Below are 55,809 nucleotides of genomic sequence, written 5' to 3'. Positions count from 1 at the left end.
AACATCGCCGGCGCGACGCAACAGATCGCTCAGGCGGTAGGTCAATTCAGCCTGGCCGATGGGGTTACCGGCCGTATCGACCTTGATCCGTGCAAGCTGGAAGGAGGAGAGGCGAAACTCGCTGCCGTTGCGCGAGCAGCCATGCGAGCCGGCGACGTAGAAATAGGGCGAGGCATAAGCGACGCCCTCGCCGTCGAACTCGCCATAACCGCCCACCGTCGCGCAGGGAGACGCGGGGATCGCGCCGAGCGTGGTGGGGGAGGGGCGTTCGCCGATCAGTTCGACGATGCCGGCAGGCTTGATGCGCCCCTTGGTCAGGATGGCGAACTGGGCCGAGCGGTTCTCGTCATTGGCCAGGAGGCAGTGCCGCTCTTCGCCATTCGCTGGCAGGCAGGCGAGGCCGCTGACATCCTTGGCCGCCTTGTCGGGCTTCTTGCCGGCAAAATCCTCGGTCGCCTCGACATTGCGGACAGGCTTCAGCGTCTTGGCCGAGGCCGGCAGCACGAGCAGCAGCGCGGCGGCGAGAGCAGTCGACGTCAAGGCAAGGCGAGGCATGGCACGGTTTCCGATTGCCGCGGGATTGAGCGCGTCGCGTCCGGTACTGTCAAAGCATTAGTCCGCGCAATGCACATCACCGGGCCACTCAGGCTCGGGCCCTCGCGTGACATGCTTCTCGCAGTGCCGAAATCCAGACACGCCCGCCTGGGCGATGGAGGGCGGACCATTGTCGCAACGAAGGCGCCCCAGGCACGCTGCGCCGCGAAGCTTGCTCAAGTCCCTTGCCGTTCGGAATGCGAGGACTATCTAGCGCGGGTTCACTGAGACCGTTTCCATGCCGACCCCAGATTTACGTGTTCCCGGCGTCTTGAACTCAAAAGAGATGCTCGTCGCAGAAGCCATCCACGCCCGTGCATGGGAAGCCGTAAGAAGCGACCCATGTCTTGTCGGAGATGAGGGTCTTGCCGGAGAGGAGGTCGAAGCTGCTAAGGCGAGACTCGGCGGGATCGTAGTTCGTTTAATGTCAGATCCCTCCAGATCAGTCGGCGACCTGGCCGCTGCAGCCGTCCGGGCCTTTACCGAAAGCCTCCACAAGCCCTGATCGGGGAGCGGGATTGCGCGCCACCACCTATGGCGCGCAATCCGCTCTCGAGCGTTTCAGGCCGCCAGCGCGCTGCTTGCCTTGCGCAGAACATCGGCGAGCGGAACGAGGCCCTTCATCGCACCACTGCCTGCCGCCGGCTTGCCGTCCTCGATCGCCACCGCGAAGCAAAACGCGGGATCGGCCTCGATGCGCTTCCGCAGCGCCAGGATGCGCGGATAGTGGCGTGGGTCGACGGCCTTGTGGAAGTCCACCCAGCGCGCCACGCCGGCAAATACCGCGTCGGCCAGCGTCGGTCTGTCGCCGAGCAAATAATCGCTGTCGCCGATCATCGCCTCGAGCTGTTCATGGCGTGTGGCGACAAGGCTGCGGCCGAGCTTGCGCAGCGTTTCGCGATACTCCTCCGTGGCATCTTCGGCTTCCAGCGCCACCCACATCGGGAAGAACGCACCGGTGAAGCCAGTATTGAGGAAGGCGACGTACTGATGCAGCCGGTCGGCCTTCGGCGTGCCGGGCTCAAAGCTGATGCGGCGGTCGGGGTCACGCGCCTCAAGCCACAGGGCGATCGCCATCGTTTCGGTGAGGACGCGGCCTTCGCCGGTAATGAGTACCGGTGTCTCGACCCGGCCGTTCAGGCGCTTATAGGCGTCGGTGCGCATCTCTCCCAGCATATCCACCCGCGTGAGGCGATAGGGTTGGCCGAGCCATTCGAAGGCGGTCACCAGCCCCGCGGAACTGCCGAGCGGAAAGCCGGAGGTGAGGATCGGTTCGGATATCGGGTTCATGTGGTTTCTCCAGTGTCGATGCGCTGGATATACGGGTATGAACGATCGGCCTGTAGATTGGCAGAAATGGACTTAACGTCCATATACATGGACGTTAAGTGAGCGGCCTGCGTGCCCTGCCTTCATCATGTGTAGAGGCGGCCATCGCGGATCTCAGGGCATCAGGTCAACACGGCCGACGGCGCCCTCGGCAGTTGCCCGTTTCGGTTGGGTGGCCTCAGATTTCATCGGGGAATTTCTGCATCGCACAGACCCGACGGACGCATTCGCGCAGCCAGCGGTGCGCAGGATCGGCATCGAGCCTGGGATGCCAGAGCAGGGACACGGTGATTTCAGGCACAGCGACCGGCAGCGGAAAGGTGACCATGCCGTCGCGCAGCGTCCGAGTGTGCCGTTCGGGCACAACGGCGACGAGATCGGATCCACGCGCGAGCGAGAGCGCGGGCGAGAAGCCGGTGACAATCGTCGCTATTTCCCGCCGCAGTCCGATCGCCTCCAGCGCCTCGTCGATCGGTCCGCTGTCGAGACCGCGCCGCGAGACGAAGATGTGCCGGCCGGCAGCGAAGCGATCAGGTGTGATCTCGCCCCCGGCTAGCGGGTGCCCCCGACGCACGACACCGACGAAGTGGTCCGAGAACAGCGCCCGCGTCCTGATTTCCGGACTCTGCGCCGGCCCGATGACACCGGTTTCGAGATCGACACCGCCTTCGCGCAGAAGTGTACTATCCTTGTCCAGCTTCTGGACGAAGCGGAGCCGTATGCCGGGCGCTTCCGCGTTGATGCTCGCGATGAGCTCAGGCCCAAAGGCTTCGACGAAGCCGTCGCTCGCCCGAACTGAGAAGGTCCTGACGAGCCGTTGCAGATCGAGCGCCCCAGCCGGTCGCAGGATCACCTCCGATTCCTGAACGAGCGGACCAACGCGCTCTCTCAATTCCAGTGCACGCGGCGTCGGTACAAGGCCGCGCCCCGCCCTTACCAACAACGGATCGCCGATTGTCTCGCGCAGCCGCGCCAAGGCTCGGCTCATCGCGGAGGGACTGAGCCGCAGGCGCCGGGCAGCGCGGGCAACGCTGCCTTCGGTGAGCAAGGCATCGAGTGTGATGAGCAAGTTGAGATCGGGCTTTGTCATGCAGGCGAGAGTAGCACGGCCTGCCGTGACATGGCGTCAAATGCACTGGTTCAATGCAAATGCTGCGCCTTCCGCCATGCATCGCATGGGGCTACCTGCTTCGAACCCCCTTCGGAGCCCCCCACCATGATGAAGGCGATGCTTGACGCGCAGCCCCCCACCGAAGCCTCGACGGCGCAGGGTGCCTCGCCTCGCCTGGCTCTCGTCGGCCTGTCTCTCTGCACGCTGCTGTCGTCGCTCGGCACCAGCATCGCGAATGTCGGCCTGCCGGCGCTGGCGCAGGCTTTCGCTGCCTCCTTCCAGCAGGTGCAGTGGGTGGTCCTCGCCTATTTGCTTGCCATCACCGCGCTGAGCGTCGGGGTCGGGCGGCTCGGCGATCTCGTCGGACGCCGCTTGCTCCTGCTGGCCGGCATCGCTCTCTTTACAGCCGGCTCGGCAGCGTGTGGCTTCGCTTCGGGCCTCGCCGGCCTGATCGCCGCTCGGGCCGTGCAGGGGGCAGGCGCCGCAATCATGATGACGCTGAGCCTTGCCCTCGTCAGTGATGCGCTGCCGAGGGACAAAACCGGCCGCGCCATGGGGTTGCTCGGCACCATGTCGGCGGTCGGCACGGCACTCGGCCCCTCACTCGGTGGTGCTTTCATCGATGGCTTCGGATGGCGGGCGATCTTCCTCGTCGTGGCTCCCTTCGGCGTCCTCGCCTTCGTGATCACATCTCGCAGCCTTCCGGTCGAACGTCTCGGGAAGAGGGGAGACAAACCGCGCTTCGACACGTTCGGCACGCTGTTGCTGGCCGCGACCCTGGTCGCCTATGCGCTTGCGATGACGTGGAACCGCGGAGCGTTCGGTCTGCTCAATGGCGCGCTCCTGCTGGTCGCGGCAGTCGCCGGCTTCCTGTTCGTGCGGGTTCAGGCGCGGGTCGCAGTGCCCCTGATCCGCCTCTCGATGCTGCGCGAGCCTGTGTTGCGAAAGGGCCTCGCCACAAGCACGCTGGTCGCGACGGTGATGATGACGACATTGGTCGTTGGCCCTTTCCATCTCACCATGGCGCTCGGACTCGATGCTGCGGGCGTTGGCCTGATCATGGCGATCGGACCGGTTGCCACGGCGCTCTCAGGCGTGCCGGCCGGCCGGATGGTCGATCGGTTCGGCGCGCAACGCATGATCTTGGCGGGCCTGGCAACCATGGCCGCCGGATCGCTCCTGTTCGCGCTCATGCGGCTGCAGGTCGGGATCGCGGGCTATGCCATTCCCCTGATCGTTCTCACGCCAGGCTACGCACTGTTCCAGGCCGCCAACAACACGGCCGTGATGCGGGACGTTGGCCCGGAACGGCGCGGGCTTGTCTCGGGGATGCTCGGTCTCGCCCGCAATTTCGGCCTGATCACCGGCGCTTCGGTGATGGGCGCGGTGTTCGCTCTCGCCTCGCGGACTGATGGCAACGCAATCCCATCCCCGGACATGGTCGCGACCGGCTTGCGCATCACCTTCGGCCTGGCTGGAGCATTGATCGTCATGGCCCTTGCCATCGCGAGCCGCGCGGATACTCCCGCTGCCTGATGATGGAACCGATTGGCGCTCGGATTCTGGCCGGCGCCGCGGCATTGATGACCCGGCGGGAGGCATTTCCATCGTCTCCAACGGATAGCCGTAGACATGGGCGTCGGTCGCGAGTTTCATGAAACCTCGCCCTGACCGTGCATGATCGCTTACATCCGCGATGGGATTGGGGGCTTCTTATCGCACCGGGATGCTAAATCCGCCGGGCAGCCGAGGGCGTCTCCATCGAACCAGCGGCGGAGGCGGACTTCCTGTCGCGACGAGGGAAGAGGCGATGATTCCTGAGTTTCCGTCCGTGAACCAGCTTTCTCTGGTCATCACCCAGGCAACCGCACCGGCATTCCTGCTCGGTGCCGTTGTCGGGCTCATATCGGTTCTGATCAGCCGCCTGGAGCGCATCCTCGACCGGTCGCGCATGCTGAGCAGCCTGCAGGGCGAGAGTCTCATCGTTCACGAACTCAAAGCTGATCTTCCACGCCTCGAGCGGCGGGCCGGTCTGATCAACAGCGCGATGCGGCTTGCCATCTCAAGTGGCGTTTCGACGATACTGCTGATGATCCTCGCGTTCATGTTTGCCTTCGTGGGGTCGGCGCATGAACGGGGCGTGGCCATGCTCTTCATCGTGGCCGTCGGACTCTTTGGCGCTTCGCTTGTCCAGTTCCTGCGCGAGATCAACATCGCCTTGCGACGGAGCGATCATTTCGGCTGAGCCGCCTTGGCGGGGCAGCGAAACGACCGGCGCCGCTCAGGCGACGCCGGTCGCCAGACTCAACCCAGCTTGCCGTAAGCCGGGACTGTGAGGAATTCCTCGAATTCAGGCGCGAGGGAGAGCGTCGAGAACAGCTCGATTGCCTCCGGGAAACGGCCCTTGGCGTAGTTTTCGGGCCCGATCTCGCCCGTCACGCGTTGCATCTCCTCGGCGAGGCAGCGCTTGAAGAGATCGGCGGTGACCTTGGTTTCGCCGTCGACGGTGACGCCGTACTGGATAAACTGCCAGATCTGGGCGCGGCTGATCTCCGCGGTCGCGGCATCCTCCATCATGTTGTAGATCGGCACCGCGCCGCGGCCGCGCAGCCAGGCTTCGAGATACTGCACGCCGACACGAATGTTCTCGCGGAAGCCGGCCTCGGTGCGCGTGCCCTCATGGACCTCGAGCAGCTGCTCGCGGCCGACGGAGACGTCCTCGCGCGTCTTGTCGAGCTGGTTTTGCTGCGGCATCAGCCGGTTGAAGACCTCCATCGCCACAGGCACGAGATCGGGATGGGCAACCCAGGTGCCGTCATGACCGTCGCTGGCCTCACGCTCCTTGTCGGCCCGGACCTTGGCGAATGCGGCCTCGTTGGCGGCCGGGTCGTTCTTGACCGGAATCTGCGCCGCCATGCCGCCCATGGCGAAGGCGCCGCGGCGGTGGCAGGTCTTGATCAGCAGCAGCGAATACGCCCGCAGGAAGGCCCTGGTCATCACCACCTGAGAGCGATCGGGCAGGACGAAGGCCGGGTTGCGGGCGAGCTTCTTGATGAAGGAGAAGATGTAGTCCCAGCGGCCGCAGTTCAGCCCGGCCATGTGATCCTTCAGCTCGTAGAGGATCTCATCCATCTCGAAGGCTGCGGGCAGGGTCTCGATCAGGACGGTGGCCTTGATCGTGCCGGTCTTGAGGCCAAGCGCGTTCTGCGCGGCGACGAAGACATCGTTCCAGAGCCTGGCCTCGAGATGGCTCTCGAGCTTCGGCAGGTAGAAATAGGGGCCCGACCCCGCCGCCAGCGCCGCCTTGGCATTGTGGAAGACGTAGAGGCCGAAATCCACCAGCGAGCCTGAGGCGACCTCGCCGTCGATCTCGATATGGCGCTCCGGCAGATGCCAGCCGCGCGGCCGGATGATCAGGACGGCAGGCTTGTCCTTGAGCTTGTAGGCCTTGCCGGTGGTCGGCTCGGTGAAGTCGATCTTGCCGGCCCAGCGATCCCTGAGATTGATCTGGCCTTCGACCATATTGGCCCAGACCGGGGAGGAGGCATCCTCGAAATCGGCCATGAACACCTTGGCATCGGAGTTCAGCGCATTGATGATCATCTTGCGGTCGACGGGGCCGGTGATCTCGACGCGGCGGTCCTGCAGATCGGCAGGGATCGGCGCCACTTTCCAGTCCCCTTCGCGGATATGCCTGGTCTCAGCCAGGAAATCGGGGGTCTCGCCCGCATCGAAGCGCTTCTGGCGTTCCTTGCGCACGGCGAGCAGGCGTTTGCGCGTCTGGTTGAAGCGGCGCTGCAGGTCGGCAACGAAGGCGAGCGCGTCATGGCTCAGGATCTCGTCGAAGCGCGGGCCCATGGCGCCCTTGATGACGACGCCCTTCGGCAGGGTTTTGGTGTCCGACATGGCGGTCTCCTTCGCATTGGGCGGTGATGAGTAGGGCCTAGTATCGGAGGAAAGCGCTTTCTCCTCTAGTCGCAGGAATGCTTGATGACTTATTCCATAATGGAACAAGTGAGCATTTGCGGCTTGCGCGCCTTCGCGTGCAAGACTGAGCGAACCAAGACACGGGCATTATTGGCGATGACCAAGGCAGGAGGACGTCACTGGCGAGGAATGACCGCGTCCGATCTTGATGCGGTCGTGGCCGTTGCGGCCGAGGTTCATCCGGATTTTCCGGAGGAGGTCGCTATCTTTGCCGAGCGCTTGGCGCTTTTTGGCGCTGGCTGCCGTGTCCTGGACATGGGAGGCGGGATCGCCGCCTACCTGCTCAGCCATCCCTGGCGCGAGCTTGAGCCGCCACCCCTGAACGTGCCGCTTGGCGCGCTGCCGCCCATTCCCGGGACCTTCTACATCCATGATCTCGCATTGCTGCCGCAGGCGCGGGGCACCGGCGCCGCTGCCCTGGCGGTCGCGGATGCGATCAGGCTCGCGCAAGGGCTCGAGCTGCCGAACCTGTCGCTCGTCGCGGTCAATGCCTCTGTCGGATTCTGGGGCAAGCAGGGTTTCTCGGTCGTCGCCGACCCGCGGCTCGGGGCCAAGCTTGCGAGCTATGGCAGCGATGCGCGCTTCATGATGCGTCCGGTCGCCAAGGCGGATTGAGCCGAGGATACCAAAGCATAGGCCCGAAAAGTGGAGTGCGGCTTTCGGAAAAGCCGATGCAGACTTAGAAAGTTAGATCATCGAGCTGGACGCAATATCCGGTCTGATGAACTAAACGAGAGCCTGAAAACGCTCCAGGAAGCGCGCTTGCGCAGCTTCGGTCGGCAGTGGCTTCAACCAGTCCGTGACCTCGCGCGGCAGCGGCTTCGGCCGACCGAAGAAGGTCAAGGCCTCCTCGCGGTCGAAGTCGGCGAGCTCCGTCGCCTCGAGGAAGGCCGAGATCTTGTCGGCGTCCTTGGTCTTCCGCGCCAGTATGGCGGGCGTCGTCGCCGGCAGGCCGAAGCGCAGATGGATCGCGGCAAGCAGCCGGAGCTCGACGCTCTTGTAGGCGTCGCCCATTACCACTTTGAAGGGCGAGATCATGTCGCCGATGACATATTCCGGGGCGTCGTGAAGCAGCGCCATCAGTCGCCAGGGCTTTGACCAGTCCGGATTGAGATGGCTCGCTACCGCCTCGACCAGCAGGCAGTGCTGCGCCACCGAGAAGGAATGTTCGCCGCGCGTCTGGCCATTCCAGCGGGCGACGCGGGCGAGGCCATGCGCAATGTCCTCGATCTCGATATCGAGCGGGGAGGGGTCGAGCAGATCAAGCCTGCGGCCCGACAGCATGCGCTGCCAGGCGCGCGGCGGAGGCGGGGCCTTAGCCATACTCAGGCTGGAACGCGGGTGTCGCGGGCGAGCACGGCGCATTCTTCGTAGCGGAAGCAGCCGGTGAGATGGTCGTTGACCAGTCCGCAGGCTTCCATGAAGGCGTAGACAATGGTGGGGCCGCAGAAGGTGAAGCCGGCGGCCTTCAGCTCCTTGGAGATCGCCTTGGAGACCGCCGTCTCAGTCGGTACCTCCTCATGGGTACGAAAGGCGTTCTGGAGGACGCGGCCGTCGAGATGGCGCCAGAGGAAATCCGAGAATTCGCGCCGTTCGCGGATTTCGAGATAGGCGCGAGCGCTCTTGATCGCACCCTCGATCTTGCCGCGATGGCGGATGATGCCGGCATCGCCGAGCAGACGCCGGATATCGGTCTCGCTGAAGCGGGCGATTGCTTCGGGCTCGAAGCCGGCGAAGGCCGAGCGAAAACTGTCGCGCTTGCGCAGAATCGTGATCCAGGCGAGGCCGGCCTGAAATCCGTCGAGGATCAGCTTCTCGAACAACGCACGCGAATCATATTCCGGCACGCCCCATTCGGTGTCGTGATAGGCGAGATAGAGCGGATCGGCCCCCGGCCAGATGCAGCGGAACTTGCCGTCCGGACCTTCGACTGCTGCGCGTCCGCTCATGCTGCTGCTCCAAAGCCGGGCTCACCGGGGAAGGGGAAGCGGATAAAGTCCGGCTTCTCAAGGGTAAAGGCCACGCCGCCGCCTTCGAGCCTTTCGCCGGCGGCCATGGCATCGGCGACACGGTCGAGCCGCAGCATGGCGAGCCCGCGCCCCTTGGCGCAGGAGCCGATCCGGCCGAGCATCTTGCTGCCGGCGGTCGCCTCGACGCCCATCTCGGGAACCAGTCCCTCTGTGAAGACCACCGGCACGATGCGGGTCCGGGCGGTGCCGCGATGCTGCATGCGCGAGACGACCTCCTGGCCGATATAGCAGCCCTTCTTGAAGGAGACGCCGCCGAGCTGGTCGAGCAGCGCCTCGTGCGGAAAGGTGTCGCCATAGGCGAAATCCCTGCCGCCATCGGGAATACCGAGCGCGATGCGCCTGGCGTGGTAGGTCTCGGGCTCAGCGCTGACGAGCGTGTCGACGTCGCTGCGGTCCGTGATCGCGCGCTCGCCGAGCGCTGGCAGGCGCGGGTCAGCATAGATGAGGCCGGCATCGTCAGGGAGCGAGAACCCGCCGCTCGATGCGACCACGGTAGCCACTTCGGTGAGGTCGTCGAGCGCGACCTTGGCGCGCAACTTGTAGAGTTTCAGGCGTTTCATCAGATCGGGAACCTGTAGGAGCGGCACGTCGAGGAGAAAACCTCCGCGCTCCTCCTCCGGTACCGCGACCACGAGAAAATCGCTGATGATCTTGCCCTGCGGTGTCAGGAGCGCGCCATAGCCGGCATGCTCCGGCGTCACCGCGTCCATCTCGTTGGTGACGATGTTCTGCAGGAAGTCGCGCGCGTCCGCGCCGCTGACACGAATGACGCCGCGATCGACCAATCGGGTTGCAGGCATGGTGAAGCTCGTTTCTGATCGCTGCCAAGGGCTGGACGCAGGTCCGTTCGATAGGTAGGCCGCTTCAGCCTCATCCTCAACCAGCAGGACGCCTCCGATGCCGCAGAGCTATGATGTCATTCTGAAGGGCGGCACCGTCGTGAATCACGATGGCCGCATCCAGCGCGATCTCGGAATCACCGGCGGCAAGATCCTGGCGCTCGGCGATCTGTCGCAGGCGTCCGCAGGCGAGACGGTCGATTGCCGCGGCCTGCATATCCTGCCGGGCGTCATCGACAGCCAGGTGCATTTCCGCGAGCCGGGGCTCGACCACAAGGAGGATCTGGAGACTGGCTCGCGTGCGGCGGTGCTTGGCGGCGTCACGACCGTTTTCGAGATGCCGAATACGATCCCGCAGACCACCGACGAGGCTTCGCTCGCCGACAAGGTCAGGCGCGGCCGGCACCGGATGCATTGCGATTTCGCCTTCTGGGTCGGTGGCACGCATGAGAACATTGCCGATGTGCCGGAGCTGGAGCGCCTGCCGGGCGCGGCCGGCATCAAGGTTTTCATGGGCTCCTCCACAGGCTCGCTGCTGGTCGAAGACGACAAGGGGGTTGCCGAGATCCTGAAGCGCACGCGCCGGCGCGCGGCCTTCCATTCCGAAGACGAAATGATGCTGCGCGAGCGCATGGGCTTGCGTGTCGAGGGCGATCCGTCGAGCCACCCGGTCTGGCGCTCGCCCGAGGTCGCGCTGACCTGCACCAAGCGGCTGGTGCGGATCGCGCGCGAGACCGGCGCGCGTGTCCACATCCTGCACATCTCGACTGGCGAGGAGATGATCTTCCTCGGGGATCACAAGGACGTCGCGACCGTCGAGGTGCTGCCGAACCATCTGACGCTGGTCGCGCCGGATTGCTACGAGCGGCTCGGCACCTATGCCCAGATGAATCCGCCGATCCGCGACGACAGCCACCGCCGGACGATCTGGTGGGGGGTGGAGCAGGGCATCGTCGACGTGCTCGGCTCCGACCATGCGCCGCATACGCATGAGGAGAAGCATCACGCCTATCCTGCGAGCCATTCCGGCATGCCCGGCGTCCAGACGCTGGTCCCGATCATGCTCGACCATGTCAATGCCGGGCGGTTGTCGCTGGAACGTTTCGTCGATCTGACCAGCCATGGGCCGCAGCGCATCTTCGGGCTCGAGGGCAAGGGACGGATCGCGGCGGGCTACGACGCGGACCTGACCATTGTCGACCTGAAGCGTCGCGAGACCATCACCAATGACTGGATCGCCTCGCGCTGCGGCTGGACGCCCTATGACGGCGTCGCCGTGACCGGCTGGCCGGTCGGCACTTATGTGCGCGGCCGGAAGGTGATGTGGGAGCGCGAGGTGGTGACGCCGGCACAGGGCGAGCCGGCACGCTTCCTGGAGGCGCTGCCGCGCGGCTGATTTTTTTTCGCGCGATCGTGTCGATCGCGCGCTGCCCCGTTCGACGTATTGGTAGGGAGCAGAGGAGGCCGCAGGTCATTGCGGCTTCCCCGGAGTTCCTGACAATCGCGCGGGGGCAGGGCTCCCGCCCAACGGGAGATCCGAAGATGAGAAACGTCGTTGCCGCCACATTCCTGTCCCTCGACGGCGTGATGCAGGCGCCGGGCGGCCCGGAGGAGGATACCGCAGGTGGCTTCAGCCATGGCGGCTGGACCTTCCACTACTGGGACGAGCCGATGGGCGAGGTCATGGACAAGGCCTTCGCCGAGGAATTCGACCTGCTGCTCGGCCGCAAGACCTATGACATCTTCGCGGCGCATTGGCCGCATGCCGGCGACGATCCGGTCGCCACGAAGTTCAACGCGTGCACCAAATATGTCGCGACCTCTTCACCGACGACGCTGAACTGGCAGAATTCGGTCGCGTTGCGTGGTGAGATCGCCGCCGAGATCGCGGCGCTGAAGCGCCAGAACGGTCCCAAGCTCCTGCTCCAGGGCAGCAGCGAGCTGATCCAGTTGCTGCTGGCGAAGGATCTGATCGACGAGTTCACCCTGCTGATCTTCCCGGTTGTGCTCGGCGGAGGCAAGCGGCTCTTCGGCGAGGGCACCATGCCCGGCGCCTTCAAGCTGGTCGAGAGCAGGGTTTCGAGCACGGGCGTGATCATGGCGACCTACCGTCGAGCCGGCGCGGTTACGACCGGCTCCTTCGCGCTTGAGCAGCCGAGCGAGGACGAGATCGCCCGCCGCGAGAAAAATTCCAGCGCGGCCTGAAAAAAGTTTCGGCGCGGTGTCGATTCCGAAGCACGCCGTTCGACGTGAGGACAGAGAGCGGGAATTCTCCCTCTCCGAACCAGATTCAGAACCCACCTACCCCTTCAGGAGAAGACCGATGCGTTTCATGATCATCGTCAAGGCGACCCAGGATTCCGAAGCCGGCATCATGCCGAGCGAGGAACTGCTCACCGCCATGGGCGCTTACAACGAGCAACTGGTGAAGGCCGGCATCATGCTGGCCGGTGACGGCCTGCATCCCAGCTCCAAGGGCGCACGCGTCCGCTTTTCAGGCGCCAAGCGTGCCGTCATCGACGGCCCCTTCGCCGAGACCAAGGAGTTGATAGCCGGTTTCTGGATCTGGCAGTGCAAGTCGATGGAAGAGGCGGTCGAATGGGTCAAGCGCTGTCCGAACCCGATGCCAGGCGATTCCGAGATCGAGATCCGCCGGATATTCGAAGCCGAGGATTTTGGCGAGGCCTTCACGCCAGAGCTGCGCGAGCAGGAAGAGCGCATCCGCGCCGAGGCCGCGAAAAAATCCGGCTGACCTGTCGATTTCACGACGCGTCGATCGACGTGTCTGCAGGGGCGGCGGGGCGCGAGGTCCCGACCGGCTCCGAACAGCGAACTCCAGGAGCAAATCCATGCGTTTCATGATCATCGTCAAGGCCACGCCCGATTCCGAAGCCGGCGTCATGCCGGACGCGGAGGTCTTCACCCAGATGGCCGACTATCATGAGCAACTCGTCAAGGCCGGCGTGCTGGTCGATGCCAGCGGTCTCCAGCCGAGCGACAAGGGCTGGCGCATCACATGGAAGGGCGGACGGAAGTCGGTCGTCGACGGCCCCTTCGCCGAGGCTAAGGAGCTGATCGCCGGCTACACCATCATCAACGTTGCATCGAGGGAAGAGGCACAGGATTGGGCGAGCCGCTTCCCCAATCCCTTGATGACCGATAGCGAAATCGAGATCCGCCAGATGTTCGAGCTCGACGATTTCGAGCAGGGCGAGGCCATACAGCGCTTTCGTGACATGGGCGTCGGTGGCGTCTGAAATCGCAGCAGACTGGCAGGATGGCCGCGGGCGTTGCACGTGCGGACGGGGGGCCGGCCATCCGCCTCCACATCGAACTGAAGGAAACCTGTCATGCGCTATATGATCATGGTCAAGGCGACCGCTGACAGCGAAGCCGGCGCGATGCCGACCCGGGAGCTGATGGAAGCGATGATGGCCTATAACGAAGAGCTGGTGAAAGCCGGCATCATGAAGGGAGGCGATGGCCTCCAGCCGAGCTCGAAGGGCGTGCGCGTGCAATTCGACGGAACCAAGCGGTCTGTCGTCGATGGGCCCTTCGCCGAGACCAAGGAGCTCGTCGCCGGCTATTGGCTCTGGGAATGCAAGTCGCTCGACGAGGCGATCGCATGGGTCAAGCGTTGCCCCAATCCGATGCCGGGTCCGTCCGAGATCGAGATCCGCCCGATCGGCGATCTGGCCGATTTCGGCGAGGTGGTGACGCCCGAGACCGAGGCGACGTGGCGGCGTCTCAAGAGTGAGATCGGAGACAAGGGCTGATACGTTCCGCTGTGGGCGGCGCCTGAGCCGCTTGCCAACAAAGGCCACTGATGGTGTGTATCGCAGCCGATGTCGGCGAGCGATGCACACCGCACCATTGAAACAGTCTGGCGAATCGAGGCTCCCAAGCTGATCGCCGGGCTGACCCGCATCACGCGCGATGTCGGGCGCGCCGAGGAGCTGGCGCAGGACGCGCTGGTCGCGGCCCTGAAGCAGTGGCCGGACGAGGGCGTGCCGCGGAATCCGGGTGCCTGGCTGATGCAGGCCGGCAAGCACCGCGCCTTTGACGGCCTGCGCCGCGACAAGCTTCTCGCCCGCAAGCATCAGGAGCTTGGCCATGAGCTCGAAGCCGAGACGACGCCGGATCACGATGCAGCGCTCGATGACGATGTCGGCGACGACCTGCTGCGGCTCGTCTTCACGGCCTGTCATCCGGTTCTCTCGACCGAGGCGCGGCTTGCACTGACCCTGCGGCTGCTCGGTGGCCTCACCACGGAGGAGATTGCGCGGGCTTTCCTGGTGCCTGAACCGACCATGGCGCAGCGGATCGTGCGGGCGAAGAAGACGCTTGCCGATGCCAAGGTGCCCTTCGAGGTGCCGCATGGCGCGGAACTGGCCGAGAGGCTCGAATCGGTGCTCGAGGTCGTCTACCTGATCTTCAACGAGGGCTATGCGGCAACCGCCGGCGAAGACTGGATCCGGCCGGCGCTCTGCGAGGAGGCACTCCGGCTGGGGCGCATCCTGGCCGAACTCGCGCCGCAGGAGCCCGAGGTCCATGGACTCGCGGCGCTGATGGAAATCCAGGCGTCGCGGCTCAGGGCCAGGGTCGGCCCAAGCGGCGAACCGATCCTGCTGCTCGACCAGAACCGCGCCCGCTGGGACCAGCTTCTGATCCGTCGGGGCCTTGCGGCGATCGAGCGGGCGCGGGCGATTGGCGGCGCAATCGGTCCCTATCTGCTCCAGGCGGAGCTTGCCGCCTGCCATGCGCGGGCGCGCACAGCGGAAGAGACGAACTGGGCCCGCATCGCTGCGCTCTACGGTGCGCTGGCCGTGATCAACCCGTCACCGATTGTCGAACTCAACCGGGCGGTCGCAATCAGCATGGCCGAGGGGCCGGCAGCCGGGCTCGCTGCGGTCGACAGACTGGTCTCGGAACCTTCCCTGAAGAACTACCATCTGCTGCCAAGCGTGCGCGCGGATCTGCTCGGCAAGCTCGATCGTCATGGCGAGGCGCAGGCCGAGTTCGAGCGCGCAGCGGCGATGACGAGGAATGTGCAGGAGCGAACACTGTTGCTCGCTCGCGCGGAGACTGCGCGCCGGGCCGCTACCGGCGCCTAGAGCATGCTGCGAAAAAGTGGCAACGGTTTTTCGCATGAAGCATGCTCTAAACTATGAGAGTCGATCACGCTGCGTTTGGACGATTTCGTCCAAACGCAGCGTGATCGAGGCAAGGCCAGAGCATCGCACCGAACAGTGGAATCCACTTTTCGGAGAAATCCGATGTTGCGCAAAGAAATAGATCGCCACATTGCGTCCGGTAGGACGCACGGCGGTTCTAGTGTCGCGTGCCCATGGTAAAGGCTCCGCAGCGCACCTTCTCCGCCAGGGTTTCGGCGAAAACAGCTGTGGCTTCTTCGCCATAGGTCTCGACCAGCGCGCGAAAGGCCGCGAAGAGGGCTGCGTGAGCCAGCGCATCGCTGTCGAGCCCGTCCTGCTGCGCCTCGTTGAAGGCGTCCTCGACATAGCCATAGGCGACGCGGCGTGCATCTCCAGGCTCGTCGGTGAGCATGGGATCGAGCTGCAGATCGTCAGGACGGATGGACATGAAGGCACGGACTCTGCGGCTGGTCACAAAGGACCGGCGCGTGCCCGAGAATCGGGCCTGCGCCGGGGCGATCGACTGCCTCAGATTCATACGCATCAGTGAAGGCGGGCGCTACCGCGGTGTTTAAGAAAGGTTAATTTGACCGCGAGAGTTTTGAGAAAGACACAGTTTCGTCCCGATGTGACCTATCCGCCATAGCGGCCGGCGAGCGACCGCGCCAAGCGGTCGCCCTCGGCGGCGAGGCGCCGTGCCGCCTCCTGACTGCCGCCGGAACAGCTCCGGTGTGTCGCCGAATAGGCCCGGAAACCGCCATTATAGGCACTCATCAGCCGTTCGCGCCGCTGTGGCGTGCGGCCCTCGGCCTCGATCAGCGCGGTCATGCGCTCGCGCCAGACACCGGCTTCCTTGCCGCCGCACAAGGTCCGCAAATAGGCGAGCGAGCCCATGATCTCGGCGAGCTCGAGCAGTTGCGGCTCGTAGGGCGGGGGAGGGGTCTCCGGTGCCGGAGTGGCCTGGGCCGGCGCCTGCGGCACCGGAGGCTGGCGTTGCCCCTGTGCCGCGGCATGACCGAGCGGCACAACCGCCAATGTCCAGGCGACAAGGACCGCGAGGCGAGCGCAGGTCACGGCCGATGCCCGCCGTTCTGCAGGATGGCATGCGCGTGCCGCAGCACGTCACCGAGTTCGCGCGTCGTCGCCAGGCCCCCGAGCTTCAGCGGATCGGCCCACATCACGGCGCCTGCCTCAGGCCCGGGCTGTGGCTCGCCCGAAATCCACTTGCCGACGAATGAGGCGATGACGAAATGATGTGTCACCGAGCCCGCTGCATCACGCCCGAAAATCTCGACATGCCGGTTGAAGCCGAGAATGGCGGCCTTGACCCCGACCTCCTCCTCGAGCTCGCGCAGTGCGGCCGCTTCAAGCGTCTCGCCTGCTTCGACCTTGCCGCCGGGGAGTGACCAGAGCTGGTCGGCCGGCGGTTTGGTGCGGGTTGCGAGCAGCACCTTGCCGTCGCGGAAGACCGCGACGGAAGCGGCGAGGGTTGGGCGGGCCGCCTTGGCCTGCGTCGGAAAACGGATGACCTGGCCGCCTTGGCTCTTCACACGTGCTGCCCGCCATTGATGTGCAACTCGGCGCCTGTGACATAGGACGAGGCGTCGGTGCAAAGGAAATGGATCGCCTTCGCGACTTCCTCCGTCTTGCCGAGCCGGCCGAGCGGCAGCGTCGCAACGATCTTTTCGGTGCCGGGCGAAAGGATGGCAGTGTCGATCTCGCCGGGCGAAATCGAGTTGACCCGGATGCCGAGTGGGCCGAAATCGGCGGCCATCTCGCGCGTCAGGCTGGCGAGCGCAGCCTTCGAAGTGGCATAGGCCGCACCGGCGAAGGGGTGGACTCGGGAGCCGGCGATCGAGGTGACGTTGACGATCGTGCCCCTCGCGGCGGTCAGCTCGTCGAGCAGGCCGCGCGCCAGCATGATCGGCGCGAAGAAATTGACCTGGAAGACCTGGTGCCAGTCATTGAAGGAGGTCGTGGCGGCGCCGAGGCGCATGCCCTTCGGTCCCTTCGGGGAAATGCCGGCATTATTGACCAGCGCGTTGAGCTTGCCGCCCTCGGCCGCCAGCCGCTTCTTGATCTCGGCGATGCCGCGCATCGTGTCCTCGGGGTCGCCGAGATCGATCTGGACATGATCATCGGCGCCTGACGGCCAGGGACATTTGTCCGAGAAGGCCTGGCGCGAGCAGGACAGGATGCGCCAGCCTGCCATGGCGAACTGCATGACCGTGGCGTGGCCGATCCCGCGGCTCGCTCCGGTCAGAAGCATGACCGGGCGCTTGCCTGCCTCGGTCTTGGGGAAGTCGAATTTCGGCATGGCCATGCGGTCAGATCCTCAGGGGTAAAGGCGGGTGCGCGTCCACGGCTCGGCGGCCGAGGCACGGCGGAAGACCACACGGTCGTGCAGGCGGAAGGCGCCGTCGCGCCAGAACTCGATATAGACCGGGTCGATGCGGAATCCAGTCCAATACGGCGGGCGCGGGATCGTGCCGAGACCGAATTTCGCGGCATAGCTCGCCACGGCCTTCTCCAGTGCGAAGCGACTTTCCAGCGGGCGCGACTGCTGCGAGGCCCAGGCTCCGATGCGGCTGTCGCGCGGGCGCGACTGGAAATACGCGTCGGCCTCGGCATCACTGACGATTGACACGGGGCCGCGAATACGGACCTGCCGGCGCAGACTCTTCCAGTGGAATAAGGCGGCCGCCTTGCCCTGGCCGAGCAGTTCCTCGCCCTTCTGGCTTTGGGTGTTGGTGTAGAAGACGAAGCCGTCGCGGTCGTGTCCCTTCAGCAGGACCATGCGGACATTGGGCAGGCCCTCGGCATCGACCGTCGAGAGTGCCATGCCGTTCGGGTCGTTCGGCTCGGAGCGCGCAGCCTCCTCCAGCCAGCTCGCGAACAGGGCGAAGGGCTCATCGACTTCGGTGAAGTCACCCGGCGTTAACCGTTCCACGTGTCTAATCCTCGGCAAGTTCTGTTAAGCGTCGGGCGAGCGCAATCTGTGATTTGGTGTTGGACTGCGAGTTTATATAGGGCAGCCCGGGCGGCGAACCAAAGCCTTGATCGGCGCGCTGCGCCCATGCGTCCGGCTGCTGTCGCCACCGTGCTGCTGCTCGCTGTCGCAAGCGCCGGCTGCTCGGTCTCCTTTCCGATCATCGGCCTGTCGAGCAAGTCCGAAGACGAGGTGGCGATGACGACCACCTCGACCCTGCCAGCACGCGGCACGACGAAGCCGAGCGTGCTTGGCGCGCTCTCCGCTGAACTCGGGCCCGAGGATCTGCGCCGTGCCGACGGCGCGATGGCGCTTGCCCTTGATCCGCAGGGCAATGGCGCAGCGGTCAACTGGGATAATCCGCAGAGCGGCATGAAGGGATCGTTCACGCCGGTTGGCGGGCCGTTCCTGCGCTCGGACGAGGTCTGTCGTGCGTTCATCGCGAATGTCCAGACCCAGACCAGCCCGGTTCGGCTTCAGGGCACGGCCTGCCGTCCGTCGGGTGGAGAATGGGCGGTCAAGGAAACGCAACCCTGGAAGGGGTTGAGCTAGCAAAGGCGGTCCGATCCGGCCTGCTGCCGGCCTGGGAAGGAAAACGTTGCATTCCCGCCACAGTCTCCCCACATAGCGGGCGGAGCTGTTCCGGCGTGCCGTCTCGGGCGCGGGAAACCGCGTCTCGTCGAAGATTGGGGTTCAATGCATGCGCGATCCGTATCAGGTCCTGGGCGTCGCCCCTGGCGCCAGCGAAGCTGAAATCAAGAAAGCTTATCGCCGTCGCGCCAAGGACCTGCATCCCGACCGTAATCAGGATGATCCCAAGGCCCAGGACCGCTTCTCGGAGCTCAACAGCGCCTATGAGATCGTAGGCGACGAAACCAAGCGCAAGCAGTTCGACCGCGGCGAGATCGACGCCGAGGGCAAGCCGAAATTCCAGGGTTTCGAGGGCATGGGTGCTGGCCGCGGCGGACGTGCCGGCGGGTTCGAGTTCAATTTCGGCCAGGGCGGCGGCGCGCCGTTCGGGCGTGGCGGTGCCGATCAGGGCTTCGACCCGGCCGACATTTTCGGTTCGCTGTTCGGTGATGCCGCCCGCCGCGGCGGCAGCCGGGCTCGGCATGAGCCGCAGAAGCCGCCGGAGCAGAGCTTTACATTGAGCGTCTCGCTAGCCGAGGCTGCCACGGGGGCAACCCGCCGGGTGAAGCTGCCGCATGGGCGCGAGGTCGACGTCACGATTCCCGAAGGTGTCGCGGACGGCAAGGTCATGCGGCTGCGCGGCCTCGGCCAGACCGACCCCTTCTCGGGCGAGGCCGGCGACCTGCTGATGACGATCAAGGTCAAGCCCGATCCGCGCTTCACGATCGAGGGCCATGATTTGCGCACCCGCGTGGCGGTCCCGCTGGCGACGGCCGTGCTTGGCGGACCGCTGCATGTGCCCACCCTCACGGGCGCGGTAGAGATGAATATTCCGCCGTTGACCGGCACGACGAAGCAGTTTCGCCTGCGCGGCAAGGGGCTGAAAGGCGAGAAGGGCCATCACGGCGATCTCTTCGTCGCAATCGACATCGAGATGCCGGGGAAGGATCCCGAACTGACGGCGCTGATGAAGGCGCGGAGCGAGTAAGCGAGCAACTGAGCCTTTCGTTGACGCGCTGGCTCGGCTAAGAGACCTTCCGCTTCGTCCAGTTCGCAGGTCCCCGATGCCCGAATCCAGCGCTGCCTCCTCCACCGCCAATGTCCTGAAGGGCAAGCGGGGCCTCATCATGGGCGTCGCGAACAATCGTTCGATTGCCTGGGGTATTGCCAAGGCAGCGGCTGATGCTGGTGCGGAACTGGCGTTCACCTATCAAGGTGACGCGCTGAAGAGGCGTGTCGAACCGCTGGCGAAGGAACTCGGCGGGCACGTTGTCGGCCATTGCGACGTCACCGACTCGGCGACGATCGACGCCGTCTTCGCCGAGGTCGAGAAGCTTTGGGGCAAGCTCGATTTCGTCGTTCACTGCATTGCCTTCTCAGACAAGGACGAACTGACCGGGCGCTATGTCGAGACCACGGAAGCAAATTTCACCAAGTCGCTTCTGATCTCCTGCTATTCCTTCACCGCGGTGACGCAGCGCGCCGAAAAGCTGATGGCCGATGGCGGTTCGATGCTGACGCTGACGTATTACGGCGCCGAGAAATGGATGCCGCATTACAACGTCATGGGCGTGGCGAAGGCGGCGCTGGAATCGAGCGTGCAGTATCTGGCGGCCGATCTCGGCCCCTCGAAAATTCGCGTCAACGCGATCTCGGCCGGCCCGATCAAGACGCTCGCCGCCTCGGGCATCGGCGATTTCCGCTATATCCTGCGCTGGAACGAGTACAACTCGCCGCTCCGTCGCACTGTGACCATCGAGGAAGTCGGCGAGACCGCGGTCTTCCTGGTTTCCGACATGTCGCGCGGCATCACGGGCGAGATCATGCATGTCGATGCCGGTTACCACGTGGTTGGCATGAAGGTGCCATCGGCGCCCGACATCACGCTCGACAAGGGCGAGTGACCCCGGGCACCGGCCTTTAGCCGGCGACAGAGTTCCGCAGGCGCGCCGTTTCGGTATCGTCGCGCCTGACTTCATCGTTCGCGAGAGCGTCGCGCAGCTCGGATGCACTCCTGTCGCCGATGACGAGCGCCGGCGCGATTTCCGCGAGCGGCGCCAGGACGAAGGCGCGCTCGGCGATGCGCGGGTGCGGCACCTGAAGACCCGGCTCGTCGATGACGGCTTCGCCATAGGTCAGAAGATCGATATCGAGCGTGCGCGGCCCCCAGCGCTCCTTGCGCTCGCGGCCTTGCTCGCGCTCGATCCTGAGGCAGAAGGCGAGCAGGTCGGCAGCGGCCAGATCGGTCGCGATCATCACGGCCATGTTTCGGAATTCGGGCTGGTCGAGCTTGCCCCAGGGCGCAGTGCGATAGACCGACGAGATCCGCAGCACGGTCACGGCAGGATGGCGCGCCAGGGCTTCGATCGCCGCGGCGAAGGCCGTGACCGGATCGCCGAGATTGCCGCCGAAGCAGAGAGCGGCCTCAGTCTTCACGCCGGAAGTCCAGGCGGATGCCGACGGCCGCCAGCGTTGCCGGGATCGGCGGCGCGGGCTTGCGCAGCGTGATCCAGACACGGCTGACCGGGGGGAACTCGGCCAGGATGGCCTGAGCCACGGCGCGCGCCGCCGCTTCCAGCAGATTGTAGCGGCGGGTGGTGAAGGCATGTTTCACCACGGCGACGACCTTGCCGTAATCGACCGTGTCCGCGAGGTCATCGCTGATCGCCGAGGCATGGATGTTGGTCGCGAGCGCAATGTCGAGCGTGAAGCGCTGGCCGAGCCGTTCCTCCTCGGAGAAGCAGCCGTGATAGGCATAGATGTCGAGCTTCTCGATCAGGATGCTGCCTGTCTCGCTCATGGCGCGTCTCCGATGGCGGTCCAGACCTTGAAGGCATCGGCATGTGGACGAATGTCATGCGCGCGGATGATCGCGGCGCCCTGCGAGACGCCGTAGAGATGAGCTGCAAGCGTGCCGGCCAGCCGCTCGGCCGGGATCTTCTGGCCGGTGATCAGGCCGATGGTCGACTTGCGCGAGGCGCCGAGCAGCACCGCGCAGCCAAGCTGTTCGAGCTGGCGGAGATCGCGGATCATCGCGAGGTTCTGCGCAGGCGTCTTGCCGAAGCCAATTCCCGGGTCGACCACGATCTGCTCGCGCGGTACGCCGGCTGCGATGGCGATGGCGATGGAGCGTTCGAGGAAGCGCAGAACGTCATCGAGGATGTCCCGCGCCGGATCGATGCTGTCGCAGTTGTGCATCAGGATCATCGGGGCGCCGAAGCGGGCGGCGACATCGGCGATGGCCGGGTCGCGCTGGCAGCCCCAGACGTCATTGACGATCGCTGCGCCGGCGCCGAGCGCGGCTTCGGCGACCTCGGCCTTGTAGCTGTCGATCGAGATCGGGATGCGCGTTCGGGTGGCGAGCCGCGAAATCACCGGGATGACACGGGCACGCTCGGTCTCTGCATCGACTTCGGCGTGGCCTGGCCGGGTCGACTCGCCGCCGATATCGACGATGTCGGCGCCCTCCGCGATCAGCGTTTCGGCGTGAGCGATCGCCTCGTCGGCGCTCTTCAGCATGCCGCCATCGGAGAAGGAATCGGGAGTGACGTTGACGACGCCCATGAGCAGAGGCGTCGTGCCGAGGGCAAGCCTGCGACCGTCTGGCAAAGTGAGAGCCGGGGACATGGATCCATCCGAAGCGGAGAGCCGCCTATACACAGCGCACTCGCGCTCTGCCATCAGAAAGCGATGAGGGGTCGCCATGGCGAATACGCATGCCCCTGTGCCCGTCTGACGCTTTGACCTGCGGGCGCCGAGCGTGCATGAGCCGCAGCATGCTGCCGCTCACGATCTCTCACCGCCTCTTCCTCGTACGTCACGGCGAAACCGACTGGAACCGGGAGGGCCGTCTCCAGGGTTCGAAGGACATCCCGCTGAACGAGCTCGGGCGCGAGCAGGCGGCTGAAGCCGCCGGTCGTCTGCGCAGCCTGGTGCAGGGCTATGACGGGCTCGATTTCGTGGCTTCTCCCATGGAGCGGGCGCGCGAGACCATGGAAATCCTGCGCTATCGGCTGGGGTTGCCCCCCAAGGCCTACCGTATCGATGAGCGCCTGCGCGAGCTGACCTTCGGCACCTGGGAAGGGTTCACCTGGCGCGAGGTCCGCAAGTCCGAGCGCGAGCAGGCACTGGCGCGCGAGCGCGACAAATGGAGCTTCGTCCCCCCCGAGGGCGAGAGTTACCGGATGCTCGCCGAGCGGATCAGGCCGGTGCTGGAAACACTGACGGGCGAGACGGTGATGGTGAGCCATGGCGGTGTGGCGCGCGCCGTACTCGCGCTCGTCGGCGCAGTCGCGCCGGGGGATGCCGCGATGGTCGATATCTGGCAGGGCAAGATCCTGAAGGTCTCGGACGGGCGCGTCTCCTGGGTCTAGCGCGAGGTTCCGCCGCAGACATTCATCGCGGGTTCAGGGGTGCTCTTTAAGGAGTGTTGTGCTAGCAGGGATGCGCGCAACAGCGACATGCTCGGCAGGGGGAGGCAGTCGGAAACCGGATCGAACGATGCGGTTTCCGGGGGCGGTTATATAGGTGCGGATTGCCGCAGGGTCGCCTTGGGTGAGTGCCGCCAGGGCTGCTCTGGCGGATCCGCAGCGGGGCACCATGAACGACATCAGCATTCTGTCGGCGGACGAGACCGCCCAGAGCGCCACCCCGCTCGCAATGATTGCGGGCGAGAAGCGGCCCGACCTGATCCGCGATGAGGTTTTGGGCGAGATTTTCGCTGCGACGGTCGCAGCACGCGGCGCGCACCCGGCCCTGTCGGATGCCGAGCGCCGGCTGAGCTATGACGAGGTCTGGACAGCGGCGCGTAGTCAGGCGCGCGGCCTTGCCCTGTCAGGCATTGGCCCCGGCAGCATGGTTGGCCTGTGGATGCCGCGCGGCATCGACCTCCTGGTCGCGCAGATCGCGATCACGCTCAGCGGCGCGGCCTGGGTACCGTTCGATGCCGAGGCGCCTGTCGATCGCATCGCCACCTGCCTGAGCGATGCGGAGGCCAAGGGCCTCGTAACCTGCGCTGCCTGGCAGGGCAAGGCGACGGCGATCGGGCGTCCGGTCTGGTCGCCCGCGGATCTCGTGGCGCGTGACGATGGCGCGATCCTGCCGGCCCGCGCCGTCGGGCTGACCAAGGACCATCCCGCTTATCTGATCTATACCTCGGGCTCGACGGGCACGCCGAAGGCGATCGTCATCAGCCATCACAATATCTGCCACTTCCTGCGCTCCGGAAACGCCTTCTACGGGATGGGGCCCGACGACATCGTCTTCCAGGGCGCGTCGGTCGCCTTCGACCTGTCGATGGAAGAAATCTGGACTCCCTATCTCGTCGGCGCGACGCTGTTCGTCGCCTCGCCCGAGATGATGGGCGATGCCGAGAAGCTGCCGGCAATCCTGAACGGTGCCGGCGTCACCGTGATCGACACCGTGCCGACGCTGCTCGGTATCCTGCCCTCCGACGTGCCTTCGCTGAGGCTCATCCTGCTCGGTGGCGAGGCGCTGCCGCCCTCCATCGTGCAGAAATGGGCGAAGCCCGACCGGCGCATACTCAACACCTACGGGCCGACCGAGGCGACCGTGGTGGCGACCGCGACCGAGGTGAAGCCGGGCGAGGTGGTGACCATAGGTCGGCCGATCCCGAACTATACTGCCTATGTCGTCAGCGAAGAGCTGCAATTGCTGCCGCCTGGCCAGCAGGGCGAACTCCTGATCGGCGGTCCGGGCGTTGCCCGGGGCTATCACGGTCGCCCCGAACTGACGGCGGAAAAATTCATCGCCAATCCATTCGGCGGGATCGACGACCCCGTTCTTTACCGATCCGGCGATGCGGTCAGCCTCGATGCGGCCGGCAACATCGTCTTCCATGGCCGTATCGACGATCAGATCAAGATCCGCGGCTTCCGGGTCGAACTCGGCGAGATCGAGTCGAAGCTCGCAGACGAACCGGGGGTGAACCAGGCGGCGGTGGTGCTGCGCGAGGATGACGGCATCGAACGGCTCGTCGCCTTCGTGGTCAGCGAGCCGGGCGTCGCGGTTGATGCGGGCGTGCTGCGCGCCGCGCTGAGGGAGCAGCTCCCCCCCTATATGGTCCCCGCCCATTTCGAGGCCGTCGGCTCCCTGCCGCGCATGGTCTCGGGCAAGGTCGACCGCAAGATGCTCAGGGCCGCGCCGCTGACGGCGCCGGCCGCAGCCGGCGAGCAGGAGCCGCCGCGCAACGAGACGGAAGCAGCCCTGCTCGAGGCGGCCAAGCGCGTGCTGGGTGCGTCGAGCCTACCGCTCGAGGCCGATTTCTTCGTCGATCTCGGTGGTCATTCGCTGCTGGCCGCGCGCTTCATCTCGATCGTGCGCGAAACCCCTGCCTATGCCGGGATCACCCTGCAGGACGTCTATGGCGCCCGTACGCTGCGCGGCATGGCGGCAGTGCTCGACGGGCGCGGGATCGCGGAGGCGCAGGATCTCTCCTTCACTCCGCCCTCCTTCCGGCGCCGTTTCCTGTGCGGCCTGGCGCAGGCCGCCGTGCTGCCGATCATCATCAGCCTGGCGACGGCGCAGTGGCTCGGCATCTTCGTCACCTATCTGCTGATCTCCGGCGAGGACCTGTCGCTGCCGGCGCAGGTCTTCACCTTGCTCGGCGTCTATGTCGCGATCACCATCGTCACCGGCCTGATCTCGATCGCCTTGAAATGGATCGTGCTCGGCCGGACCAAGCCCGGCGTCTATCCGCTCTGGGGCGTCTATTATTTCCGCTGGTGGTTTGCCGCGCGCGTCGCGGGCCTCGTCCATATCAAATGGCTGCAGGGCACGCCGGTGATGCGCTTCTACTGGCGCCTGCTCGGCGCCAAGGTCGGCCGCGACGTCATTATCTCGGATTACGAGGCCGGAGCGCTTGATCTCATCGAGATCGGCGACTGCACGACCTTCGGTTCGAAGACCACCTTCGCCAATGGCGAAGCCATCGGCGACAAGTTGATCCTCGGCCGGATCAAGATCGGCCGGGACGTGAACGCCGGCGCTTCCGTGGTCTTCGGCCATGGCAGCGTCACCGGCGACCATGCCGAGATCGGCGATCTCACCGCGATTCCGGCCGGCGGGAAAGTCGGCGAGGCCGAGATCTGGGACGGTACGCCCGGCCGGAAGATCGGCATGGTCGATCTCGACTCGCTGCCTCCGCAGGCCGAGGCGAGCGCGCGCCGCCGCTTCGCGATGACGGTCTTCTACATCTTCATGCTGATCGTGCTGCCGCCGATCAGCCTGCTGCCGATCTTCCCGGCCTTCTGGCTGTTCGACCGGATCGACGACCAGATCGCGACATGGTCGGAGATCAGCTATCTCTGGTATCTGCCGATCCTGACCTGGCCGACGGCCATGGGTCTCATCGCCTTCACCGTGCTGTTGATGGCCGGCCTGCGCTGGGCGATCCTGCCGCGCGTGACTTCGGGCTCGTGGTCGATCCATTCCGGCTTCTATGCCCGCAAATGGACAGTGGCGCTGGCGACCGAGGTGACTCTGGAGACGCTCTCCTCGCTGTTCGCGACGATCTACATGCGTTTCTGGTACCGGCTGATGGGCGCCAGTATCGGCAAGGGAGCGGAGATCTCGACCAACTTGTCCGGTCGCTACGACCTGACGGCGATCGGAGCCGGCAACTTCATCGCCGACGAGGTTGTCTTCGGCGACGAGGATATGCGCCGCGGCTATATGCGTCTCGACATGACGAAGACCGGCGACCAGGTCTTCATCGGCAATGATGCGGTCGTACCGCCTGGCGCCGTGATCCCTGATCGGGTGCTGATCGGCATCAAGTCGAAGCCGCCTGCCAATGAAAAGATGCAGCCGGGCGATACCTGGTTCGGCTCGCCCGCGATCCGCCTGCCGACGCGCCAGAAAGTCGATCTCGGTGCGGACTGGACTTATAAGCCGTCGCTCGGGAAAAGGCTGGCGCGGGCTGGTTTCGAGGCGCTGCATACCTCCTTCCCGGCGATGCTGTTCATCACCTTCGGCACCATCGCGGTCGATCTCGTGCTGCAGCAGAAGATCTTCGATCGCGACTGGGTCGGGCTCGCGCTTAGCTTTATGGGCGTGTCCATCCTGATCGCGGTCACGCAGGCGCTGATCTGCGCCGCGATGAAATGGCTGCTGATGGGCGTCTACAAGCCCATCATGAAGCCGATGTGGTCGTTCTGGGCGATGCGCACCGAGGCGGTCGCCGTGCTCTACTGGGGGCTGGGCGGCAAGGTGCTGTTCGACTATCTGCGCGGCACGCCTTTCCTGCCCTGGTTCCTGATGCTGTTCGGTGCGAAATACGGCAAGGGCGTCTGGCTCGACTCGACCGATATCACCGAGTTCGACTGCATCAAGGTCGGCGACTACTGCACGGTCAACGCGCATTCGGCCCTGCAGACGCATCTCTATGAGGACAGGGTCATGAAGGTCGGCCGCGTGCATCTCGGCAAGGGCGTCTGCGTTGGCGCGGCGGCGACGGTGCTCTACGACACCCATGTCGGCGACTACGCGCAGATCGGCCTGCTGACCGTGATCATGAAGGGCGAGAACCTGCCGGCGAATACGCGCTGGGAAGGTGCACCGGCGGTGCCGGCCAGGGCGGCGGCGCATTAAGGCCAGCGGTTCTACCCGCGCTGCAGCGCAGCATTGCCGGAGATGCGCAGCGCAGGATGAGGTGTGGCGACCTTCGGGTGCGGTTTCCGCGCTGCGGGGTTTCGCGCGGGCGCGATACGGCTTATGAGCCCGGTGCGAAACCCGTCAGGCTGCCATGTCCCACAACACCTTCGGCCATCTCTTCCGCGTCACCACCTTTGGGGAAAGCCACGGGCCGGCGATCGGCTGCGTCGTCGATGGCTGCCCGCCGCTGATCCCGCTGAGCGAGGCCGAAATCCAGCGCGAGCTCGATCGCCGCCGGCCCGGTCAGTCGCGCTTCACCACGCAGCGCCAGGAACCGGACCAAGTCCGCATCGTCTCCGGCGTCTTTCCAGACGAGGCGAGCGGCCAACAGGTGACGACCGGAACCTCGATCGGGCTGATGATCGACAATGTCGACCAGCGCTCCAAGGATTATTCGGATATCAAGGACAAGTACCGGCCCGGCCACGCCGACTTCACCTATGACGTGAAGTACGGCATTCGCGACTATCGTGGCGGTGGGCGCTCCTCGGCACGCGAGACAGCCATGCGGGTCGCAGCCGGCGCGATCGCGCGCAAGGTCGTGCCAGGCATGATCGTACGTGGCGCGCTGGTGCAGATGGGACCGCACAAGATCGACCGGGACAACTGGGACTGGAACGAGATCGCCAATAATCCGTTCTTCTGCCCGGACGCCAAGGCGGCGGCGTTCTTCGCCGAATATCTCGACGGCATCCGCAAATCCGGATCATCGATCGGCGCGGTGCTGGAGATTGTGGCCGAGGGCGTTCCCGCCGGTCTCGGTGCGCCGATCTACGGCAAGCTCGATGCCGAACTCGCCGCGGCGCTGATGAGCATCAATGCGGTCAAGGGCGTCGAGATCGGCGAAGGTTTTGCTGCCGCCGAGCTCTCCGGCGAAGAGAATGCCGACGAGATGCGGGCCGGAAACGACGGCAAGCCGCTCTTCCTCTCCAACCATGCCGGCGGCATCCTGGGCGGTATTTCGACCGGGCAGTCGATTGTCGCCCGTTTCGCGGTGAAGCCGACATCCTCAATCCTCGCCACCCGTGCGACCGTGACGCGGACGGGCGGGGAAGCGGATATGTTCACCAAGGGGCGCCATGACCCGTGCGTCGGCATCCGGGCCGTGCCGGTCGGGGAGGCGATGGTTGCCTGCGTGCTGGCAGACCAGTTCCTGCGCCATCGCGCGCAGGTCGGCGTGGTCGAGCCGCGCTGGCCTTTTGCTCGGTGATTTTCAGTATTACTGAAATTATTTCGTTGTTTCATTGCAAGTGAAGCAGGGGCATATTAGCTTGCGGCCATGAAGCTCGAAACGTGGCTCCGGCAGAATGGCATGGCCCGCAGCGCCTTTGCGCGGTCGGTCGGCCTGTCGCCGGCCAGCGTGACGGCGCTCTGCAACGACCAGAGTGCCTGGATCTCGCGCGAAAGTGCCGAGCGCATCGCCGCCGCCACCAACGGTGCCGTCACCCCCAACGATTTTCTGGGCCTGCAAGGGCCGCGGGAGGCTGTCATGCAGCAGAACGTCACTCAGGCCATCGAAGCCTTCACCCGCGGCGAGATCGTCATCGTCACCGATGACGATGACCGCGAGAATGAGGGCGATCTGATCATCGCCGCCTCGCTCTGCACGCCGGAGAAGATGGCCTTCATTATCCGCAACACCTGCGGCATCGTCTGCGCGCCGCTGACGGCCGACGAGGCGCGGCGGCTCCGACTCGATCCGATGGTCTCGTCGAATGACGCGCCGCTCGGTACTGCCTTCACGGTGACGGTCGACGTCAAGCACGGGCTGACCACCGGCATTTCGGCCGAGCAGCGCAACAATACGGTGCGGGCGCTCGCCAACGGCAATATGGGCGCGACGGATTTCGTGCGCCCCGGCCATGTGTTTCCGTTGATCGCCAAGGATGGCGGCGTTCTGATGCGCTCCGGCCATACCGAAGCGGCGGTGGATCTGTGCAAGCTCGCCAATCTGCCGCCGGTCGGCGTGATCTGCGAGCTCGCCAATGATGACGGCACCGTGATGAAGGGTGCGCAGATCACCGCCTTCGCCAAGACGCATGGGCTGCAGCAGATCACGGTCGCCGAACTGATCGCCTATCGCCAGGCGCGTGAGAAGCTGGTCGAGCGTGTGCATTCCTTCCCGGTCAAGACCGAGTTCGGCGAGATGACCGGCCATGTCTATGTCACACCCTTCGAGGACACCCAGCATTTTGCCTTCGTCATGGGCAAGGTCGGTGACGGCGAGAAGGTACCGGCGCGGCTGCACCGGGCGAATGTCGTGGCGGATGTCCTCGGCGGCGCGAAGTCGATCCAGTGCGCGCTCCGGCGCTTCCAGCAGGATGGCCGCGGCGTACTGATCTATCTGCGCGACGGCTCGGCCGGCGTGCCGATCAAGAGCGTCGAGGAGGGCTCGGACGCCCAGCGCTCGCAGCAGTGGCGTGAGGTCGGCCTCGGCGCCCAGATCCTGCGCGATCTCGGGGTCGCCTCGATCGTCAACCTCGCTTCCTCGCCGCGCTCCTTCGTGGGCTTGAGCGGCTTTGGCATCGAGATCGCGGAGACGCAGCCTCTGGAATGAACGGCTGCGCCGTCGTTCCGAGCCGAGCGCTGCAATCCAGGTCCGCCTGCTGCGCTCCTCGCAATGACGGTTAGATCGCCCTGCGTCCGTTTGGACGCAGGGCGATCTATCTCTCTTTGTTTGGGCATTGTCTTTCCCGAAAACCGCAATCCACTTTTCGGGCCGATGCTTTAGCCTCGCATCAGTGCCAGGACATGGGCTGCCGTCGATTTCGACAGGGCTTCGAGATCGTAGCCGCCTTCGAGGATCGAGACGAGGCGGCCCTCGGCGCGACGGTCCGCGATCGCCATCAGCTTCTGGGTCGCCCAGACGAAATCGCCTTCGACCAGATTGATATTGGCGAGCGGGTCGCGCCAATGAGCATCGAAGCCGGCCGAGATGATCACGAGGTCGGGCTGGAAGGCGTCGACACGTGGCAGCACCGTGGTTTCGAACGCGTCCCGGAAGGCGTCGGAGCCATCGCCCGCGCGCAGGGCGGCATTGACGATCGTGCCGTGCTCGCCGCGTTCCGAAGGAGCGCCGGTGCCGGGATAGAGCGGCATCTCGTGGGTCGAGGCGTAAAGCACGCTCGGGTCGTTCCAGAAGATCTCTTGTGTGCCATTACCGTGATGGACGTCCCAGTCGATGATCGCGACGCGCTCCGCGCCGTGCGCCTCCCGGGCGTGGCGGGCGGCGATGGCAGCCTGGTTGAAGAAGCAAAAGCCCATCGCCTTGACGCTCTCGGCGTGATGGCCGGGCGGACGCGTGGCGCAGAAGGCATTCTTCGCCTTGCCATTCATCACCTCATCCACGGCATGGGCAGCAGCGCCGACGCCGCGCAGCGCAGCCTCCAGCGAGCCGGGCGACATCGTGGTGTCGGCTTCGATGTCGACGAGACCCGTCTCCGGTGAGGCGGCGATCAGCGCCTCCGCGAAATGGCGCGGGTGGCAGAGCGTGACGAGGCCGAGATCGGCGCGCGGAGCCTCGACCCGGGCGAGGTGGGCGAATCGTTCATCCTCGAGCGCCTGCTCGACGACGCGAATCCGGTCGGGGCGCTCGGGATGGCCCGGCGGAGTCAAATGCTGCAGGCTGGCCGGGTGCGTAATCAGAAGCGTCGTCACTGGTTCTCATCCTCATCGCCGGTCTTGCCGCCGCGCATCATGTTGCACTGCCGTTGCGCTATTGCCACGGTCGCGGCCGAAGTCGACGAAACACGCTTCGCAGCAGGAACTTCATTGCGCCATGTCAGTTTGACGCATAGAGCAGCGGCGCGGCTCGACGTCACCCCAACCCCCGGGGCGGGAATACAATATTAACTTTTCATTCATCATAAAGAGCGCGTTCGCGGCGTCGCTGGTGGTAGGCATGAAACAGACTGTAATCGTTGCCCTGGCGCTGTCGACCCTGCTCGGTGCCTGCCAATACAAGAGCGTGAACGCTCCCGCACTCTCTGAGCGGGATGCAGAGTACATCGCGCTCGTGCCGAAATTCGAGCACCATATCACGCAACTGCCCTACGAGATCACGGACCCGACCGGTCTGCCGCCCGGCAGCATTAAGGTCGATACGGTCGAGAAGTATCTCTACTTCGTGCTGCCGAACAAGAAGGCGATTCGCTACGCCGTCGCGACCGGCGACGAGGCTTTTGGCTGGACCGGTGAAGCCATGATGCAGCGCAAGGCCGAGTGGCCGCGCTGGACTCCGCCAGCCGAGATGATCAAGCGCTGGCCGCATCTGGCGCCGCGCGCCGGCGGCATGGAAGGCGGCCCGGAGAACCCGCTCGGCGCGCGCGCGCTGTACCTCTACCAGAACGGCAAGGACACGCTCTACCGCATCCATGGCACGAACGAGCCCGAGACCATCGGCCGCTCGGCGTCTTCCGGCTGTATCCGGATGCGCAATATCGACGTGATCGACCTCTTCAATCGCGTCCAGGTCGGCACCAAGGTGATCGTGGTCTGAGCAGGGCTGCTGTATGGGGCTCACCTGCTGTCCCGGCCTTGCGCATGCAGGAGCAGAATATCGCGAACGGCACGGTTCATGGGGGTCGGTATGCCCACTGCCGCACCGAGATCGACCACGCCGCCGCTGAGCCAGGGGAGTTCTAGCCGCTTCCCCGCCTGCAAGTCATGATACATGGATGCGATCATGTCGTGAGGCAGGCCATCGGCGAAGGCCAGCCGCTGTTCGGCATAATCCTCCGGAAGGGCGATGCCGTGCGCGCGTCCGACGGCGAGCGCCTCCTTCATCAAATCGAGAAGGAACTGCCGGGTTAGCGGATTGTCACGGATCTGGCCGAGCGGCATGCGCATAGAGGTTGTCGCACCTGACAAGCCGACCAGGAAGACGAATTTCTGCCAGATCTCGCGGCGGATATCGGGGCTGATCTCCGCGTTGATGTCGCCTGCCGTACAGACCTGATGAAAATCCTCAATGCGCTTCGAGACCCGGCCGTCGAACTCGCCAAACAGCAATCTCTGCATCGTGCCGATCTGTGCGATGACACCCGGTTTGCTGACGGCCGTTGCAACGTAGCCGACGCCACCGATCAAGGCGGCGTCGCCGATGATCGGCCGGAGTATGTCGTTCTTCTGCACGCCGTTCTGAAACGAGATCAGGCCGGTATCCGGTCCTATCGCGGGAAGCAGGGACCTTGCGGCAGCTTCCGTGTCCCAAAGCTTGACCGCGAAGAGGATCAGATCGACCCGGCCAATGCGGGACGCATCGTCGGTGACGTCGATTTTGGGCAGTTCAATTGGTTCGCTGTCGTTTTCAATGCGCAACCCATGCTGACGCATTGCTGCAAGATGCGCACCGCGCGCGATGAAAACGACGTCGGCGCCGCCTTTGACCAGCCGCGCGCCAAAATACCCGCCAACGCCCCCCGACCCCATGACGGCAATCCGCATCGCGCCCTCCTCAGGTCACGACCGCTGAACGTCTCAACAGATCAGATTCAGCCTGAATGATAAAGGTGACTGCTTCAGGTTTGCAGGTATCAGCCGACGAGGTTCGGCTTCCTTAGGGGATTTCGCAGCTGCCAAGGTCCGTTTGCTTCGGCATCAATCAGGGCATACTGCGAAGCTGATCGTTCCGCCGCAGCGTCCTGGCCTAACCCAACTCCACCAGCACGATCTCGGGAGGGATGCCGAGCCTGAATGGCAACTTGCTGGTGCCGAGGCCGGCAGAAACCACCAGATCGCGCCCGTCCTCGCGGACATGTCCATAGGCGTAGCGATTGCCATAACGCGAGGGCACGATCGGCGACCAGCCGAAGAGCCGCACCTGCCCGCCATGGGTGTGGCCCGACAATGTCAACGCAACCCGCGCCGGCATCCGGGCGAAGACATCCGGCTCATGCGCCAGCATGATGATAGGGGCGCCGTCATCAGCGATCTGGGCGAGGGTGCCGGGCAGGTCGTCGACGCCGTTCTTCTGTCCGCGCAACCGTCTCAGGAAGGCGATCTGGTCGCCGAGGCCGGCAAGCCAGAGCGGTCCTGCGGCGGTATCGAGGCGCAGCGCCCGATTTTCGAGGACCTTGATCCCGACGGCTTCGAGCGCAAGGCCCGACTGTGTCGGCCCGCTGCGGTTCCTCTGTGTCGGTTCGTCCTGCCACCAGTCATGATTGCCGAGCACGGCGTAGACCCCGCTTGGCGCCTTGAGCGCGGCGAGTTCCGTGGCCCAGTCGGCGTAGGGCGGGTCGGAGACGCGGCGGGCCCGGCTCGCAACGAAATCTCCAAGCAGCAGGACGAGATCCGGATTCAGCTCATTGGCCGTCGCGACGATATCGCGAACGCGCGACACGGGCATATGCGGTCCGCCAATATGCAGATCCGAGATGATTGCGAGCTTGAGGCGACCTGACCGGGGCCAGCCCTTCGGGGTGAAGCGGTAATGCGTTACGCGCTGATGGGTTGGCTCCCAGGCATAGGCGTAACCGCCGGTGCCAAAGCCAGCCAAAAAAAGACCGGCGAGAGTTTGGAGAGCTCTGCGCCGGTCAATCATGGAGGGTCTCGAAAGTCAGTCTGCCAGTCGTCAAGTCAATCGTCAAAACCGTTCCGGAGAACGGCCGGCACAAGATGGGCCGGTTTTCTCTCTGCCGTCCTGTCCGACGCAGGCGAGGAGCGTCTTGTACCCGCGGCGACCGCGGGAATTGCGATCGGGCGGAAGTGCGATGCGTAGGCCTCCTTGGCCGAGGCATCATGGAAGCTCGCACTGCGTTGCGTCATCTGACGCTGATTGGCGGAAGGCATCGGTCCTGACTTTGCTTGTTGCACGGTGCCGGCGGTTCCTGGCCGCCGACACAGGGAAGGTGACGTCCGATCGGGACGACGAAGCGGCGTGATCGTGATTTCTTCGTGGCTTTTCGGCCTCGATCGCAACCATGTCGCCGCTTCGGTTAAGCTCCCCTTAAGCAACCCGGCTCAGGCCGCGAGCAAACCTTCGGCCTTGGCCCAGGCGAGCGTCTTGTTCAGGGCCCGCTCGTAGCGGTCGAACATCTCCTCGATCTCGGCCTCGGTGATCACGAGCGGCGGGCAGAAGGCGACGCGGTCGCCCATGGCGCGTGTGATCAGGCCCTCTTCCTGCGCGAAGGCGACCGATTTCGGGCCGACGCCCTTCTTGGTCTCGAACGGGGCCTTGGTCGCCTTGTCCTTGACGATCTCGACGCCACCGATCAGGCCGACGCCGCGTGCTTCGCCGACCAGCGGATGCTCGGCAAGCTTCTCGAGCCGCCGCAGGAAGGTCGGGGAGACCTTCCGGGTATGCTCGACGATCTTGTCGCGCTGGTAGATTTCCAGAGTCTTGACCGCGATCGCGCAACCGACCGGATGGCCGGCATAGGTGTTGCCGTGGCCGAATGTGCCGATCTTGCGGCTCTGGTCGACGAGCACCTCGTAGACCTTGTCGTTCATCATCACGGCGCTGAGCGGGAAATAGGCCGAGGTGATCTGCTTGGCGAGCGAGATCGTGTCGACGTTCATGCCATAGGTCGTGGTGCCGAACATGTTGCCGGTGCGGCCGAAGCCGGTGATGACCTCATCCGAGATGAACAGGATGTCGTATTTGGCCAGAACGGCGTTGATCTTTTCGAAATAGCCGTCCGGCGGGGTGATCGCGCCGCCGGCGCCCATCACCGGCTCGGCGATGAAGGCAGCGACCGTGTCCGGCCCTTCGCGCAGGATCATCTCCTCCAACTCGGCGGCGAGGCGCGACGAGAAGTCCTGCTCGCTCTCGCCAGGCTCGGCGAAGCGATAATGATGCGGGCAGGAGGTGTGCAGGATGCCCGGCAGCGGCAGGTCGAAATCGATATGATTGTTGGGCAGGCCGGTGAGCGAGGCCGAGGCTACCGTGACGCCGTGATAACCCTTCAACCGCGAGATGATCTTCTTCTTCTGCGGCCGGCCAAGGGCATTGTTCATGTACCAGACGATCTTCACCTGGGTGTCGTTGGCATCGGAACCGGAGGCACCGTAGAACACCTTCGAGATCGGAACCGGGGCGATCTCCTTCAGCTTTTCCGCCAGCTCGATCGCCGGATCATGGCTGCGCCCGCCGAAGATATGCGTGAAGGGCAGCTTCTTCATCTGCTCCGTCGCCGTCTCAATCAGCTCCTGGTTGGAGTAGCCGAGCGCGGTGCACCAGAGCCCGGCCATGCCCTCGATATATTCCTTGCCGGCGCTGTCATAGACGAAGACGCCCTTGCCGCTTTCCAGCACCAACGGGCCGGTCTCGCGATGCGTCGCCAGGTTCGTATACGGGTGGACCAGGGTCTCGATGTCGCGGACGGCGAGGTTGGATAGCATGGCGCAAGCTCCAGGTTTTTATGCGGCCTTTATGCGAGCATAGACCGGGACCAGCGCAAGCGCTGAGCGATTTTCACGCAGATCGACGCAGACTCTGGCGCGCATCGGGCTGTGCCGGCTCAGGAATGTCCGGCTGTGCCGGGTGGAGCGCGATATCCTGCGCCCGCCCTTGCCAGCATGCCGCCGACCGCGACCGCCGTCAGATCTTCGCCGGCCGCCGCAATGATCTGCACGCCGAGCGGCAGACCGCCGTCTGACTGCGAGATCGGCGCGACCAGTGCAGGCAGATCGGCCCCGGTCGCGAGCGAGGCCCAGAGCAGGAAATCGAGATAGGGGCGAAGCTCGCCGTTCACGGCAAGGCGCCTCGCGTGAATGTCCGGCGTGTGATCATGCGGGATTGCGGAGACCGGCGCGGGCGGGCAGAGCACGACGTCATAGGACTGGAAGAAGCGGGCCCATTGCCGCTTCAGAGCCATGCGCCGCTGCGAGATCTGCTGATAGAGTCCCGGCGTCATGCGCGCGCCCCGCGCTTGCAGCGACTGATGCGAGAGATCGTTGGTGCTGAAGCGCGATGCCATCGCCTGGATGCGCGCCCTGACCTTGGGCGGCAGTCCATAGGCGACAACGGCGTGGTTGAGCAGCGCATAGACCTCGAAGGCTTCGGAGAAGCGGATCGCCGGGCGCGCGGTCTCGTCGATGATTGCGCCTTGCGCGGCGAGCAGATCTGCCGCTCGACGCACCGCTGCGCTGACCTCCCGGTCGACTGGTGCGAAAGCATCGTCGACCCAGAGTGCGACGCGCAGGCCGCGGGGCTCCTGCAGCCGTGGAGCGGTGAGGGCGGCGCCTGCGACATGCGGGTCGCGCGGGCCGGCCAGAACGGGGAGGATGAGCGCAAGGTCCTTGGCGGAGCGCGTGATCGGCCCGGCGACCAGGAGGTCGGCATTGCGCGGTGTACGGCGCTCGGGCGGCGGCGGCAGATGGCCCCAGGTCGAGATCAGGCCCCAGCTCGTCTTCAGGCCGTAGACGCCGCAGGCATGGGCCGGCCAACGCACTGAGCCGCCGAGATCTGAGCCGAGCTCGAAGGCGGCCATGCCGGTCGCGACTGCGGTTGCGGCCCCGCCGGACGAGCCGCCGGGAGAGAAGGCCGTATTCCAGGGATTGTTGGTGACGCCGTGAATGGGGTTATAGCTCTGGAAATCGCCGGAGAAGACCGGGACGTTGCTCTTGCCCAGAATGACGGCGCCGGCGGCGCGCAGACGGGAGACCGGCGCGGCATCGTCCGCAGGAATGCGGTCCTTGTAGGCGGGCAGCCCACCCGAGGAGGGCAGACCGGCGACGTCGAACGCGTCCTTGATCGTGATCGGCAGTCCTTCGAGCGGGCGGGCGCTGCCATTGGCGAGGCGCCTGTCCGATTCTGCCGCCATGGCGCGCGCCGCGTCGCGGTCCTGGGCAATGACGGCGTTGAGCAATGGGTTCAGCGAGTCGATGCGGGCGAAACTGGCCTCGAGCAGGTCGCTCGCGCTGAAGCGGCGGGCGAGCAGGGCTTCGCGGAGGTCGGTCGCTGAGGCGGTCAGGTCGATCGCAGGCATCGGCACGTCCGGTCGGTTGGCAGGAACCAGCCTCCTGCCTAGAGCATGCTGCGAAAAAGTGGCAACGGTTTTTCGCATGAAGCATGCTCTAACCTATTAGAGTCGATCACGTTTTCTGCGTTTGGACGATTTCGTCCAAACGCAGCGTGATCTAGCCGGTTCGCGCCTCGACTTCCATCCGCCGAAGGAAGCTCTCGCCGTCACTGATGCCGAGTTCGTAGGCGAAGCGGATCCCTTCCCAGTCGCGGATCGTGAATTGCGAGACCGGAATGGTCCGGGACGGACGTGCATAGGTTCGGCCTGCCACCTGCGGCACCGCGGAGAAGGGGCGGGTCAGCAGCACGAGCGTCTGTTCGCCGGCCTCTTCCAGATCGGCGAGCGCCCAGGCCGGGGCACTGTCGACCAGCCCGCCGTCAAGCGCAGCGCGCTGCCCGACGAGACCGGCCGGCATGAAGGGGGGTACTGCGGCGCTCGCCATGAGGGCCGCGACCAGTTGTTCGGCTGTCGCGCAATCGGCGAGCCGGACAAGATCGGGCACGAAACCGAGGCGGCGCCCGGCGGTGGGATGGACGGGCCGGCGAAGGCGCTTTTCGAGCTGATAGGCGCCGATCCCCAGCATTGCGGCAATTGGCAGGGGCCAGAAGCGTGGCGGGCGCGAGATCGCGATGCGGAAATCGCTCGTGATCCGCAAGGTTGCCAGGGCCTCGGGCGTGAAAAGCTGAGTCAGGAGACTCTGATAGAGCTCGCCGACTGGGAAGAGCCGCCCACCCCTGCGAAAGGCGGCCCAATCCATCTCGGACGTTCTGCCGAGACAGGCTTGCCTGACCTGCTCGCGTATGGTCGGGCCCCGGCCAAGTGCCGTATAGAGCATCGCGAAGGCGCCGGCGCTGACACCGACGACCCGGCGTGGCGACAGGGCGAGGCGTGGCGCCACGGTTTCATAGAAGCCACCCTGCCAGTAGCAGCGATTGCCGCCGCCGGCGAAAGCGAGTCCGGCGAACATGAAGGCGCTATTCGGTGTCCACGGCGCGAGCCAGGTCGCGCCAGGCGAGGACGAGCCGGTCGAGATCGGCGAGATCACCGGCCTGCAGCTTGCCGAGAGTGGTCGCGACATAGTTACGCTGCGCTGCGATGCCGGCTTCCGCCAGCCTGCGCCCCTCCGGCGTCAAGTGCATCGCATAGGAACGCCTGTCGCCCGCGATGGCGCGGCGCTCGACGAGGCCCGCCTGTACCAGACGATCGACGAGCCCGGAGACATTGCCCTTGGTGACGTAAAGCCGCTCGGCCAACTCGCTTTGGCTGATGCCTTCGCGTTCGGTCAGCGTGGAGAGCAAATCGAATTGCGGGATCGAGAGGCCGAGCGTGCGGATGCGCGTCGTCATCTGGCCGAGCATGCGCTGATGCAGCCGCATGAAGCGGAACCAGACGCGGTCTGGATCGGTGCGTAGGGCGTCGGGCGCTGACACGGTTCCAACTCTGAAGCTCTATCAGTTCTGCCCTAAACTATCGCGTGGTTCGAGGCGAGCCCTTCGTTTCGGCTTGCCGTTGCGCTCTTCCCGGTTTTGCCGTCCAAGCGCTGATGATCCGATGCAATGGTTACCCCCAGGTTCGTTCCACTCCCACGTCGATCAGGGTAGCGATCACGCAAAGGCGACCATGGCGGGTTCCGCGCTCCATTCGAACTCGGTGCCGTTCGTCCCGATACGGTGAAGAATGTCGGCCCGCCTCAGGAACCGCAGCCGCTCGCCTCTGTCGTTCGCGCCCTGATCCAGCGCGCAACCTCGCGCAACCGCTCCAGATCGACGCGGGTCTCAAGCCCGCTCTGCTCGAAATGGGTCACGAGCGTCTCGGTCGCGAGATTGCCGGTAGCGCCCGGAGCGTAGGGGCAACCGCCGAGTCCACCGACCGAACCATCGAAGACACTGACGCCGAGAGTCCATGCCGCCGCGACATTCGCGATGGCTCGCCCGCTGGTGTCATGGAAATGGCCGGCCAGCTGCGTCGCCGGCACCTTTTCCAAGGCGGCCTCGACCATGCGTGAGGTCCGTTCCGGCGTGCCACGCCCGATGGTGTCCGACAGCGCGATCTCGTCGCAACCGATCTCGAATAGCCGCGTTGAGACCTCCGCCACCGCTGCTGGGCCGATCGCGCCTTCATAGGGACAATCAAGCGCGCAGGAGACGTAGCCGCGCACCGGAACGCCAGCCCGTCGCGCCAATGCGACGACCGGAATGAAGCGACTGATACCCTCGGCAACGCTGCAATTAGTGTTGCGCCGGGAAAAGGTCTCGGAGGCGGCGGTGAAGACGGCCAGTGCCTGAGCTCCGGCTGCTAGCGCGGCTTCAGCGCCTTTCTCGTTCGGCACCAGGGCCGAATAAACCACGCCCGACCGGCGCGACGCCCCGCGCATAACCGCGTCGTGATCGGCCATCTGCGGCACCCAGCGCGGCGAGACGAAGGCTGTCGCCTCAATCCGGCCGAGGCCCGCCCGCGCCAGCAAATCGATCAGCGCGAGTTTGTCCGCGGTTGTGACCTGGGCCGTCTCGTTCTGCAGGCCGTCGCGCGGACCGACCTCGACAATGGTGACACGCCGCTTCGTCATCTCAGGCCCCGAGATAGGCCGAGCGCACGCGCTCGTCCCGCAGCAGTTCGGCTCCCGTTCCCTCGAGTGTGATCGTGCCGGTCTCGATGACATAGGCGCGATCCGCGACGCCGAGCGCCAGATTGGCCATCTGCTCGACCAGCAGAATGGTCATGCCCTCTTCGCGCAGCCGCCTGATCACGGCAAAGACCTCTCGCACGATCAGCGGTGCTAGACCGAGCGACGGTTCGTCAAGCAGCAGGAGTTTTGGCCGGCTCATCAGGGCTCGCGCGATGGCCAGCATCTGCTGCTCGCCGCCGGACAAGGTGCCGGCCAGCTGGTCCTGCCGTTCGGCAAGGCGCGGGAAGATGGCGAAGTAGCGTGCGATGTCGGCCTCGACGCCGTCGGTATCATTGCGTGCATAGGCACCCAGCATCAGGTTGTCGCGCACGCTCTGGTCGCCGAACACGAGGCGCCCTTCCGGCGAATGGCCGATGCCGAGCCGCACGCAATCATGCGGCCGGATGGCGTTCAGGCTGCGCCCCTGGAAGGAGATGGTGCCGGAGGCCGGATTCACTAGCCCCGCGATGGTGCGCATCAGGGTCGATTTGCCGGCGCCGTTGCCGCCGATCAGGGTCACGATCTCCCCCGCCGCGACGCTGAGCGAGATGCCCTTCAGCGCGTGAACCGCGCCGTAACGCACCTTGAGATCATCGATCCTCAGCATGCTCATGCGACAACCTCGATCTGCGCCTCGGTCTCGTCCTCGGCGCCGAGATAGGCGGCGATCACGCGCGGATCCTGGCGGATAGTGTCCGGCGCGCCCTCGGCGATCTTCTCGCCATAGTCGAGGACGAGCACGTGGTCGGAAATGCCCATGACCAGATCCATGTGGTGCTCGATCAGCAGCACGGTAATGCCGGCGGCCTGGATGCGCTGGATCACCTCGCCAAGCTCATGCGTCTCCTGCGGATTGAGCCCGGCCGCCGGCTCGTCCAGCAGCAGCAATCTTGGGCGCGACGCCAGCGCGCGGGCGATCTCGAGGCGGCGCTGCAGGCCGTAAGGCAGGCTCTTCGCCTGTTCGAAGGCGCGTTCGCCAAGCCCGAGTTCCGTCAGCAGGGCGAGCGCCTGACCACGCGCCGCACGCTCGGCGCGGCGGCTCGCGGTCAGACCCAGCAGTGAGGGGAGGAACGAGGTCTCCACATGCAGATGCGCGCCGAGCAGGACATTGTCGAGCGCCGACAGATCGCCGAACAGCTTCAGGTTCTGGAAGGTCCGGGCGATGCCGAGCGCGGCGATGCGATGCGGAGGCTCGCCGGCGATCTCCTGATCCCGGAAGCGGATCGAGCCGCCATTGGGCGCCACATGGCCGGAAAGCAGGTTGAGCAATGTCGTCTTGCCGGCGCCGTTCGGGCCGATCAGGGCGTGAACCTTGCCGGCGCTGATGCTGAAGCCGACATTCCGGACCGGAACGATGCCGCCATAGGCCTTGTAAAGATCCTTGACGACGAGAAGCGGTCCGGTTCCGCGATCGCGCTTTTGCTCCAGAAGCAGCGAGCGCTCCGGGGAGAGCGCGGGAGGCTGTGCTGACCGGCTCCGCTTCACCAGGTTCGCCAGCGCACCGGCGATGCCGTTCGGCATCAGGTAGAGCGAGAACAGCAGCAAGGCGCCATAGGTGAAATGCTGCAGCGCCGGCCAGCGCGCCAACCAGGCATCGAGAAGCGTCAGGATCACCGCGCCGAACAGCGGGCCATAAAGCGAGCCCGAACCGCCGAAGATCACCACGACGAGGAAGAGGATCGACAGGTTGAAGGTGATGAAATCCGAGTTGAAATACTGGTTCTGCTGGGCCACCACCGCGCCGGCGAGCGCGCAGGTCACCGCCGAGATGACGAAGGCCAGCGTCTTGGCCCTGACGACCGAAATGCCGACCGATTGCGCGGCAGGCTCCGCCAGCTGCACCGCCAGAAAGGCACGGCCATAGCGCCCGCGAAGCAACGAACGCAGCAGCAGATGCGTCACGATGCAGAGCAGGCCGACGAACCAGACCCAGTGCAGATTGGTAAAGCTGCGCCCAAAGATGGACGGCGCACTGATGCCGTAGAGCCCGGCCTGGCCCTTGAAGATGTCGGTCCATTCGGTGACGATCTTCTCGACGACGATCCCGAAGCCGATCGTCACCATGGCAAGGCTGGGACCGGAGACCCGGACCGACGGCATGGCGATGACGAGACCGAACACGGCGCCGAAGCCGCAGGCCAGCACCAGCGACAGCCAGGGGTTGATGCCCCAGTCGACATTGGCGATCGCGGCCGTATAGGCGCCGACCGCGAAGAGGCCGGCATGGCCGAGCGATTTCTGCCCGGCATAACCGACCAGCACGTTCAAACCCGCCGCCGCGAGATAGTTCACGCCGATCGTGAACAGTATCTGCAGATGAAAATCATTGAGCGGCAGAAGCGGCACGAGCGCGAGCGCGGCAACCACGCCCGTCACGCCGAGCGCATGATGAAGCCCCGGCATCAGATCTTCTCCACGCTGCGCGCACCGAGAAGACCGCTGGGCCGCACGACCAGCACGATGATGATCAGCAGGAAGATGGTGATCTCGCGCATCTCGGCGCGCCAGAGCCCGACCAGCGCCTCGATCAGGCCAAGCAGGAAGCCACCCAGCACGCAGCCGCGCGCATTGGTCAGCCCGCCGACGATCGCCGCCGAGAATGCCTTCAGTGCCACGCCGAGGCCGATGAAGACCGAGGCGGTGGTGATCGGCGCGATGAGGATGCCGGCAAGCCCCGCGAGAGCCGAGGAGATGACGAAGGCGATGATGACGATCTTCTCGACATTGATGCCGACGATGGCGGCGGCCTGCGGGTTGAAGGCGACGGCACGCAGCGCCTTGCCGAAGCGCGTCCTGCGGATGACGAAATCGAGGCCGACCATCACAGCGATCGCGACGACCGCGACGAGCACCTCCTGCGGCCGGATGCCGGCGCCCGCGATGCGATAGACCTCGTTGCCGAGCGGCGACGGGACCGCGATCGAGGCCGGGCCCCAGATCGCGAGCGCGGTATTCTGCAGGATGATGCCGAAGCCGATGGTGCTGAGCACCCAGTTCAGGCCGCCGACGCCGACGAAAGGTTTGATCGCGCAGTAGTAAAGCAGGATGCCGATCGCCCCGACGATCGCGACACTCGCAAGCGTCGCCAGGCCATAAGTGAACAGCGTCATCTCGGACGGTGCGAGATTGCCCCAATGCGGCTTGCCCGCCGCAAGCAGAAGCAGCGAGACGCCGACCAGGCTGCCGGGCACGAGAAAGGCCCCCTGGCCGAAATTGAAGGTCTTGGTGGTGGCGTAGGTGATGTTGAAGCCAAGCGCGATCAGCCCGTAGATCGCGCCCAGGGCCAGCCCGCTCGCCAGCGCTTGAAGTATTGCCGTCATCACGTCCCCGTACCGAGCGCCTCGCAGGAAGTAAGCCGGCTCATCAATGCGCAATCGATGAGCCGGCTCGTTCGGTGGATCATCAGCGTTTCAGGTCGGCCGCGGCCAGCGACTTGACGATCTCGTTGTCGAGCTTGACGACGCGGCCGTCCTTCCATTGCGCGAGATGGAAATCGGCGACGCCGAGCGCCTCGTGCTGCTCCTTCGCAAAGGGCTTTTTGTAGGTCTTGATGATGCCCTGGATCTCGCCGAGACTTTCCATGGCCTTCTGCACCTTGTCTCCGTCGGTGCCGCCCGCCTGCTTGATCGCCGCCGCAATCAGCATCACCGCGTCATAGCCCTGGGCGGCCGAGACGAAGGCCGGCATGTTGGGGTGCTTGGCGATCAGCCGCTTGTGGAGAGCGGTGGCGTGGTCGCTCGCATCCTCGGTCGTCGAGGCGGCGAAGATCGTCTTCTCGGCGAGCTTGGCCCCGGCGATGTTGATCAGCGGGGTGTTGATGCTGCCCCAGGTCGAAAGCAGGCCGGGGTAGTAGTCCATCTTCTCCATGCTCTTCAGCACCTGGGCGGTCGCGTCCGCCAGCGAGCCGGTGACGACCATGTCAGCACCGGCCGCCTTCAGCTTGGCGAGCTGCGAGGTCATATCGGTGTCCTTGGGGCCGAACTTCTCGACGGCCACTGGCTTGATGCCGTGCAGCGCAAGGATCTCCTGCAGGTCCTTGGTGGCCGCCTGACCATAGCCCGTCGTGTCCGCGATGATCGCGATGTTCTTGGATTTCGAGGCCTTGACCGCATAGGCCGCGAGCAGGGCGAGCTGCTCGCGATCGACCATCGAGACACGGAAGATGTAGTTCTGCGGCTCCTTGGCGTAGCGCGCCGTGATGTCGGTCGCGGTTGCCACATGGGAGACTACCGGCACCTTTTTCTGCTGCGGGATATGCAGCCAGGCGAGCGCGTTGCCGGAATTGGTCGGGCCGACCACCGCCGCGACCTTCTCGTTGTCGATCAGCTCATTCATGTTCTGGATCGACTTCGGCGGCGAGGCGGCGTCATCGCGGATCACGCCGACCAACTTGCGCCCGAGCACGCCGCCCTTCGCATTGATGTCCTCAATCGCGGCTTGGAAACCGTAGAGCCCCGACAGGCCGAGTTCGGCCGCCCCCGAGGCGGACTGGTCGGCATTGTAGCCGATCTTGATCTCGTTCTGGGCCGCCGCGGGCAGAGCGAAGGCAAGGCTGGTCGAGACGAGCAGCGCGCCGACAGCACGGCGTGAAATACGATTGATCATGCGTTCCTCCGGTATTGTCCGCTTTATGCGGGTTCTGTGTTGATGAATGGCGACTTCTGCCGGGATGCTCAGCGGGTCAGGCTCCTGCCCTTCGCGCCGCGAGCAGTTCGCGTGCGCGGTCGACGCGGACATCGTGGCTGCGCGCCAGTTCCGCCGCGACCGCCTCGATCTCGGCTCCTTCCGCTCCAGCGACGATCGCGATGTTGCGGGCATGCAGCGCCATGTGGCCACGCTGGATGCCCTCCGTTGCGAGAGCCCGCAAAGCCGCCATGTTCTGTGCGAGACCGACCGCGACCGTGACCTCGGCAAGTTCCTGCGCCGTCTCGACGCCGAGCAGGCGCAGCGACCATTGCGCCAGCGGGTGTGTCTTGGTCGCGCCGCCGACGAGACCGAGCGCCATCGGCATCTCGATCGAGCCCACGAGGCTGCCATCCTTGTCGACTTCCCAGGTCGTGAGCGAGGTATAGCGCCCACTACGCGCCGCATAGGCGTGCGCGCCTGCCTCGATCGCGCGCCAGTCATTGCCGGTGGCGACCACGACCGGGTCGATGCCGTTCATGATGCCCTTGTTGTGGGTGGTGGCCCGATAGGGGTCGATCACCGCGAAGGTATAGGCATCGAGCATTCCCTCGATCATGCGTTTGCCGGAGAACTCGGCCGTGGCGAGCGCGGCCTCCGGCACACTGACCGTGGCGCGCGCCAGCCGAAGATCCGCGAGATTAGACAGGATGCGCAGGCGCACCGTGCCGCCGGTGATTTTCTCGACGATGGGCGCGACTGTCTCGGCCATGGTGTTGACGGTGTTGGCGCCCATCGCATCCCGCACGTCGACGAGCAGATGCATGACCACGATCGGGCCGCGCGGCGTCTGCGGGAAGACGTGAACCTCGATGTCGCGGCAACCGCCGCCCAACGAGACCAGTACCTTGTCCTTTCCATTGGCGGCCGTGACGATCTCGTCACGCGCCGCAAGCAGCTTGTGGCGGGCGCCTTGCGGATCGGAGACCCCGATCAACTGGACCTGCGCCCGCATGATCGGCCGGTCGCTCGATGTGCGGAACCCGCCCGAACCGCGTGCGATCCGCGCCATATAGGAGGCAGCAGCCACCACGGACGGCTCCTCCACCGCCATCGGGATCAGGTAGTCCTTGCCATTGATCGTGAAATTGGTGGCGACGCCGAAGGGCAGTTCGAAGGTGCCGACGACGTTTTCGATCATCCCGTTGGCCAGCGTGAGCGGCAGTCCGCCCGGCGTAGCGAGCAGCACCTTGTCCTGCACAGACAGGGACGCCGCAGCGACAGCCGCGTCCAGCCGCTCGGCGCAGGAAAGGTTGCGGTAGTTCTCGATGCGCGAGTTCACGGACCGCGCGGAATGTCCGCGCGCTTCGGCCGTCTTCATGGATGTTTCCTCCGCCCGCTTCCGCGGCTTTTCGCCTGTTTGTTGGTTGACAGGCTCGGCCAAGCGCAGGACAGGAGCAAGGGACAATTCCTCGTACGATCCGATTCTCTGTACCAGTCAAATCACTGGTACAATCCGAGGCGTCATGGACGAGAAAGCCGACAGCACCCACAGAGAGCGCATTGTCGGGCGGATTGGCCGCTCGATCGATGACGGCCTGCTCCAGCCGGGACGGCGCATGCCTTCGCTGCGGGCGGCCGCCGAGGAATACGGTGTGTCCAAGAATACGATGGTCGAGGCGTATGACCGGTTGGTCGCGCTCGGGCGACTCGAAGCGCGGCGCGGCTCGGGCTTCTATGTCCGTGCCGGCGGGCGCAACACGATCGAGGCTCCGCCACAGCATATGACCGAGGCGATCGACATCGTCTCACTGCTGCGCGAGCAGCTTTGTCAGACCCATCCGGTGCGTGTCGGCGACGGTCGCCCACCCGCCTCATGGACGGAAGATTCCGAACTCGGCCGGCATCTGCGCCCGCGCAGCGGCAAGGGCCTGCTGCCGATCGAGCACGGCTATGGCGATCCGCTGGGCTACGGGCCCTTGCGCGCACAGGTCGCCCTGATGCTGGCGGAGCGCGCGATTCAGGTCTCGCCCGAGCAGATCCTTCTGACCTTCGGGGCCAATCACGGGCTCGACCTGATCGTCCGGCACCTACTGCGGCCCGGCGATACCGTGCTGGTCGACAGCCCGGGCTACTATCCGCTGTTCGGCAAGCTGAAGCTCGCCCGGGTCGAGATCATCGGGGTGAAGCGGCTACCCGACGGGCCCGATCTCGACGATCTCTCGCAGCAGATCGCGCGCCACGCGCCAAAGGCATTCTTCACCCAGTCCGTCGCGCATAACCCGACGGGCGGTGCGATCGCGCTCTCTGTGGCGCACCGGCTGCTGCAGATCGCGACGCGGCACGAGCTCTTCGTGATCGAGGACGATCCCTTTGCAGACGCCGTCCCGGCTTCACTGCCGCGCCTCGCCGCGCTCGACCAACTCGAGCGCGTGATCTATCTCGGCACCTTCTCGAAGACGCTCTCGGCCAGCCTGCGTATTGGCTATGTCGCGGCGAGCCCCGGCGTCAGCCGCGCGCTGACCGACATGAAGATGCTGACCGTCGTGAACAGTTCGGGCTATCTCGAACGCACGGTCAGCGACCTGATCGCCAGCGGTCAGTACAGGCACCATCTCAGGCGGCTGCGCGAACGCATCGGCAAGGCGACGACGCGGGCGCTGGAGAATCTGGAGCGGCTCGGACTGCCGGTCTTTGCCGCTCCCACCGGCGGCTATTATCTCTGGGCCGATTTCGCCCATGACGTCGACGACCTCGCCTTGGCGAAGCAGGCCTCGGAGCAAGGCATCTTCATCGCTCCGGGCTCCGTCTTCTTTCCCGATCGCCAGCAGACCCGGCCGGGCATGCGGGTCAACATCGCCTATGCCGACGATCCGCGGCTGATCCGCTTCCTCCAGAGCGCGCCACTGTCGGGCTTGCGCTGATCACACCCCCAGGTTCGTTCCACTCCCACTTCCATGGCTGGCCCTCCATAAAGCCGACCACCCATGAACCACGCAAACCGCGCCGCGGGAATCCCGAATGTCGAGCCGACCTAGGGCTCAACTCCTGCTTCCCTGCCGGGGAGCAGCCTGTCTATGCTGCTCCCAACAACAGCAAGAATGATCGTGGGGAGAGACGCCATGCTTGGCCTGATGCAGGACTGGCCCCTGCTGCTGCACCGGATCATCGACCATGCCGCCGTCCAGCACGGCACCCGTGAGGTCGTGAGCCGCGCGGTGGAGGACGGCTCGCTGCGGCGCACGACCTATGTCGATATCCGCCGCCGCGCCCTGCGAGTGGCCAGGCGCCTCGAACGGGAGGGGATGCGGCTCGGCGACCGGGTCGCGACGCTGGCCTGGAATACTGACCGGCATCTCGAGCTCTGGTACGGCATCAGCGGGATCGGCGCGATCACGCACACGGTCAATCCACGACTGTTCGCGGAGCAGATCGCCTGGATCATCAACCATGCCGAGGACAGGATGCTGTTCCTCGACCTGACCTTCGTACCGCTGATGGAGCAGATCCAGGACAGGCTGCCGAGCATCGAGCGCTTTATCGTGCTGACCGATGCGGCACATATGCCGCAAACCCGCCTGAAGGGAGCGGCCGCCTTCGAGGAGTGGCTCACCGAAGCAGACGACGATTTCGCCTGGAAGCAGTTCGACGAGAATACCGCCGCCGGGCTTTGCTACACCTCCGGCACCACCGGCGGCCCGAAGGGGGTGCTCTATTCGCACCGTTCGAACGTGCTGCATGCCATGGCCTGCTCGGCGCCGGACTATATCGGGCTATCCTCGCGCGACAGCGTGCTGCCGGTCGTGCCGCTCTTCCACGCCAATAGCTGGTCGCTGGCCTATTCGGCGCCGATGACCGGAGCCAAGCTGGTGATGCCCGGTGCGAAGCTGGACGGTGCATCGCTGCTCGAATTGCTGGAAGGCGAGGGCGTGACCTGCACCGCGGCGGTGCCGACTGTCTGGCTCGGCCTGCTGCAGCATCTGGAAGCGACCGGCGCCCGTCTCTCGACGCTGAAACGCGTGGTGATCGGTGGCTCGGCCTGTCCGCGCGCGATGACGGAAGCATTCGAACGCAAATACGGCGTCACGGTTGCACATGCCTGGGGCATGACCGAGATGAGTCCGATCGGGTCGTTCTGCTCGATCAAGCCGGTCTATGGGCATCTGCACGGCGATGCGCTCTACGACCTCAAGGTCAAGCAGGGGCATCCGCCCTTTACCGTCGAGTTCCGCATCACCAACGATGCCGGCCAGGATCTGCCCTGGGACGGCAGGACCTTCGGGCGCCTGAAGGTGCGCGGACCGGCTGTCGCCGGCGCCTATTTCAGGCGGGAGGATGAAGCGATCCTCGATGAGCACGGTTTCTTCGATACAGGCGACGTCGGCACCCTGGATGCCGCCGGATATCTCCAGATCACCGACCGCTCGAAGGACGTGATCAAGTCGGGCGGCGAATGGATTTCTTCGATCGACCTGGAAAATCTCGCGGTCGGCCATCCCGATGTGGCAGAGGCCGCGGTGATCGGCGTCGCCCATCCCAAATGGGACGAGCGGCCACTGCTGGTCATTGTCCCGAAACCCGGCCGTTCGCCGAGCCGCGAAGAGATGCTGGCCTATATGACCGGCAAGATCGCAAAGTGGTGGCTGCCGGACGATGTCGTCCTGGTCGAGGCAATCCCGCATACCGCTACGGGCAAGATCCAGAAGACCGCGCTGCGCGAGCAGTTCAAGGACTATCGTCTGCCGACAGGCTGAGCCGCGAGGCTTGCCTTCGGCGCCGGACCCCGCCACCTAAGCATCATGCACCGCCGCATCGTCTTCGAGGAACCTGTCTCGCGCGCCGCGCGCTGGAGCCGGCGGCTGGCCTGGTTCTCGGTTGCGGTGCTGCTGCTGGCTATTCTCGTCGCCCGGCTCGGCGAACCTTCGGTACAGGGGCTCGCGCCGATCGCCGGTGCCTATGGTTTCGTGCTGCTGGCGCTGCTGCTGGCGGTGCTCGCCTTCATGCGGATCTGGCAGGCGGGGCATCGCGGGGTCGGCATGGCGGCGCAGGCCTTCGTGCTTGCGCTCATCATGCTTGCGCCGGTGCTTTATGGTGGCTTCAAATGGCTGACGCTGCCGCGCTTGAGCGATATCTCGACCGATATCGATGACCCCCCGAGCTTCAGCCGCTCGCAGGCCGCCTTGACCGCACGCCACGGGCTGGTGCCGCCCGACGTCCCGGCTGGAGAGCGGCGCATCCAGCGCCAAGCCTATCCGAAGACGCTGCCGATCGTATTGGAGGTCCCGGCCGAAACGGCCTTCACCATCGCGCGCCGGGCCGCCACCGCGCTGGGCTGGCAGGTGCTCGAAGCGTCGCGCCCGGGCGGGCGCAGCGGGGCAGGGCGGATCGAGGCCGTGGCGCGGACCCGGATCCTGCGGCTTGCCGACGACATCACGATCCGCGTGCGCCCGCGCGCCGACGGCAGCCGCATCGATATCCGCTCGGCTTCGCGGATCGGCAGTCACGATCTCGGTGCAAATGCCGCTCGCATCGCGGCCTTTGCCGAAGAGGTCGATCTGCTGGTCGAGGCACGATAAATCATTCGCGGCGGCAAATCATTCGCGGCGGCATGATGCGATCCGAGAACGGATCGACGCCGCTGCATCAGGCCCGGACCAGTTTGTATCGGCTCGCCAGCATCGGCAGCGCCTCGTCACAGATGACCGTGCCGTTCAGGACCAGATCCTCGAGTTGGGCGAGGATCGAGAGCGAGGCCGCGCCGTGCAGTGCGACCGGCAACCCCTGATAGATTGGCGGCACCATCTCCGAGATGCGCTCGTCGCCGGCCCTGAGGCGGTTGAGGATCGCGGCCTCGCGCTGCCGTCGATGCTGCACGAGCCCGCGCAGGAAGCGCTGCGGTTCGTTCACGGGCCCGCCATGGCCTGGCCAGTAAATGGCGTGCTCCATCGCGCGCAGTTTTTCGATCGAAGACATGTAGGACGCCATCGAACCGTCGGGCGGGGCAACGATGCTCGTCGACCAGGCCATGACATGATCGCCGGAAAACAGGCTTGTCTCTTCCGCGAGCGCGAAGGCGAGGTGATTGGCGGTGTGTCCCGGTGTTGCGATGGCCGAAAGCGTCCAGCCTGGGCCCGTGACGGTGTCGCCGTCATGCATCGGCAGATCGGGCGCATAGTCGCGATCGGCGGCGGCATCGAGCGGATTGATCTCGCCAAGCGCCAGTTCGCGCGCCGCACGATGCGGCAGGCAGCCGGCGACGGTGGCGCCTGTTGCCGCCTTCAGTGCCGGCACGGCAGGCGAATGGTCGCGATGGGTGTGCGTGACAAGGATATGGCTGACGGTCTCGCCAGCGAGCGCCGCAAGGACGCGGGCGATATGGGCCGGATCGTCCGGGCCAGGATCCAGCACCGCAACCGTGCCTCGGCCGATGATATAGGTGCAGGTGCCGGTAAAGGTCATCGGCCCGCCATTCCCGGCGATGACGCGCCGGACGAGCGGCGACAGTTCCACCACCTCGCCGGAAGGAGCGGTGGCGCTGCGATCGAATTCGACGTCTTCGCTCATGCGGGGCCCGCTGTCTGGTCCAGTCGCGTCACGGGGCAGGTTGCGCTCCGGCCTTGCCGCTTAGCGCACCGCCGTGCGCCTTGTAGGGCATTGCAGCATTTTCTATAGACGGAAAACCGGCTGCGCAGCGCGGCCCTCAAAAAATGGATGAGAGCGCATGGCCGATCTGCTTCCCCTTTCCGCTCCGACCCTGGTCAACGCGATCCTTCCCCAGGTCTCCGGACGTCGCGCCGCGCTGGCGCGCACTATCGGGCTTGCCGTGGCCGGCAGCCTGCTGCTGGTTTTGGCCGCCAAGATCAAGGTGCCGTTCTGGCCGGTGCCGATGACCTTGCAGACGCTGGCCGTGCTCGGCCTCGGTGCCGCCTATGGCTCGCGCCTCGGCGCCGCGACCGTTGCACTCTACATTGCCTATGGCCTCGCCGGCCTGCCGGTCTTCACCAACACGCCGCCGGTTGCCGCCGGGCTGTTCTATCTCGCTGGTCCGACTGGCGGCTTCCTCGTCGGCTTCGTGCTTGCGGCGGCCGTCGCCGGCTGGGCGGCCGAGCGCGGAGCCTCGGTGTTCCGCCTGATTGCGGGATTCGTTGTCGCGGAAGCGCTGATTCTTGGCCTCGGCGGCCTGTGGCTCGCTCTTGGGGCGCAGATGGCGAGCGGTGCCACCGGTATCGGCTTCGCCAAGGCCTTCGCCTTCGGCGTGCAGCCCTTCCTGCTGGGCGACGCACTCAAGATGGCGCTGGCCGCGAGCCTCGTCGGGGCGAGCTGGTCCTTCCTGCGCCGCCGCGGCTAAGGCACGCTGCAGCGACAGAGACGAACGGGCCGGGGCTTTGCCCCGGCTTTTTCTTTGGCGCTGGCCGTAAAAGCATCGGCCCGAAGTGGACTGCGGTTTTCGGGAAAGACGATGCAAACACAGAAGGTTAGATCATCGGTCCGGATACGAGATCCGGTCCGATGATCTAACGATTCGCGTGAGGCGGGCGGGCTGCGTTCATCCCTGCGGATTATTGCCGGAGCAGGTCTTCACGGGTTGGCCGAAGATATCGAGCTTCATCAGCTCACCGCATTTGTCGCAGCCGGCGAGCAGCACGGCGAGGCTCATAATTCCGATGATTCGGGTAAAGCGCGTCATATAGTGAGCCCCATTGTCCTGGGGCGAGACTACAGGAGCGCCGCGCGCGACACCATCGCTGCACCGGGAGAAGTCGTGGATGCGTTAATCCTGCCCAAACAGACCCGCTTGCGGACCAAATCGCGCTGAACTGTCCGGGCAATAAAAAAGCCCCGAAGGGCTTGATTTGTAACTGCTTGAATTATCTCGGAAAATTTTGGTCGGAGTGGCAGGATTTGAACTTCCCCCTGCCGCCTTGACCCGATTGATTTTACTGCACTTTTCGACGTTAGGCCGTGACGTTATGTACCGCGCCTTTGTACCGCGAGCAAGGGCCGCGTGGTCCACGCTGCACGCCTCCCGCTGGAGCTCGCTGTAGAAGTTGCAGTGCATCGACATGCGAATGCACGGGAGGTGTCGCAATCCGCCACAACCAAAATACCGTGAAAGCAAATGCCGGCTGTCGCTATTGGGAGACCTTCTCCGCGTCCGGCAGTATCCACTTCTTTTCGAAGAACTCCTTCTTAGGCGCATAGAACCGCGCCAGTAGCTCGAACTTCCGACCCGGATCAGTCGGCAACCAATTGTTTTCTTTGCCGAGGGGTGCTTTAGGCCCAATGAAGATGTCGATGGAGCCATCGGAGTTTTTCTTCAAAACGTCCCCTTGCGAGGAGCGGCTGGCGTGCGGCATCCCTTTAATCAGCGCATGTGTCTGCCGGTCGTAGGCGGTAACTGACCAATACTGTGCGACAGGCGCATTGGGGGGCACTCGCAGGCGATATGTCTTAGCGCCATCGAAGGCGTCGCCGTCCCTGTCGCGGATCGAAAGTGAGTAGAATTGGCCTGCTCCGAGACGCTTTAGGCCGATGTAGGCGTAGCTGTAGCCCACGCCGCGATCATCGACCGGATATGCGTTCGGATCCGCTAGTCCATCGCTATACGCCTTGACGATGGTCGGATAAGCTGGGGAGGTCCATCGACTCCGGTCGGAGAAGAATGGCGGCAGGCCGGCGTCGTATCTGGCCTCCAGCCATGTGCCGGCTTCCTTCACCGCTGCGTCCATCAGCGCCTTGGTCCCGTCGGAAGGATTGAAGGGCTTGCCCTTCTCGATACCGAGAGACCTTAGCTGGTCGATCATCACGCGGTCGCGGTCGATCCAATTCTCGGCCTGCACGACGCGGTTCAGGTTCTCGAAGAAGCTGGCATTATAGCGGATGGTGGAGTCGAAATCGTCGCCTTTCACGTCGATGAAAGCCGTCGCCGGTGGCTTGGCTGCCTGCGCGAGCGGGTAGACCTTCAGCCGCTTGCCGTAAGCGATGGAAGCCTGCACGTCGGCATCGGAGTGGCTGGCGAAGTTCGAGCGGAACAGCATGTAGCCGGTCATCGTGTCGGACTTGAGCGCGTAATAGCCTTTGGGTACCTCGCCCTTGTAGCCAGGCGGCAGCAGCAGGAACTTGCCGCCCTTGCCCTTATCGACGCCGAGAAGGCCCGCGTCCTCCAACGGCATCTGCCAAACCGTAACGATGTTGGCGTTGAACGATCCCTTTCCGTCGGCTCTCGGCAAGTCCAGCACGACGGGCCCGTCCCTCAAGTCAAAAAACGACATAAAATAGAGTGCGTCGGGGTTGGGCGTCAGCGTCTGGTTTCTGGAGTCCAGCGGGCGTCCCCAGTAGATGACCTGTCCGACCTTGCCGCTGGTCTTGGTCAGCATCTCCTGTCGCATCAGATCGGTGTTGACGGCCGGGATGCCCCATATGACCGCTTCTACCGCGCGACGTTCGAGCATACGACGAGTGAGTTCATCAGGCGCTTGCGCGTGACCTGTTGCTGAAACAAAAAGTAGGGCGACGGAGATAAGAAGACTTCTCATAACGCGCTCCCGTAACTTGTCGGCAGCAAGCGTACGCGGAAGCTGCCTCGGGTCAATGTCCGCTGCCGCTCGGGGGCAAGCATCCGGATAATCAGCCGCCAAAATCCGAAAGCTGTCCCCTCTCCGGCCGCCTCCCTATTTCCCCCCGTGGCCCCCTCGCGTTTCCTGTATGCCGCCATCACGCACCCTGCCGGGTTCCCGAAGGGCCTCTTGCTGCTACGGGTCGGGAGCGTACAGGGCGCTGGGGAGGGAGGCCGGCACTGGCCTAGCCAGATGAGGCATCAGCCACGTCCCGACCTTAGGCGAACACCGAAGCGCCTTTAGGAGGCAGGTTCCTCAACAAGCGTGCCAATCAGCTCAAGAAACCTGTCGCGGGCAGTGCCGTTAACTTGGGCCAAGAAATCCGAAACGCTCAGTTCAACTTCATCCACGTTCTTGCCGGCCGCCCACCCGTGAATGATGAAAACCCTCCGGCTCTCGGTGTCCCGAGCTAGGTAGTAGAACGTCTCGTCGTGATTGCCTTTCTCGTGTCGATGAAACTGCTTCCTGACGACTGCCATCCTAAACCTCCAGTGAGCATGCCATTGTCGGACGCCCACCTACCGCGATAGCCGGGCCTGCGGCATTTTCCAACTACGCCTTCCGGTAGTCACGTGGGGTACACCCTGCTGTGGCGCAGCGGTCCAATAGGCCCTGCCCATATGGGCCGTTCCAGATCGAGTCGAAATCGTTCCGCACGAATGGCCCATTGACATCGACCGACAACTCTAAGAGTCTATCGGAACGATAGCCGCTCTGGAGACATGCCATGCTCATTGGATACGCCCGCACCTCGACCCTCGACCAGACAGCCGGCTTGGACGCTCAACAGCGCGACCTCACAGCGGCCGGGTGCGAGCGGACCTATGTCGAGCAAGTGTCGTCAGTGGACGTAGGGGAGCGGCAGGAGCTTGCCCGTGCCCTCGACAACCTCCGGCCGGGTGACGCCCTCGTGGTTACGAAGCTCGACCGCCTCGCACGCTCGATGGCGCACCTGATGGACCTCCTGAAGGTCATTGAGGGCAAGGGCTCAAGCCTCCGCATCCTGTCCATGAGCCTCGACACCGGGACACCTACGGGTCGCCTGATGCTCAACGTGCTGGGGAGCGTGGCGCAATTCGAGCGGGAAATCATGTTGGAGCGCCAGCGGGAGGGCATAGCCAAGGCCAAGGCGGCCGGGAAGTACAAGGGCCGGGCTCCGACCGCGAAAGCGAAAGAGGTTCAGGTTGCCGAGCTGGCGGCTCAGGAGGTCAGCCTATCGGAGATTGCGAGGCGCTTGGGGATTGGCAAGGCGAGCGTCCACCGCATCCTGAAGGCTCGGAAGGAAGCGCAGGAGGCGGCGTAGGCCCTCACGAGTGCCATCAGGTCCCCCGCAAGAGCCCGTCAGGAAAGGCGGGCTTTTCCTTGTTGCCGCCCTATCGTGGGAGCTTGTGCCAAGCGTTCAAAGCATCGTCGGGAACCTGCCAGCGACGAATGTCGCCATTGGTCGGATTGCGGCGGTTCCATTCAGACGCTTGCCAGATTGCCGAGGCTTCCTCGCCTGTTAGGACGAACACCCGTGCGGCGGCAGGATCGGGCAATGCCGCAGGCAATCGAGGGGCTGACACCAAGAACCAAATGGAGCTGGCGCTGGCGTCGGGACAGGT

General features: G+C 65.0%; 55 protein-coding genes (2 of these 55 running past the window's edge). 22 read left to right on the top strand and 33 right to left on the bottom strand.

Annotated features, from left to right (window positions below):
* The 3 genes from FG93_RS21660 to FG93_RS21650 all read right to left on the bottom strand — a co-directional run.
* Positions 1–555, bottom strand: the 5' portion of a protein-coding gene (locus tag FG93_RS21660) for a DUF3616 domain-containing protein (RefSeq protein ID WP_052514016.1). The gene continues 486 nt to the left of window position 1, outside the view; only the first 555 of its 1,041 coding nucleotides appear in the window; the start codon lies at positions 553–555; its stop codon lies off the left edge, out of view.
* A 600-nt stretch (positions 556–1,155) separates the two neighbouring features.
* On the bottom strand, positions 1,156–1,884 hold the full coding sequence (locus tag FG93_RS21655) for a glutathione S-transferase family protein (protein WP_043238190.1): 729 nt from the start codon (positions 1,882–1,884) through the stop codon (positions 1,156–1,158).
* A gap of 217 nt (positions 1,885–2,101) precedes the next feature.
* A complete protein-coding gene (locus FG93_RS21650; protein WP_043238187.1) occupies positions 2,102–3,013 on the bottom strand; it encodes a LysR family transcriptional regulator in 912 nt (303 codons plus the stop codon).
* A gap of 126 nt (positions 3,014–3,139) precedes the next feature.
* Between FG93_RS21650 and FG93_RS21645 the strand changes: the two genes are divergently transcribed.
* Complete coding sequence (locus tag FG93_RS21645; protein ID WP_244448679.1) at positions 3,140–4,570, top strand: MFS transporter; 1,431 nt, start codon at positions 3,140–3,142, stop codon at positions 4,568–4,570.
* 295 nt (positions 4,571–4,865) lie between these two features.
* The gene (locus FG93_RS21640; protein ID WP_244448678.1) at positions 4,866–5,279 is read left to right on the top strand and encodes a DUF2721 domain-containing protein; all 414 of its coding nucleotides are present in this window, start codon (positions 4,866–4,868) and stop codon (positions 5,277–5,279) included.
* A gap of 59 nt (positions 5,280–5,338) precedes the next feature.
* Here FG93_RS21640 and aceB read toward each other — a convergent pair whose 3' ends face one another.
* Entirely contained in the window at positions 5,339–6,940 is a 1,602-nt protein-coding gene (gene aceB / locus FG93_RS21635) for a malate synthase A (protein WP_043238182.1), read from the bottom strand.
* Between the two features lie 210 nt (positions 6,941–7,150).
* On the opposite strand from aceB, the gene FG93_RS21630 reads away from it, so the two are divergent.
* Complete coding sequence (locus FG93_RS21630) at positions 7,151–7,636, top strand: GNAT family N-acetyltransferase (RefSeq protein ID WP_244448677.1); 486 nt, start codon at positions 7,151–7,153, stop codon at positions 7,634–7,636.
* Positions 7,637–7,747: 111 nt separating this feature from the next.
* Here FG93_RS21630 and FG93_RS21625 read toward each other — a convergent pair whose 3' ends face one another.
* Genes FG93_RS21625 through FG93_RS21615 form a run of 3 tightly spaced genes read right to left on the bottom strand, consistent with a single transcriptional unit; the run spans position 7,748 to position 9,851 of the window.
* A complete protein-coding gene (locus FG93_RS21625; RefSeq protein WP_043238177.1) occupies positions 7,748–8,344 on the bottom strand; it encodes a YfbR-like 5'-deoxynucleotidase in 597 nt (198 codons plus the stop codon).
* A gap of 2 nt (positions 8,345–8,346) precedes the next feature.
* Positions 8,347–8,970, bottom strand: a complete 624-nt coding sequence (locus tag FG93_RS21620; protein WP_052514015.1) for a DNA-3-methyladenine glycosylase I — start codon at positions 8,968–8,970, stop codon at positions 8,347–8,349.
* Complete coding sequence (locus tag FG93_RS21615) at positions 8,967–9,851, bottom strand: folate-binding protein YgfZ (protein WP_043238175.1); 885 nt, start codon at positions 9,849–9,851, stop codon at positions 8,967–8,969. Before FG93_RS21615 ends, FG93_RS21620 begins: the two co-directional genes overlap by 4 nt.
* Before the next feature lie 97 nt (positions 9,852–9,948).
* Here FG93_RS21615 and FG93_RS21610 point away from each other — a divergent pair, with 97 nt between their 5' ends.
* The 6 genes from FG93_RS21610 (at position 9,949) to FG93_RS21585 (ending at position 15,004) form a co-directional block, all read left to right on the top strand.
* Positions 9,949–11,286: a dihydroorotase gene (locus FG93_RS21610; RefSeq protein ID WP_043238172.1), complete on the top strand. Its 1,338-nt coding sequence runs from the start codon at positions 9,949–9,951 to the stop codon at positions 11,284–11,286.
* Positions 11,287–11,432: 146 nt separating this feature from the next.
* Entirely contained in the window at positions 11,433–12,095 is a 663-nt protein-coding gene (locus FG93_RS21605) for a dihydrofolate reductase family protein (protein WP_043238169.1), read from the top strand.
* A 118-nt stretch (positions 12,096–12,213) separates the two neighbouring features.
* Entirely contained in the window at positions 12,214–12,642 is a 429-nt protein-coding gene (locus FG93_RS21600; RefSeq protein WP_043238167.1) for a YciI family protein, read from the top strand.
* 97 nt (positions 12,643–12,739) lie between these two features.
* On the top strand, positions 12,740–13,147 hold the full coding sequence (locus FG93_RS21595) for a YciI family protein (protein ID WP_043238165.1): 408 nt from the start codon (positions 12,740–12,742) through the stop codon (positions 13,145–13,147).
* 93 nt (positions 13,148–13,240) lie between these two features.
* Positions 13,241–13,666, top strand: a complete 426-nt coding sequence (locus FG93_RS21590; RefSeq protein WP_043238162.1) for a YciI family protein — start codon at positions 13,241–13,243, stop codon at positions 13,664–13,666.
* Positions 13,667–13,735: 69 nt separating this feature from the next.
* Positions 13,736–15,004, top strand: coding sequence for an RNA polymerase sigma factor (locus FG93_RS21585; protein ID WP_043238160.1), 1,269 nt, complete (start codon positions 13,736–13,738; stop codon positions 15,002–15,004).
* Positions 15,005–15,221: 217 nt separating this feature from the next.
* On the opposite strand, the gene FG93_RS21580 is transcribed toward FG93_RS21585, so the two are convergent.
* From FG93_RS21580 to pdxH, 5 genes are all read right to left on the bottom strand, one after another.
* On the bottom strand, positions 15,222–15,491 hold the full coding sequence (locus FG93_RS21580) for a hypothetical protein (RefSeq protein WP_052514025.1): 270 nt from the start codon (positions 15,489–15,491) through the stop codon (positions 15,222–15,224).
* Positions 15,492–15,676: 185 nt separating this feature from the next.
* Positions 15,677–16,117, bottom strand: coding sequence for a TIGR02301 family protein (locus FG93_RS21575; protein WP_043238158.1), 441 nt, complete (start codon positions 16,115–16,117; stop codon positions 15,677–15,679).
* Positions 16,114–16,593 carry an NUDIX hydrolase gene (locus FG93_RS21570; protein ID WP_244448676.1) on the bottom strand — a complete coding sequence of 160 codons (480 nt, stop codon included), beginning with the start codon at positions 16,591–16,593 and terminating at the stop codon, positions 16,114–16,116. Before FG93_RS21570 ends, FG93_RS21575 begins: the two co-directional genes overlap by 4 nt.
* Positions 16,590–17,360: an SDR family NAD(P)-dependent oxidoreductase gene (locus tag FG93_RS21565; protein WP_244448684.1), complete on the bottom strand. Its 771-nt coding sequence runs from the start codon at positions 17,358–17,360 to the stop codon at positions 16,590–16,592. The genes FG93_RS21570 and FG93_RS21565 overlap by 4 nt, the downstream gene beginning before the upstream one ends.
* A gap of 18 nt (positions 17,361–17,378) precedes the next feature.
* Complete coding sequence (pdxH, locus tag FG93_RS21560; RefSeq protein ID WP_043238155.1) at positions 17,379–17,993, bottom strand: pyridoxamine 5'-phosphate oxidase; 615 nt, start codon at positions 17,991–17,993, stop codon at positions 17,379–17,381.
* A 126-nt stretch (positions 17,994–18,119) separates the two neighbouring features.
* Between pdxH and FG93_RS21555 the strand changes: the two genes are divergently transcribed.
* From FG93_RS21555 to fabI, 3 genes are all read left to right on the top strand, one after another.
* A complete protein-coding gene (locus tag FG93_RS21555) occupies positions 18,120–18,584 on the top strand; it encodes an RT0821/Lpp0805 family surface protein (protein WP_043238153.1) in 465 nt (154 codons plus the stop codon).
* 148 nt (positions 18,585–18,732) lie between these two features.
* On the top strand, positions 18,733–19,650 hold the full coding sequence (locus tag FG93_RS21550; RefSeq protein ID WP_043238150.1) for a DnaJ C-terminal domain-containing protein: 918 nt from the start codon (positions 18,733–18,735) through the stop codon (positions 19,648–19,650).
* Positions 19,651–19,726: 76 nt separating this feature from the next.
* On the top strand, positions 19,727–20,566 hold the full coding sequence (gene fabI / locus FG93_RS21545) for an enoyl-ACP reductase FabI (RefSeq protein ID WP_052514013.1): 840 nt from the start codon (positions 19,727–19,729) through the stop codon (positions 20,564–20,566).
* A 16-nt stretch (positions 20,567–20,582) separates the two neighbouring features.
* Here fabI and folK read toward each other — a convergent pair whose 3' ends face one another.
* Genes folK through folP form a run of 3 tightly spaced genes read right to left on the bottom strand, consistent with a single transcriptional unit; the run spans position 20,583 to position 22,289 of the window.
* Complete coding sequence (gene folK, locus FG93_RS21540) at positions 20,583–21,098, bottom strand: 2-amino-4-hydroxy-6-hydroxymethyldihydropteridine diphosphokinase (protein WP_052514012.1); 516 nt, start codon at positions 21,096–21,098, stop codon at positions 20,583–20,585.
* Positions 21,088–21,462, bottom strand: a complete 375-nt coding sequence (gene folB, locus FG93_RS21535) for a dihydroneopterin aldolase (RefSeq protein ID WP_043238148.1) — start codon at positions 21,460–21,462, stop codon at positions 21,088–21,090. The genes folK and folB overlap by 11 nt, the downstream gene beginning before the upstream one ends.
* On the bottom strand, positions 21,459–22,289 hold the full coding sequence (folP, locus tag FG93_RS21530) for a dihydropteroate synthase (RefSeq protein ID WP_043238145.1): 831 nt from the start codon (positions 22,287–22,289) through the stop codon (positions 21,459–21,461). Before folP ends, folB begins: the two co-directional genes overlap by 4 nt.
* Before the next feature lie 137 nt (positions 22,290–22,426).
* Here folP and FG93_RS21525 point away from each other — a divergent pair, with 137 nt between their 5' ends.
* The 4 genes from FG93_RS21525 (at position 22,427) to ribB (ending at position 29,892) form a co-directional block, all read left to right on the top strand.
* Positions 22,427–23,035 carry a histidine phosphatase family protein gene (locus FG93_RS21525; protein ID WP_244448675.1) on the top strand — a complete coding sequence of 203 codons (609 nt, stop codon included), beginning with the start codon at positions 22,427–22,429 and terminating at the stop codon, positions 23,033–23,035.
* 226 nt (positions 23,036–23,261) lie between these two features.
* The gene (locus FG93_RS21520) at positions 23,262–27,272 is read left to right on the top strand and encodes a Pls/PosA family non-ribosomal peptide synthetase (RefSeq protein WP_043238143.1); all 4,011 of its coding nucleotides are present in this window, start codon (positions 23,262–23,264) and stop codon (positions 27,270–27,272) included.
* 154 nt (positions 27,273–27,426) lie between these two features.
* The gene (aroC, locus tag FG93_RS21515; RefSeq protein ID WP_043238140.1) at positions 27,427–28,545 is read left to right on the top strand and encodes a chorismate synthase; all 1,119 of its coding nucleotides are present in this window, start codon (positions 27,427–27,429) and stop codon (positions 28,543–28,545) included.
* Positions 28,546–28,614: 69 nt separating this feature from the next.
* Positions 28,615–29,892 (top strand): 3,4-dihydroxy-2-butanone-4-phosphate synthase, encoded by a 1,278-nt coding sequence (gene ribB, locus FG93_RS21510; RefSeq protein WP_081881717.1) that lies wholly within the window; start codon positions 28,615–28,617, stop codon positions 29,890–29,892.
* Positions 29,893–30,062: 170 nt separating this feature from the next.
* Here the strand turns inward: ribB and FG93_RS21505 are convergent, their stop codons facing one another.
* Entirely contained in the window at positions 30,063–30,992 is a 930-nt protein-coding gene (locus FG93_RS21505; protein ID WP_043238138.1) for a histone deacetylase family protein, read from the bottom strand.
* A 244-nt stretch (positions 30,993–31,236) separates the two neighbouring features.
* On the opposite strand from FG93_RS21505, the gene FG93_RS21500 reads away from it, so the two are divergent.
* Positions 31,237–31,833, top strand: coding sequence for a L,D-transpeptidase (locus FG93_RS21500; protein WP_043238135.1), 597 nt, complete (start codon positions 31,237–31,239; stop codon positions 31,831–31,833).
* A 20-nt stretch (positions 31,834–31,853) separates the two neighbouring features.
* Here FG93_RS21500 and FG93_RS21495 read toward each other — a convergent pair whose 3' ends face one another.
* From FG93_RS21495 to FG93_RS21440, 12 genes are all read right to left on the bottom strand, one after another.
* The gene (locus FG93_RS21495; protein ID WP_043238132.1) at positions 31,854–32,780 is read right to left on the bottom strand and encodes a ketopantoate reductase family protein; all 927 of its coding nucleotides are present in this window, start codon (positions 32,778–32,780) and stop codon (positions 31,854–31,856) included.
* A gap of 202 nt (positions 32,781–32,982) precedes the next feature.
* The gene (locus FG93_RS21490; RefSeq protein WP_244448674.1) at positions 32,983–33,831 is read right to left on the bottom strand and encodes a metallophosphoesterase; all 849 of its coding nucleotides are present in this window, start codon (positions 33,829–33,831) and stop codon (positions 32,983–32,985) included.
* A 464-nt stretch (positions 33,832–34,295) separates the two neighbouring features.
* Positions 34,296–35,675, bottom strand: a complete 1,380-nt coding sequence (locus FG93_RS21485; protein ID WP_043238127.1) for an aspartate aminotransferase family protein — start codon at positions 35,673–35,675, stop codon at positions 34,296–34,298.
* Positions 35,676–35,794: 119 nt separating this feature from the next.
* Complete coding sequence (locus FG93_RS21480) at positions 35,795–37,264, bottom strand: amidase family protein (RefSeq protein ID WP_043238125.1); 1,470 nt, start codon at positions 37,262–37,264, stop codon at positions 35,795–35,797.
* Between the two features lie 151 nt (positions 37,265–37,415).
* Positions 37,416–38,267, bottom strand: coding sequence for a patatin-like phospholipase family protein (locus FG93_RS21475; RefSeq protein ID WP_043238122.1), 852 nt, complete (start codon positions 38,265–38,267; stop codon positions 37,416–37,418).
* Positions 38,268–38,274: 7 nt separating this feature from the next.
* Positions 38,275–38,676, bottom strand: coding sequence for a MarR family winged helix-turn-helix transcriptional regulator (locus FG93_RS21470; RefSeq protein WP_081881713.1), 402 nt, complete (start codon positions 38,674–38,676; stop codon positions 38,275–38,277).
* A gap of 314 nt (positions 38,677–38,990) precedes the next feature.
* The gene (locus FG93_RS21465) at positions 38,991–39,866 is read right to left on the bottom strand and encodes a hydroxymethylglutaryl-CoA lyase (protein ID WP_043238117.1); all 876 of its coding nucleotides are present in this window, start codon (positions 39,864–39,866) and stop codon (positions 38,991–38,993) included.
* A gap of 1 nt (position 39,867) precedes the next feature.
* Complete coding sequence (locus tag FG93_RS21460; protein WP_200878138.1) at positions 39,868–40,572, bottom strand: ABC transporter ATP-binding protein; 705 nt, start codon at positions 40,570–40,572, stop codon at positions 39,868–39,870.
* A 2-nt stretch (positions 40,573–40,574) separates the two neighbouring features.
* Positions 40,575–42,368, bottom strand: a complete 1,794-nt coding sequence (locus tag FG93_RS21455) for an ATP-binding cassette domain-containing protein (protein ID WP_043238113.1) — start codon at positions 42,366–42,368, stop codon at positions 40,575–40,577.
* A complete protein-coding gene (locus FG93_RS21450; RefSeq protein WP_043238111.1) occupies positions 42,368–43,285 on the bottom strand; it encodes a branched-chain amino acid ABC transporter permease in 918 nt (305 codons plus the stop codon). Before FG93_RS21450 ends, FG93_RS21455 begins: the two co-directional genes overlap by 1 nt.
* A gap of 82 nt (positions 43,286–43,367) precedes the next feature.
* The gene (locus FG93_RS21445) at positions 43,368–44,570 is read right to left on the bottom strand and encodes an ABC transporter substrate-binding protein (protein ID WP_043238323.1); all 1,203 of its coding nucleotides are present in this window, start codon (positions 44,568–44,570) and stop codon (positions 43,368–43,370) included.
* A 76-nt stretch (positions 44,571–44,646) separates the two neighbouring features.
* The gene (locus tag FG93_RS21440) at positions 44,647–45,969 is read right to left on the bottom strand and encodes a hydroxymethylglutaryl-CoA reductase, degradative (RefSeq protein ID WP_052514011.1); all 1,323 of its coding nucleotides are present in this window, start codon (positions 45,967–45,969) and stop codon (positions 44,647–44,649) included.
* A 145-nt stretch (positions 45,970–46,114) separates the two neighbouring features.
* Here FG93_RS21440 and FG93_RS21435 point away from each other — a divergent pair, with 145 nt between their 5' ends.
* From FG93_RS21435 to FG93_RS21425, 3 genes are all read left to right on the top strand, one after another.
* Positions 46,115–47,512, top strand: a complete 1,398-nt coding sequence (locus FG93_RS21435) for a PLP-dependent aminotransferase family protein (RefSeq protein ID WP_043238109.1) — start codon at positions 46,115–46,117, stop codon at positions 47,510–47,512.
* 198 nt (positions 47,513–47,710) lie between these two features.
* Complete coding sequence (locus tag FG93_RS21430) at positions 47,711–49,342, top strand: long-chain-fatty-acid--CoA ligase (protein ID WP_043238106.1); 1,632 nt, start codon at positions 47,711–47,713, stop codon at positions 49,340–49,342.
* 45 nt (positions 49,343–49,387) lie between these two features.
* On the top strand, positions 49,388–50,164 hold the full coding sequence (locus tag FG93_RS21425) for a DUF1499 domain-containing protein (RefSeq protein WP_043238104.1): 777 nt from the start codon (positions 49,388–49,390) through the stop codon (positions 50,162–50,164).
* A gap of 67 nt (positions 50,165–50,231) precedes the next feature.
* Here FG93_RS21425 and FG93_RS21420 read toward each other — a convergent pair whose 3' ends face one another.
* Positions 50,232–51,152, bottom strand: a complete 921-nt coding sequence (locus FG93_RS21420) for an MBL fold metallo-hydrolase (protein WP_043238102.1) — start codon at positions 51,150–51,152, stop codon at positions 50,232–50,234.
* A 157-nt stretch (positions 51,153–51,309) separates the two neighbouring features.
* On the opposite strand from FG93_RS21420, the gene FG93_RS21415 reads away from it, so the two are divergent.
* Positions 51,310–51,936: a biotin transporter BioY gene (locus FG93_RS21415; protein ID WP_043238101.1), complete on the top strand. Its 627-nt coding sequence runs from the start codon at positions 51,310–51,312 to the stop codon at positions 51,934–51,936.
* 198 nt (positions 51,937–52,134) lie between these two features.
* On the opposite strand, the gene FG93_RS32990 is transcribed toward FG93_RS21415, so the two are convergent.
* From FG93_RS32990 to FG93_RS21405, 3 genes are all read right to left on the bottom strand, one after another.
* Positions 52,135–52,275: a hypothetical protein gene (locus FG93_RS32990; protein ID WP_161783863.1), complete on the bottom strand. Its 141-nt coding sequence runs from the start codon at positions 52,273–52,275 to the stop codon at positions 52,135–52,137.
* A 445-nt stretch (positions 52,276–52,720) separates the two neighbouring features.
* Positions 52,721–54,124, bottom strand: coding sequence for a DUF1254 domain-containing protein (locus tag FG93_RS21410; RefSeq protein ID WP_043238098.1), 1,404 nt, complete (start codon positions 54,122–54,124; stop codon positions 52,721–52,723).
* Between the two features lie 320 nt (positions 54,125–54,444).
* Positions 54,445–54,684 (bottom strand): hypothetical protein, encoded by a 240-nt coding sequence (locus FG93_RS21405; protein ID WP_043238095.1) that lies wholly within the window; start codon positions 54,682–54,684, stop codon positions 54,445–54,447.
* Positions 54,685–54,932: 248 nt separating this feature from the next.
* Here FG93_RS21405 and FG93_RS21400 point away from each other — a divergent pair, with 248 nt between their 5' ends.
* Positions 54,933–55,508, top strand: a complete 576-nt coding sequence (locus FG93_RS21400) for a recombinase family protein (RefSeq protein WP_043238092.1) — start codon at positions 54,933–54,935, stop codon at positions 55,506–55,508.
* 70 nt (positions 55,509–55,578) lie between these two features.
* Here FG93_RS21400 and FG93_RS21395 read toward each other — a convergent pair whose 3' ends face one another.
* Positions 55,579–55,809 carry the final stretch of a hypothetical protein gene (locus tag FG93_RS21395; protein WP_043238089.1) on the bottom strand. 273 nt of this gene lie beyond the right edge of the window, so 231 of the gene's 504 nt are visible here — the last part of the coding sequence; its start codon lies beyond the right edge, outside the window — the gene reads right to left on this strand; its stop codon occupies positions 55,579–55,581.

Origin of the sequence: Allobosea sp. LC85, assembly GCF_000735605.1 — a bacterium.
Taxonomy (GTDB): domain Bacteria; phylum Pseudomonadota; class Alphaproteobacteria; order Rhizobiales; family Beijerinckiaceae; genus Allobosea.
The sequence above is the reverse complement of the archived record's forward strand: the minus strand, read 5'-3'. Positions and strand labels throughout refer to the sequence as shown.

Excerpts from the sequence above, each read along its gene's own strand:
- FG93_RS21655 (WP_043238190.1), bottom strand. The coding sequence starts at position 1,884 with ATGAACCCGATATCCGAACCGATCCTCACCTCCGGCTTTCCGCTCGGC.
- FG93_RS21650 (WP_043238187.1), bottom strand. The coding sequence starts at position 3,013 with ATGACAAAGCCCGATCTCAACTTGCTCATCACACTCGATGCCTTGCTC.
- FG93_RS21645 (WP_244448679.1), top strand. The coding sequence starts at position 3,140 with ATGATGAAGGCGATGCTTGACGCGCAGCCCCCCACCGAAGCCTCGACG.
- aceB (WP_043238182.1), bottom strand. The coding sequence starts at position 6,940 with ATGTCGGACACCAAAACCCTGCCGAAGGGCGTCGTCATCAAGGGCGCC.
- FG93_RS21630 (WP_244448677.1), top strand. The coding sequence starts at position 7,151 with ATGACCGCGTCCGATCTTGATGCGGTCGTGGCCGTTGCGGCCGAGGTT.
- FG93_RS21625 (WP_043238177.1), bottom strand. The coding sequence starts at position 8,344 with ATGGCTAAGGCCCCGCCTCCGCCGCGCGCCTGGCAGCGCATGCTGTCG.
- FG93_RS21620 (WP_052514015.1), bottom strand. The coding sequence starts at position 8,970 with ATGAGCGGACGCGCAGCAGTCGAAGGTCCGGACGGCAAGTTCCGCTGC.
- FG93_RS21615 (WP_043238175.1), bottom strand. The coding sequence starts at position 9,851 with ATGCCTGCAACCCGATTGGTCGATCGCGGCGTCATTCGTGTCAGCGGC.
- FG93_RS21610 (WP_043238172.1), top strand. The coding sequence starts at position 9,949 with ATGCCGCAGAGCTATGATGTCATTCTGAAGGGCGGCACCGTCGTGAAT.
- FG93_RS21605 (WP_043238169.1), top strand. The coding sequence starts at position 11,433 with ATGAGAAACGTCGTTGCCGCCACATTCCTGTCCCTCGACGGCGTGATG.
- FG93_RS21600 (WP_043238167.1), top strand. The coding sequence starts at position 12,214 with ATGCGTTTCATGATCATCGTCAAGGCGACCCAGGATTCCGAAGCCGGC.
- FG93_RS21595 (WP_043238165.1), top strand. The coding sequence starts at position 12,740 with ATGCGTTTCATGATCATCGTCAAGGCCACGCCCGATTCCGAAGCCGGC.
- FG93_RS21590 (WP_043238162.1), top strand. The coding sequence starts at position 13,241 with ATGCGCTATATGATCATGGTCAAGGCGACCGCTGACAGCGAAGCCGGC.
- FG93_RS21585 (WP_043238160.1), top strand. The coding sequence starts at position 13,736 with ATGTCGGCGAGCGATGCACACCGCACCATTGAAACAGTCTGGCGAATC.
- FG93_RS21580 (WP_052514025.1), bottom strand. The coding sequence starts at position 15,491 with ATGTCCATCCGTCCTGACGATCTGCAGCTCGATCCCATGCTCACCGAC.
- FG93_RS21565 (WP_244448684.1), bottom strand. The coding sequence starts at position 17,360 with ATGCCGAAATTCGACTTCCCCAAGACCGAGGCAGGCAAGCGCCCGGTC.
- FG93_RS21555 (WP_043238153.1), top strand. The coding sequence starts at position 18,120 with ATGCGTCCGGCTGCTGTCGCCACCGTGCTGCTGCTCGCTGTCGCAAGC.
- FG93_RS21550 (WP_043238150.1), top strand. The coding sequence starts at position 18,733 with ATGCGCGATCCGTATCAGGTCCTGGGCGTCGCCCCTGGCGCCAGCGAA.
- fabI (WP_052514013.1), top strand. The coding sequence starts at position 19,727 with ATGCCCGAATCCAGCGCTGCCTCCTCCACCGCCAATGTCCTGAAGGGC.
- folB (WP_043238148.1), bottom strand. The coding sequence starts at position 21,462 with ATGAGCGAGACAGGCAGCATCCTGATCGAGAAGCTCGACATCTATGCC.
- folP (WP_043238145.1), bottom strand. The coding sequence starts at position 22,289 with ATGTCCCCGGCTCTCACTTTGCCAGACGGTCGCAGGCTTGCCCTCGGC.
- FG93_RS21525 (WP_244448675.1), top strand. The coding sequence starts at position 22,427 with ATGAGCCGCAGCATGCTGCCGCTCACGATCTCTCACCGCCTCTTCCTC.
- FG93_RS21520 (WP_043238143.1), top strand. The coding sequence starts at position 23,262 with ATGAACGACATCAGCATTCTGTCGGCGGACGAGACCGCCCAGAGCGCC.
- aroC (WP_043238140.1), top strand. The coding sequence starts at position 27,427 with ATGTCCCACAACACCTTCGGCCATCTCTTCCGCGTCACCACCTTTGGG.
- ribB (WP_081881717.1), top strand. The coding sequence starts at position 28,615 with ATGAAGCTCGAAACGTGGCTCCGGCAGAATGGCATGGCCCGCAGCGCC.
- FG93_RS21500 (WP_043238135.1), top strand. The coding sequence starts at position 31,237 with ATGAAACAGACTGTAATCGTTGCCCTGGCGCTGTCGACCCTGCTCGGT.
- FG93_RS21495 (WP_043238132.1), bottom strand. The coding sequence starts at position 32,780 with ATGCGGATTGCCGTCATGGGGTCGGGGGGCGTTGGCGGGTATTTTGGC.
- FG93_RS21485 (WP_043238127.1), bottom strand. The coding sequence starts at position 35,675 with ATGCTATCCAACCTCGCCGTCCGCGACATCGAGACCCTGGTCCACCCG.
- FG93_RS21480 (WP_043238125.1), bottom strand. The coding sequence starts at position 37,264 with ATGCCTGCGATCGACCTGACCGCCTCAGCGACCGACCTCCGCGAAGCC.
- FG93_RS21475 (WP_043238122.1), bottom strand. The coding sequence starts at position 38,267 with ATGTTCGCCGGACTCGCTTTCGCCGGCGGCGGCAATCGCTGCTACTGG.
- FG93_RS21470 (WP_081881713.1), bottom strand. The coding sequence starts at position 38,676 with ATGCGGCTGCATCAGCGCATGCTCGGCCAGATGACGACGCGCATCCGC.
- FG93_RS21465 (WP_043238117.1), bottom strand. The coding sequence starts at position 39,866 with ATGACGAAGCGGCGTGTCACCATTGTCGAGGTCGGTCCGCGCGACGGC.
- FG93_RS21460 (WP_200878138.1), bottom strand. The coding sequence starts at position 40,572 with ATGCTGAGGATCGATGATCTCAAGGTGCGTTACGGCGCGGTTCACGCG.
- FG93_RS21455 (WP_043238113.1), bottom strand. The coding sequence starts at position 42,368 with ATGCCGGGGCTTCATCATGCGCTCGGCGTGACGGGCGTGGTTGCCGCG.
- FG93_RS21450 (WP_043238111.1), bottom strand. The coding sequence starts at position 43,285 with ATGACGGCAATACTTCAAGCGCTGGCGAGCGGGCTGGCCCTGGGCGCG.
- FG93_RS21445 (WP_043238323.1), bottom strand. The coding sequence starts at position 44,570 with ATGATCAATCGTATTTCACGCCGTGCTGTCGGCGCGCTGCTCGTCTCG.
- FG93_RS21440 (WP_052514011.1), bottom strand. The coding sequence starts at position 45,969 with ATGAAGACGGCCGAAGCGCGCGGACATTCCGCGCGGTCCGTGAACTCG.
- FG93_RS21435 (WP_043238109.1), top strand. The coding sequence starts at position 46,115 with ATGGACGAGAAAGCCGACAGCACCCACAGAGAGCGCATTGTCGGGCGG.
- FG93_RS21430 (WP_043238106.1), top strand. The coding sequence starts at position 47,711 with ATGCTTGGCCTGATGCAGGACTGGCCCCTGCTGCTGCACCGGATCATC.
- FG93_RS21425 (WP_043238104.1), top strand. The coding sequence starts at position 49,388 with ATGCACCGCCGCATCGTCTTCGAGGAACCTGTCTCGCGCGCCGCGCGC.
- FG93_RS21420 (WP_043238102.1), bottom strand. The coding sequence starts at position 51,152 with ATGAGCGAAGACGTCGAATTCGATCGCAGCGCCACCGCTCCTTCCGGC.
- FG93_RS21415 (WP_043238101.1), top strand. The coding sequence starts at position 51,310 with ATGGCCGATCTGCTTCCCCTTTCCGCTCCGACCCTGGTCAACGCGATC.
- FG93_RS32990 (WP_161783863.1), bottom strand. The coding sequence starts at position 52,275 with ATGACGCGCTTTACCCGAATCATCGGAATTATGAGCCTCGCCGTGCTG.
- FG93_RS21410 (WP_043238098.1), bottom strand. The coding sequence starts at position 54,124 with ATGAGAAGTCTTCTTATCTCCGTCGCCCTACTTTTTGTTTCAGCAACA.
- FG93_RS21405 (WP_043238095.1), bottom strand. The coding sequence starts at position 54,684 with ATGGCAGTCGTCAGGAAGCAGTTTCATCGACACGAGAAAGGCAATCAC.
- FG93_RS21400 (WP_043238092.1), top strand. The coding sequence starts at position 54,933 with ATGCTCATTGGATACGCCCGCACCTCGACCCTCGACCAGACAGCCGGC.